Below are 57,671 nucleotides of genomic sequence, written 5' to 3' on the forward strand. Positions count from 1 at the left end.
AAACGGGGATCCAAGCGCCGCGGTAAGGCCGTCGCCCGCGTCGCGGCGCTGCACGCCAAGGTCCGCCGTCAACGCCTCGATGGCGCGCACAAGGCGGCGCTCGCGCTGGTCGGCGACTACGACGTGATCGTGCATGAGGACCTGCGGATCGCGAACATGACCCGCTCGGCCCATGGCACGATCACGCAGCCGGGCCGGAATGTCGCACAGAAGTCCGGGTTGAACCGGAGCATCCTGGACGCGGGTTGGGGGGTGTTCCTGACGATCCTGTCACACAAGGCTGAAAGCGCCGGTCGCGAGCTGATCGCAGTGAACCCCGCCAACACCTCCCGCACCTGCTCGCGCTGCGGGCACCGCGCCGCGGACAACCGCCTCACCCAAGCCGAGTTCGCCTGTACGGCGTGCGGGCATACCGCGCACGCCGACGTGAACGCGGCTGTCAACATCCTCTGGGCAGGGCTTGCCCTTCGTCAGGCTGCGGAAGCGGCTTAGCGAGAAGCCGCTCCCCTTCAGGGAGCGGAGGAGTCACTAAGAGCTTCCGGCGAGCACCGCCATGGCCGCGTTGTGGCCGGGGATGCCGCTCACGCCGCCTCCGCGCCGGGCGCCCGCGCCGCACAGCAGGATCCGCTCGTGCTCGGTCTCGACGCCCCAGCGGCCGGTCTCGGCGGGGTCCTCGGCGAACGGCCAGGACAGGTCGCGGTGGAAGATGTGGCCGCCGGGGAGGCCGGCCTCGTTCTCCAGGTCCACAGGGGTCTTGGCCTCCAGGCAGAGGGAGCCGTCGGGGGCGCGCAGGAGGCAGTCCTCGATGGGCTCGGCCAGAACGCTGTTGATGGAGGCGAGCGTGGCCGCCAGCGCCTCACTCCTCGCCTTGTCCGGATTTTTCCGGAAAAGGCGGGCGGGCATGTGCAGGCCGAACAGCGTCATCGTCTGGACCCCGGCCTCCTGGAGCGAGGCCCCGAGGATCGAGGAGTCGGTGAGCGAGTGGCAGTACACCTCCGCCGGGGGCAGCTCGGGGATCACGCCGGCGACGGCCTGCTCGTACGCGAGCGCGAGCTGGTCGCGGCCCTCGTTGATGTGGAACGTGCCGCTGAACGCCTCGACCGGGTCCACCGCGCCGTCCTTCAGGCGGGGCAGGCGCGACAGCACCATGTTGATCTTGAGCTGGGCGCCCTCCGGCGGATCCTGCGCCCGGCCGAGCAGCCTGGCCATGACGGCGGGCGGCGTGTTGACCAGCAGGTGATCGCCGGTGACGGTGTGCTCGGCGCCCTCGGCGTCGCGGAACACCACCTCCCCGCCCGGGTCGATCGCGAGCACCTCCATGCCCGTGCGGATCTCCGCGCCGCCGCTCCTGGCCGCCTCGGCGAGCGCCCCGCTGACCGCGCCCATGCCCCCGACCGGCACGTTCCAGTCCCCCCTGCCGTCGCCGACGACGTGGTAGAGGAAGCAGCGGTTGGCGAGCAGGTCCTCGTCGGGGTCGGCGAAGGTGCCGATCAGGGCGTCCGTCAGCACCACGCCCCGCACGGTGTCGTCGCCGAACCGCTCGCGGGCCACCTCGCCGATCGGCCGCTCGAACAGGTCGCGCCAGGCCTCGTCGTCCGCCACCAGCTCGCGGGTCGCCGTACGGTCGCGCAGGGGTTCGAGCAGTGTGGGCGCCACCCGCTCGGCGACCCGCGCCGTCTGCCCGTAGAACCGGTTCCACTGGGCGTGGTCGGCGGGCCCGCCGGTCACGGCGGCGAAGGAGGCGGCCGTCCGCTCCGCGTCGCCGTTGTCCACGAGCAGCCCCGTGCCGCCCACCGGCGTGTACGACGCGTAGCGCCTGCGCCGCAGTTCCAGCTTCAGGCCGAGATCGGCGACCACCTTGCCCGGCAGCAGGCTGACCAGGTAGGAGTAGCGCGACAGCCGCGCGTCGACCCCGGGGAAGGCCCGCGCGGACACCGCGAGCCCTCCGACGTGGGAAAGCCGCTCCAGCACCAGCACGCGGCGCCCGGCACGCGCGAGATAGGCGGCGGCGACGAGGCCGTTGTGCCCGGCACCTGCGATGACGGCGTCGTAATGCGAACGGGGCATGAAAGGTCTCCCAACCCGGACAGTACGGTGAGAAGGCACATCAGGGGAACAATCCCCCTGGAGCGTATACAGGGAGAGGACCGAGAGCGAGCATGCACATGACCGGCCCCGGAGCGGCGATCATCCAGACCTCAGAGGAAGTCACGGAGGCCCTCGCCACGGGGGCGCCCGTGGTCGCGCTTGAGACCACGATCATCTCACATGGCCTGCCGCAGCCCCGCAATCTCCAGGTGGCGATCGAGCTGGAGGAGATGGTCCGGGAGGCGGGAGCCGTGCCCGCGACCATCGCCGTGCTCGACGGAGTGGCCCGCGTGGGCCTCGACAAGGGCATGCTGGAGCGCGTCGCCACCGAGCCCGACCTGCGCAAGCTGGGCTTCCGCGACCTGCCCGCCGCCGCCGCGCTGTCGGCCAGCGGCGCCACCACCGTCTCGGCCACCGCGTTCCTCGCGGCCCGCGCGGGGATCCGCGTGTTCGCGACGGGCGGCCTCGGCGGCGTGCACCGCGAGTGGACGGCCGACCAGGACGAGTCCGCCGACCTCGACATGCTTTCCAGGACGCGGATCACCGTCGTCTGCGCGGGCGTGAAGTCGATCCTGGACGTGCCCGCCACCCTCCAGCGCCTGGAGACGCGGAGCGTCAGCGTGGCCGGGTACCGCACGGACGAGTTCCCCGGCTTCTACCTCCACACCTCCGGGCTCCCGGTCGACTGGCGCCTTTCCTCCCCCGCCGAGGCCGCCGCCGTCATGCGGGCGCAGGACGGCCTGGGCGGGCCGGAGACGGCGCTGATCGTGGCCAACCCGGTGCCGGTGGCCGAGCAGCTCGACCCCGAGCTCCACGACCGCGTGCTGGCCGAGGCGCTCGCCGCCGCCGGCCGCGAGGGGATCACCGGTCAGGCGATCACCCCGTTCCTGCTCGACTTCCTGGTCAGGGGCACCGACGGCGCCTCGCTGGAGGCCAACCTGGCCGCCGTGCGCGGCAACACCCGCCTGGCCGGGCAGATCGCGGCCTCCTGGGCGGCTTCGCCCTCGTCGCCCTCGGTGGAGCGCTGAGTGGGTGGTCTGCTCGTCATCGGTGACGTCGTCACCGATGTGGTCGCACTCCACCACGCGCCGGTCGCGACCGGCACCGACACCGCCGCCGACATCGTCGTGCGCCCAGGCGGTTCGGGGGCGAACACCGCCTCCTGGGCCGCCCACCTGGGCGCGGACGCCCGGATCCTGACGCGGGTAGGGTACGACACCGGCCCCTGGCACATCGCCGAACTGCGCGGGGCGGGGGTCCGGCCGCACGTACGGGTGGACCCGGCGCACCCGACCGCGGTCGTGATCGCGATGGTCGACGTGACCGGCGAGCGGTCGATGCTGACCAACCGGGGCGCGGGCGGGCGAATCGGCCCCGGCGACTGGGACGAGGACCTGCTCGACGGCGTGAGCCACCTGCACGTCTCCGGATACACGCTGTTCGCGGCGCCGGGCCTCGACCTGGTCCGGCTCGCCGTACGGGCCGCCGTGGCCCGGGACGTACGGATCAGCGTCGATCCGGCCTCGACGGGATTTCTGCGGGATTTCGGCCCGGCGAGATTCCTCAGCGAGACGGCCGCCGCGACGATCGTCATCCCCAACCGCGACGAGGCGCTGCTCCTCACCGGCGAGACCGACGTCGGGGACGCCGCGGCGGCGCTCAGCGCCCTGTACGGCGTGGCCGCGGTGAAGCTCGGACCCGGCGGGGCGCTGCTGGCGGTGGGAGGCCGGGTCGTCCACCGGGCGCCCGCCGTGACCGCCCGGGCGGTGGACTCCACGGGCGCCGGGGACGCCTTCGCCGCGGGTTTCCTCAGCGCTCTGCTACCCGGTGACTCTCCGGAGTCAGCGCTGGAAGCGGGGTGTCTGGCGGGTGCCGATGCGGTCACCCGGCTGGGCGGAAGGCCGGGGCCTGCGAGCGGTGTCCACTCGGTTACAGGCTCCGGGATCGGCTAGCGGCTATGTTCTCCCTAGATGGCGCTAATTGATAGCCTCCGGCGTAAGCTGCACCATTAGCAACATGCGTCACACTCGGGAGGATGCGGTCAGCCGATGGACGCCGATTCAATGATCTGCTTGAGTGATCTGGTCCCGGCCCTGCGCTGGAGCCGCCCTCAGCAGGTCGCCGAAGTGCTCGCCGACCCCCGGCTTCCGGGTGGCTGGTGGGCTTCGGTCGCTCTCAGCCGTGCCCTGGGCACGACCGGTGTCGACTGGCTCTGCGACAGGCTCTCGCGGCTGGCCGTCAGCCGCTGGGACCACCTGGCGCTGATGGACGTGCTGCCCGCGCTCCAGGTCCATGTGGTGGATCCGGGGCTTCCGGGCTGGCCCGAGCCCGCGCGCTCGGCGATCAGCGGCATGGGCGGATGGCAGCGCCTGCGCAGGCTGACCGCGGCCGACCTGCGGCTGCCCGCGGGGCCCACGTCGCCCGAAGTGATCATCACCGCCGTCTTCCGGGAGATCCTCGGCCGGGTTCCCGCCATCGCGCCGCAGGTCCCCGGGCCCGTCGTCCCGCCCGTCACGCCGCCGATCACCCCGCCCGTCACGGCGCATACAGGCCCCCACCCGGCGCAAACGGGCGCCCTTCCGGTGCGGCCGGGAACCCTTCCGGTGCGGCCGGGGCCGGGGGCCCTTCCGGTGCGGCCGGGCGGCCCGCGTCTCGCTCCGCCCACCGGCCCCCATCCGGCACAGCCCACCGGCCCCCACCCGGCGCATCCGACCGGTCCCCATCCGGCGCAGGCCCCGGGCACCGGGGCTCCGGCGGTGCCCGGCGTGCCGCAGGCGCAGGGCCCGTACCGCGAGGCGCCGGCCCCCGCCGCCCCACCGCCGCCCCCGGTCTCGGACAACCCGCTCGTGAGGCTCGTGGACGCGGTGTTCCGCGAGTGGACGCCGCTGGAGCGGGCCGTCGCCACCGAGCGGCTGTTCGCCGAGGAGCCGATCAGCCTCCGCACGCTGGCCCACGAGCTGCACGTCGACCGCGACGTGCTCTCGCAGGCTCAGCGGGCCGCCGAGGAGCGCGTGTTGCAGTGGCTGCGCTCCCCCGAGTCGACCGCGGTGACCGGGCACCTGTTCCGCCTCACCGAGTGGCTCGGCGTCGCCGCCACCGAGGACCAGCTCATCGGGGCCGACCCCGCGCACCCCATCGAGGTCCCCTCGCTCGGCACGCCCCTGTGGCGCGTGCTGGTCGCGCTCATGCCCGACCGCCGCCTCCAGGACGGCTGGCTCGTCGTCGGCGACCTCGCCCGGCTGCGCGAGCGCACGGCCCAGCTACTGGGCGACAAGACCTCGGGTGAGGACGCGGCGGAGCTGCTGGCCCAGGTCGGCATCCGCGCCCACTCGGCCCAGGCCTGGATCGACGCCCTGCCCCGGGCGATGACCCGGCAGCAGGAGCCGCCGGCCACGAACGGCTTCACGCCGCTCCCCCGCCGCACGCCCGGGGCCAACGGCCACCAGATGCGCGGGGGGCTGCCGGTCCCGTCCGTGGCGGACAACCTGCCCGACGCCCAGACCGCCCTGGCCGCGCTCACCGCGCTGTCCGGGCCTCCCCGTCCTCACCTGGTGCCGGAGCCGCGCGCGGCGACGCTCGCGCCGCCGCTGCCGAGCCCGGCCTCCGACCCGCGCCGCTGGCAGCGCATCGACGTCACCAGCGAGCACCTGCGGGGCGAGCCGGTGCCCGTCCCCGAGGGGTACGCCACGCAGCTCGGCATGCGCCCCGGCACGCTGCTGTCGGTCACCGGGCCGGGGGACAACGCCGTCGTGCTGGTCTGGCGCGACCGCCAGCCGGTGTTCGACTCGCTCCAGCCGGTGCTGATGCGGCTCAACGCCCGGCCGGGCGACGCGATCTACGTCACCGTGGACGGCTACCGCCTGGACGCCCAGCTCACTGCCTGACCGCGCGACTCGAACGACGTCCGGGGAGATGGTTCAGGGGTTTGGCTCTGTCAGCGTGAAGTTGCACGATGTGCGTGTCGGTTCGGGCACCAGTTGATGATCAACCGGTTTCGAAGTGTCGATGAGTATGAGCACCATGTCTCGGGACGTGAATGCGGCGGCCGCTTCAGGGCGACTGATCAACTATCGTGACCGGCCATGAGGTTCCTCATCGTCGGTGGTAGTGGTTTTCTCGGCGGCGAACTTGCTCGGCAGTGTTTGGTGGCCAAGCATGAGGTGGCTGCGACCTACCTGACCCGATCAGGAGAGACCGCAGGTGTTGAGTGGTTGCCGCTCGATGTGCGCCGACGAGAGGACGTTGACACGCTGATCGACGCATTTCGGCCAGAGGCGGTCATTAACGCTGCGTTCCGGCAGACAGATTGGGCGAGCACGGCGATGGGAGCCGTGAACGTGGCTCTCGCTGCCTCTGCGGCGGGTGGGCGCCTGGTCCATGTGTCCAGCGACGCGGTCTTCTCGGGTGCCGCGATTCGCTATGACGAGACGTGCGCCCCTGACCCGATCACCCCGTATGGTGCGGCCAAAGCCGCTGCCGAGACAGCAGTGAACGCGATCGCGCCAACCGCGGTGATAGCCCGGACATCCCTGATCATCGGTGACGGTGATTCGCCGCACGAGGCGCTGGTGCATTCACTGGCCACCGGCAGCGCGAGAGGAATGCTGTTCACCGACGACGTGCGATGTCCCGTGCATGTCGTCGATCTCGCTGCGGCACTCCTCGAACTTGCCGCATCCGAGTATCACGGCATCCACCATGTCGCTGGAGCCGATGCGGTAAGCCGATACGAGCTGGGGCTGCTCATCGCCCGACGTGATGGACTCGACGCGGACCAATTGCCTTCAGGTCGGCGAGCAGACACCAACGTGCCCGGCCCGATAGATGTGCGCTTGGAGTGCGGCATGACTCAGGGGCGGCTTCGGACCAGGCTGCGTGGCGCGCGGCAGTTTCTGGGGTGAGGTTCACCAGGGGGTTCATAGGTCCGGCCAGGTATAGCTGGCCAGGTAGGGCGATCGTCCGCTGACGAACCAGCTCTGCAGGTCCTGAAGCCGTTGGACTGCGGCTTCGTAATATATTCGGGTGGCTCGGGGCGAGGAAAGTTGGGGTGACTGACGTGGCCTGGGACGAACTCGGTGAGATACCAGTAGCCCTCAACCAGCCAGCGGTCGAGCTGATCTCGGGGCTCTTGCTGGGCGCAGACACGACGCATCGCTTGCTCTGGGCCTCCCCCCGGGGCGTGGACACCCGGTTTCATGCAGCCAGTTTGGTCACTATACCGAGCTGATCTTCATAGACGGCTGGGGGGATGTTCCCGGTCGCCGAGCCTGGCAGAGGGACGCCTGCTCACGCGGCCGACGACGCCGAGATCGACGCGCACTTGGCCGCCATCCACGCGGGCGAACTCGACCTGACACTCGCGCCGCTGATCTCGGCCTGGGGACGCCGTCCAGCCGAGCACCCGCCGGCACTCGGTTAGGTGCGGATCCAGGCGTTGTCCGACCTGCCCACAGCGCTGTTCGTCGAGGAGATTTCCGGGCCGCACGAGTAGCCCCTTACGGGGGGGGTTGGCACGGGTGAGCCTTGTGGAGAACCCCGTCAGGGCCGGGGGTGGTCGCCGGTCTTCAGGACCTTGCGGTAGTACGTTCCAGCGGACTCGTAGTTCAGGGCCTGGTAGAACTCCGGGGCCCGCCGGGTCGCCAGGGCGATGTAGCCGGCGTCCCTGGACCGCGCCCACACCTCGAACTCCTCCAGCAGCGCCCTGCCCAGGCCTCGCCTGCGGAAGCCGTGCTGGGTCATGGCCTCCTCCACCCAGGCCACGTGGCCGTTGGCGAACAGGGTCAGGTGAACGTATCCGAGCAGGTAGCCGCGTACGTCGCCGTCCACGACCGCGACGAGGACCAGGGCGTCCGGGTTCTCCAGCAGGAGCGGAAAGGCCGCGTCGAACGCCGCCCGCTGCGGGCGGAACGACAGCGCGAACTCGCGGGCCAGCCCGAAGATCTCCTCGGTGTCGCTCTTATCGGCCCTTCGCACCAGGAGATCATCAGAAGTCATGAAAAGGACTTTAAGTAGTGGATGGCCTGTTCGTCCATTCACACCCAGAACCAAGATCGCCATAGGCGGCCCCGTTGTGCCCGTTGTTCAGCTCCATCCGGCCGCCGTCGGTGACTGCGGCGAACCACGCGAGGCTGTCGCGCCGGTCCCCCACTGGCATGATCATGGGAGTCACGGTCGAAGCCGCCTTCGTTGGCGTAGCCGAGGCCTGCACCACGGCACGTAACGATGGAGCGACATGCCTGCTACGAAGTCCAGGCCGCGATGTCCGGCACCAGGCCGGCCATCGCTCGTACGGCCTCGGGAAGCGGTCTATGCCGTCCTGCCGTATGAGACAGACCGGATCACCCGAACCCTCCACCTTTGACCCCATTGAGGAAGACGTCCCACTCAGACGGGGTGACGGCTATTACTGGCCCATTCGGCAACTTAGAGTCACGCAACAGGTAGAGCGGCGGGGCGTGCCACTCACCTTCGGGTTCGGCTTGAGCTGTATCAGTACACGTGGCTTCCACGCAGTTGGGGCCGTCGCCGCTGCGACTGCTCTTACGCCACACCATGCGGGACATGTCCACTACGGGCCTCTCCGTTTTCTCTTTGAGAACAAGAGCCCTCAAGCCCGCTCAGCCATCCGTGTTATCAACGTTCGTGACTCTTCGGGGCTGAGCGCCGCCGCTCGCAGATGATCGAACGCGAGCGTGTATCGATACATTTCAACATCGTTTTCTATATAGAGGATACTCGTCATGCTCTCGACATACGCGACATCAGGATCATGGGGTTCGCGAAACTCAAGCATGGCGAAGGTGCCGGCAGTCGCAGGGTGTGCTCCGGCCGCGGACGGCAGCACCTGGACGGTGATGTTGTCTCGATCCGCGCACTCAAGGAGCTTGGCGTACTGCCCGCGCATGATCGCCGCCGAGCCGACGCGACGCGTCAGTGCGGCTTCGTCGATCACGGTCCAGAACCGAATCGGGTCCTGCTCACGCGACAAGATGCCCTGCCGCGTCATTCGAACCTCGACACGGCGTTCGACCTCCGTGGGCGGGCACAATGCCATCAAGGCGGAGCGGATGACTTCGCGAGCATAATCCTCGGTTTGGAGCAGGCCATGCACGAGCATGCCGTCGAAGCTCCTGATGAACGCCGCCTCGGCTTCGAGTTGGATGTAGGTCGCGTAGTCGCTCGGCAGCGAGTCCGAGTAGGCGTCCCACCATCCCTTCGTACGTGCCGTCCTGGCCAGTGCATGCAATGCCGCTCGCTTGCGACCGTCGAGTGCGTACAGGTCGAGTAGACGGGTCAGGTCCGGAGACGTGATTCCCACACGAGCCGTCTCGATCCGCGAGAGCTTCGCGGTCGACCAGCCAACACGATCTGCCGCCGCCTCGATCGTCATCGCCTGAAGCTCACGCAATCTACGCAGTTCACCGGCCAGTCGACGGCGCCTCACAGAGGGACCACGCCCCGCCATCACAACCTCCTTTGAGTGGCTACGAACAGTGTGCCGTCCATCACTTACCGACACAGTGGAATCGCGGAGGTACCTGGATCGGTAACTTTGCAGAATCGGTTGCTAACTCACCGTACACAGTGGAGCATCTGCTGGTGTTGCACACAGTCACCGGATCCCGGGACCACCGGTCGCAGGAATCGACTGGACGTTCCCCCACAGAAGGGCAGGCGAGCATATGAGTGCGGGCGATCTTCCAGGCTGGAAGGTCCAACTGGTGGAGTTGGCATGGGAGTTGAACGAGCTCGGGTTCGACTCCGTGGTGAGGCTTCCGCCGGGACGGCGGCCGAGTTTGGAGGTCTTCGTACCGCCGGGTCGGCCGAGGAGCACTCGACAACGGCGGGACGCTACATCGGAGCCCACGCGGCCCCGACGGACCCGGGCCTGGGCGCGGGGGCTCTCCCGGCGTATCGCGGGGGTGGGCTGGTGAAGGCGCTCGGGCTGCTGGGGCGGGTCGATGTGCCCGCGCGGGTCACCGCCGTCCCAAGGGCCCGGCGCTGCGTGCGGGAGCTGCTAGGAGGCACCGATCACCCGCAGACCGACGACGCCTTGCTGCTGGTCACCGAACTGGTCACCAACGCGGTGCGGTACTCCGACTCGGGACGCTGCCCGGCCGGGCGGGTCACCATCGCCGTGGCCGACCACGACGGGACGCTCCACATCGACGTGACCGACGCGGGCTCGTCGGAGAACCGGCCCACGCTGTGCCTGGAGACCTGTCCCGACAGCGGCGGCGGACGCGGCCTCTGGCTGCTCCAACAGGTGGCGACCACCTGGGGCTGGTACGAGACCGCCACCGGACGCGTGGTCTGGTTCCAACTCGCCGGCAAGTGACGAAACCACCGCACTCCGGCGCCAGCGAAGGACGCGCCGCCGGCGGGACGGGGTCAGGCGGGCATGCCGAGTTGGCGGGCGATGAGCATGCGCTGGACCTCGCTGGTGCCCTCGCCGATCTCCAGGATCTTGGCGTCGCGGTAGAAGCGGCCGACCGGGTACTCGTTCATGAAGCCGTAGCCGCCGAAGATCTGTGTGGCGTCGCGGGCGTTGTCCATGGCCGCGTTGGAGCTCACCAGCTTGGCGATGGCCGCCTCCTTCTTGAACGGCTCGCCGGCGAGCATCTTCTCGGCCGCGTGGTAGTAGGCCAGGCGCGCAGTGTGGGCCCGGACCTCCATGTCGGCGACCTTGAACTGGATGGCCTGGTAGCGCCCGATCGGCGTCCCGAACGCCTGCCGCTCCTGGACGTACCGCAGGCTCTCGTCGACGCAGCCCTGCGCGAGGCCCACCGAGAGCGCCGCGAAGGCGATGCGGCCCTCGTCGAGGGTCTGCAGGAACTGCGCGTACCCCCGGCCCCGCTCGCCGAGCAGGTTGGCGGCGGGCACCCGGCAGTCGGTGAACGACAGCTCTCGCGTGTCCGAGGCCGACCAGCCGACCTTGGAGTACTTCTTCGACACCGTGAACCCGGGCGTGTCCGACGGGACCAGGATCGTCGTGATCTCCGGGGAGATCCGCCCGGCGCCCTCGGTGCGCTCGCGCTGACCGGTGATGGCGGCGACGGCGACGAATCCGGTGATGTCGGTGCCCGAGTTGGTGATGAACGCCTTGGATCCGTTGATCACCCATTCGGCCCCGTCGAGAACGGCGGTGGTCCGCATGCCGCCCGGCACGTCGGATCCGCCGCCTGGCTCGGTGAGCCCGAACGCGCCGAGCGTCTCGCCGGAGGTCAGCCGGGGAAGCCATTCGGCCTTCTGCTCGGCCGTGCCGAACCGGTAGACCGGCATGGCGCCGAGGGAGACCGCGGCCTCCAGGGTGATGGCCACCGAGGAGTCGACGCGGGCGAGCTCCTCCAGCGCCAGGCAGAGGGCGAAGTAGTCGCCGCCCATGCCGCCGTACTCCTCGGGGATCGGCAGCCCGAACAGCCCCATACGCCCCATCTGGGCGACGGTGTCGTAGGGGAACGCGCAGCGCTCGTAGTAGTCGCCGATCACCGGTGCGACCACGTCCCTGGAGAAGTCCTCGACGGTCTTGCGCAACGCCTCGTACTCGTCGTTGAGCCGGTGCATGCTCTTCACTCCTCTACTGTGGCCGTGGCCTCGTCTGCCTGGGCTTCGTCCGACGGGGATCGGCCCGCCGGACGTTCGCCGGCCGGTGCTTCACCGGCCGGATCCTCCTTGGCGAGGGCCTGGACGACGCGGGACGGGCTCGGCCGGCCAAGCTCCCCCGCCAGCCAGACGCTGGTCGCGACCAGCGATCCGAGGTCGACGCCGGTCTCGACGCCGAGCCCGGAGAGCATCCAGACCAGGTCCTCGGTGGCGAGGTTGCCCGTGGCGCTCTTGGCGTACGGGCACCCGCCGATCCCTCCGGCCGAGGCGTCCACGACCGTCACCCCGGCCCGCAGGGCGCTGAGGGTGTTGGCCAGGGCCTGGCCGTAGGTGTCGTGGAAGTGCACGGCGAGCCGCTCGGGCCCCACGCCCGCCTGGGCGAAGGCCGAAAGCAGGGCGGTGACGTGCCCGGGCGTGCCGACGCCGATGGTGTCGCCGAGGGACAGCTGGGAGCAGCCGAGGTCGAGCAGGCGCGTCCCCTGCCGGACGACCTGGGCGATCGGCACCGGCCCCTCCCAGGGGTCGCCGAAGCACATCGACAGGTACGCCCGGACGTCCAGCCCGTTCTCACGGGCGCGCGCGACCACGGGGGTGAACATCTCGATCGAGCCGTCCAGACTGCGGTTGAGGTTCTGGCGGGCGAAGGTCTCGGTGGCGCTGCCGAAGATCGCGATGTCGGTGACGCCCAGGGCGAGCGTTCGGTCGAGGCCACGCTCATTGGGGACCAGCACCGGGTAGCGGACGCCCGGCACCCGTTCCACCCGGCCCAGCAGCTCCTCCGCGTCCGCGAGCTGGGGGATCCACTTCGGGTGCACGAAGCTGGTCGCCTCGATGGTGGTCAGCCCGGCCTCGGCCAGCCGCGCGACGAACCGCGCCTTGACCTCGACGGGGACGATCGCCGACTCGTTCTGCAGCCCGTCCCTGGGCCCGACCTCGTAGATCGTCACCCGGTCCGGCAGACCGTCCATCGGGACCTCGAACGGCATGCGCATCATGACCCTCCCGTGTCCGTGTCCGTGTCAGGGGCGGGGGGCTCTTCGCGGACGACGGCCAGCACCGCGTCCATGTCGACCGGCCGGCCCGCGCGTGCGGGAAGCTCCACGACGACGCCGTCCGAGGGGGCGGTGACGGTGTGCTCCATCTTCATCGCCTCGACGATCAGCAGCGGCTGCCCCTCGGTGACCCGCTCGCCGGGGACCACCTTGACCAGCAGCACGGTGCCGGGCATCGGGCTGCGGACCACTCCGTCGCCCGCGCCGCCCGCGCCCGCGCGGTCTCCGCGCTCCCCCGGCTCGTGGGGCGTGATCGCCCACGAGCGCCCGTCCCTGCCGAGCCACACGGTCGCGCCGTCCACGGCGTGGGTGAAGCGGGAAGTCAGGCCGTCCAGCGTCACGAAGACCTCGCCGCCTCGCCCGTGGGCGAGCCGGGCCGGGGCCGCGGGCGCGTCGCCCACGGTCACCTCGGCGCCCGTACGGGGAAGGCCGCGCACTCTCACCTCGGCGGTCTCGTCCCGCGCCGTCAGGAGCCAGGGCGTCCAGGAGGGCTCGCCGGCCCGCCACCCGTCCGGCACGTCCCACGGGTCGTCGCCCGCGGACGAGACCAGCCGGTCCTGCAGGACCAGCGCCGCCGCGGCCGGCACCTCGTCCGGCAGGCCTCCGGGGCCGTACGCGGCGGCGAGCAGCGCGGGAAGGCGCCGGTCGATCAGGCCGGTGCCGAGGTTCCCCGCCGCCACGTCCGGGTCGGCGAGCAGCGCCCGCAGGAACGCGATGTTGGTCGTCACGCCGAGGACGGTCGTCGCCCGCAGCGCCGCGTCCAGCCGCCGCAGCGCGCTCTCCCGGTCCGGGCCCCACGCGATCACCTTGGACAGCATCGGGTCGTAGTCGCTGCCGACGACCGTGCCCGTCTGGAGCCCCGAGTCCACCCGCACGCCCTCGTCGCCTTCCGGCTCCGCGAGCGCGAGCACCCGTCCGCCCGTGGGCAGGAAGTCCCGGGAGGGGTCCTCGGCGTAGACGCGGGCCTCGACGGCGTGGCCGCGCAGCCGTACGTCGTCCTGGGTCAGCGGCAGCGGCTCCCCCGCCGCGACGCGGAGCTGAAGCTCCACGAGGTCGAGGCCGGTGACCAGCTCGGTGACGGGGTGCTCGACCTGGAGCCGGGTGTTCATCTCGATGAAGTAGCCCGGGTGCCCCGGCTGGTCGCCGGAGACGATGAACTCGACGGTCCCCGCGCCCACGTACCCGACGGACCTGGCGGCCCTCACCGCGTCCGCGCCCATGCTCTGCCGGATGCGCTCGTCCAGCAGCGGCGACGGCGCCTCCTCGATGATCTTCTGGTGGCGGCGTTGCAGGCTGCACTCGCGTTCGCCCAGGTGGACGACGTTGCCGTGCGCGTCGGCCAGCACCTGGATCTCGATGTGCCGGGGATCGGCGACGAACCGCTCGACCAGCAGCGTGGAGTCGCCGAACGCGGCGGCGGCCGTGCGGCGGGCCGACTCGATGGCCTGGGGCATCTCCTCCGGCGAGCGCACGACCAGCATGCCCTTGCCGCCGCCGCCCGCCGAGGGCTTGATCAGCACGGGGTAGCCGATGCGCCCCGCCGCCTCCACGAGGTCATCGGACGGCTCCGCGCCGCCGGGGACGACCGGGACGCCGGCCGCCGCGACGGTCGCCTTGGCGCGGATCTTGTCACCCATGGCCTCGACGGCCTCGGGCGGCGGGCCGACGAAGACCAGGTCCTCCTCGGCGCAGCGCCGCGCGAACGCGGTGTTCTCGGCCAGGAACCCGTAGCCGGGGTGGACGGCCCGCGCCCCGCTGAGTTTGGCGGCCGCGATCACCTGGTCGATGTCGAGGTAGCCGGAGGCCAGCCGTACGGCCGTGTCGGCCTCGCGCACGTGCCGGGCGCCCGCGTCCGCGTCGCTGTACACGGCGACCGACCGTACGCCGAGCCGGCGGAGGGTCCTGATGACGCGGAGCGCGATCTCGCCCCGGTTGGCGACAAGAACGGTGTCGAACATGATCACATCCGGAAGACGCCGTAGCCGATGGGGTCGAGGGGGGCGTTGGCCGCGGCGGACAGGGCCAGCCCGAGTACCGTGCGGGTGTCGAGGGGGTCGATCACGCCGTCGTCCCACAGCCGCGCGGTGGAGTAGTACGGACTGCCCTGCTCCTCGTACCGCTCGCGGATCGCGCGCTTGAACTCCGCGTCGTCCTCGCCGCCGGGACGCACGGTGGCCAGCACGTTGGCGGCCTGCTCGCCGCCCATGACCGAGATGCGGGCGTTGGGCCACATCCACAGGAAGCGCGGCGAGTACGCCCGTCCGGCCATCGCGTAGTTGCCCGCCCCGAACGAGCCGCCGACGACCACGGTGAGCTTGGGCACGCGGGCGCAGGAGACGGCGGTGACCATCTTGGCGCCGTGCTTGGCGATGCCCCCGGCCTCGTAGGCACGGCCCACCATGAACCCGCTGATGTTCTGAAGGAACACCAGCGGGATCTTCCGCTGGTCGCAGAGCTCGATGAAGTGGGCGCCCTTGAGCGCGGACTCGCTGAACAGGATGCCGTTGTTGGCCACGATCCCCACGGGATGCCCGTGGATGTGGGCGAAGCCGGTCACCAGCGTGTGGCCGTACTCGGCCTTGAACTCCAGGAAGCGGCTGCCGTCGGTGATCCGGGCGATGACCTCCCGCACGTCGTACGGCGTGCGGGTGTCGGCGGGCACGATGCCGTACAGGTCGCGGGGGTCGTGCAGCGGCTCCTCGGGGCGGGCGCGCTCCCAGGGGGCGGGGTGCCTCGGGGCCAGCGTGGAGACGATGTCGCGGACGATGGACAGGGCGTGGGCGTCGTCCTCGGCCAGGTGGTCGGTGACCCCGCTGACCCGGGCGTGCACGTCGCCGCCGCCGAGCTCCTCGGCCGTGACCTCCTCGCCGGTCGCGGCCTTCACCAGCGGCGGGCCGCCCAGGAAGATCGTGCCCTGGTTCCTGACGATGACGGCCTCGTCGCTCATGGCCGGCACGTACGCGCCTCCGGCCGTGCAGGAGCCGAGCACGGCGGCGATCTGCGGGATGCCGCGCGACGACATGGTGGCCTGGTTGTAGAAGATGCGCCCGAAATGCTCCCGGTCGGGGAAAACCTCGTCCTGGAGCGGCAGGAACGCGCCCCCGGAGTCGACCAGGTAGACGCACGGCAGGTGGTTGTGGAGGGCGACCTCCTGCGCACGCAGATGCTTCTTGACCGTGAGGGGGTAGTAGGTGCCGCCCTTCACGGTCGCGTCGTTGGCGACGATCACGCACTCCCGGCCGGCGACCCGGCCGATTCCGGTGATGATCCCGGCGGCGGGGGCCTCGTCGCCGTACAGGCCGGTGGCGGCCAGCGGTGCCAGCTCCAGGAAGCGGGAGCCGGGGTCGAGCAGCGTGCCGACGCGGTCACGGGGCAGGAGCTTGCCGCGCTCGACGTGCCGCACGCGCGACCGCTCGGGGCCTCCGAGGGCCGCGACCGCCAGTCGTTCGCGCAGGTCGGCGGCCAGGCGCTCGTTGACCTCCGCGTTGCGCTTGAACTCCTCGCCGGCCGGGCTCAGCACCGTCCGGAGCACAGGGGCCATGATGCGCACCTCCCAGCGGTTAACGTTCCCTAACTATGACGTGGATGTTAGTCATCATTAACTGGTTCGTCTACCATTGCCGGTCATGACCGTTGTGCGGAGTCATACCCGAGTTCCGAGCCCTCGGCGCAGGGAGATCCTGGACGCCGCCGCCACGCTGTTCGCGGCCCGGGGCTTCCACGGCGTGCCGATCGAGGAGATCGGCGGCGCGGTCGGCATTTCGGGGCCCGCGCTCTACCGCCACTTCAGCGGCAAGGACGCCCTGCTCTCCGAGATACTGCTGGACATCAGCGAGCGTCTGCGCACCTCAGCGGCCGATCGGGTCACCCAGGCCGCGGGCGGCGGCGAGACGCTGGACGCGCTGATCTCCGGTCACATCGACTTCGCGCTCGACGAACCCGCGCTGATCACCGTGCACGACCGCGAGCTGGGCAACGTCCCAGAACCGGCCCGCCGGCAGATCAGGCGGCTCCAGCGGCTGTACGCCGAGGAGTGGGTCACCGTCCTGAGCGAGCTGTACCCGGGCGTACGGCCGCCGGTGCTGCGCGCCGCCACCCACGCGGTCTTCGGGCTCCTCAACTCCACCCCGCACAGCGCCGGTGAGCTGGCCCGCGACGCGATGTCCGACCTGCTGCACCGCATGGCCCGCGCCGCCCTGGCCGACCTCGTTAACGAACGTTAACCTCCCCGCCTCTCATCGTCCGACCGCCGGACCTCGCCTTCACCCTGCCCGGAACCAGGCCTTGTTCTGCCGACTATCTCGATATATCTTTCATGTATCTAGATAGTTCAGAGGCGACCGTACGTACCGGCGAAGCATGCCCGAGGAGATGATGGAGCTACGCGTGCGGGGAACCAGGAGGAAGAGGGACAGTGACGACAAGCGAGGCGCCCGCCGTCGCCGTACGGGGGCTGAAGAAGAGTTACGGCAATGTCGAGGCCGTGAGAGGCATCGACTTCGAGGTGCGCCCGGGCGAGGTCTTCGGCTTCCTCGGGCCTAACGGCGCGGGGAAGACGACGACCATCAGCATGCTCTGCACGCTCGTGGGCCCGACGGGCGGATCGGCCGAGGTGGCCGGGCACGACGTGGTCAGGGAGCGGGACGAGGTCCGGCGCAACATCGGGCTGGTGTTCCAGGATCCGACCCTCGACGGCTACCTGTCGGCCGAGCAGAACCTCCGCTTCCACGCGGAGCTGTACGGGGTGCGCAAGGACGTGGTCGACGAGCGGATCAAGCAGGTCATGGAGATGGTCGCGCTCTGGGACCGCAAGGACGCCAAGGTCATGACCTTCTCCGGAGGCATGAAACGCCGGCTGGAGATCGCGCGGGGTCTGCTCCACTCGCCGCGCGTGCTGTTCCTGGACGAGCCCACGGTCGGCCTGGACCCCCAGACCCGATCCGCTATCTGGGGATATATCGATAAATTGCGGCGCACAGAGGACATCACCATCTTCATGACGACGCACTACATGGAGGAGGCCGAGTACTGCGACCGCATCGCCATCATCGACCACGGCGAGATCGTGGTCATCGACTCCCCCGAGGCCCTCAAGGCCGGCATCGGCAAGGACCGCGTGCAGATCCAGACCGGTGACGACGCGACCGCCATCACCGCGCTGAAGGAGCGTTTCGACCTCGACGCGGCCGTCCGTGAGGGCGTGGTGACCTTCGCCGTCCCCTCAGGGGAGGAGTTCGTCCCCCGGCTGTTCGCCGAGCTCGGCGTGCCGATCCGCTCGGTGAGCGTGTCGCGGCCCTCGCTCGACGACGTCTTCATGAACTACACCGGCTCCACCATCCGAGACGCCGAGGGCGAGAGCGGCACGTCCGCGTGGATGCGCGCCATGGTGAGGAGGTAGACGATGACGACCGAGGCCACCTCGCCCGAAGTCGTCCGGGTCCACGTGCCAGGACGCAGCGTCAGGCACGACATCCGGGCCGTCAAGATAGTTCTCCATCGCGAGCTGCTGCGGTTCGTCAACGACCGCACCCGCATGATCTCCACTCTGGTGCAGCCCGTGCTGTGGCTGTTCGTCATGGGCACCGGCCTCAGCACGCTGGTCTCACGGGGGCCGAGCCAGGGCGTGGACTTCCGCACCTTCATCTACCCCGGCGTGATCGCCATGACGGTGATCACCACGGCGATGTTCTCGGCGGGCTCGATCGTGTGGGACCGCGAGTTCGGGTTCCTGCGCGAGATGCTGGTCGCCCCGGTGAGCCGCGCCGCGATCGTGATCGGCAAGTGCCTGGGCGGCGGCATCGTCGCGACCGTACAGGGCTTCATCATCCTGGCCCTCGCCGGGCTGGTCCACGTGCCCTACTCCCCCACGCTGATCCTCACCCTGCTCGGGGAGATGTTCCTCGCGTCGGTCACGATCACCGCCTTCGGCGTGAGCCTCGCCGCCCGGATGAAGAGCATGCAAAGCTTCTTCGGCATCATGCAGATGGCGATCATGCCCATGATCTTCCTGTCCGGGGCGATGTTCCCCCTGGCCAACCTGCCCGGGTGGCTGGCCTTCCTGACGAAGATCAACCCTCTGACGTACGCCGTGGACCCGATGCGCCACGCGGTCTTCAGCCACCTCGACGTGGACCCGAAGGTCGTGGACGCGCTCAACCCCGGCGTCCACTGGTTCGGCTGGCACGTCCCGGTCATGGTCGAGCTCGGAATCGTCGCCCTCATGGGCCTGGCCCTGCTGGGCGTCGCCATCGCCCAGTTCCGCCGCACCGACTAGCCGGCCGGGGCGGCTCCGGCGACGACCGGCCTCGCCCCGACGCCGGCGCCGGGCATAGGGTTCGCTGGGGACCCACTGACCGCGGCCGGTACCGCTCACGGATCAGGCGGTACCGCTCACGGATCAGCGGCCAGGTTCCGCCAGGAGCAACGCGTTGAGGGTGCCGTACTCAAGACCGCCCCGCAGAGCTCCGCAAGTGCCGTCGGTGAGCAGTTCCCGGGCGGCACGTGCGACCAGCCCGTACGCCGCCTCGGCGATCGAGGACCCAGCACTCACGCGAGCCACGCCCAACGCCGCGAGCGCGGGCACGGTGAGATTCCGAGGACCCGCCAGGACGTTGACCGGCGCGGACACCGCACGCACGAGCGCCGTGACGGTCTCCGCGTCCAGAGCGCCGAGAACGAACACCCCGTCGGCACCGGCCGCCACGTAGGCCTCGGCCCTGGCGAGGGTCTCTTTCAGCCAGGTCACGTGATCCCCGGCCGGCAGGCGGTGCGTGTCGATCCGGGCGTTGATGAACAGCGGCACACCAGCGGTGTCCGCGGCACCACGGGCCGCCGCGATGCGCTCTGACTGCTCCAGGATGGGACGCAGCGGGGCCGGGCCCACGCGGAGCGAGTCCTCGAGGTTGACGCCGACGGCTCCGGCCGCGAGCACGCCCCGCACGGTCTCGGCCACCCCCGCGGGGTCGGGCGCGTAGCCGCTTTCGACGTCGGCCGTCACCGGAACGCCGACCGCCGCGACGACCCGGGCGATCAGATCGAGGGCGCGGTCGCGGTCCAGGTGGTCGCCGTCCCCATAGCCCAGGGCCCACGAGACACCGGCGCTGGTGGTGGCGACCGCGGCGGCTCCGGCGTCCGCCACGACACGCGCGGAGGCGACGTCCCAGGCGTTGGGCAGTACCAGCGGCCGGCCGGGGACATGCATCGAGCGGAACAAAAGGGCTTTATCACGAAGTGTTGTCATGTGGGCTATTCCATCAGACGTAATCAAGCCGATTTCGGGAAGGCTCCGTGGCGCGTCGAGCACCGCGGGGTCGGTGATCCACACCGGGTCCGTCCAGAAGCCGCCGCCCAGGGCCGGCTCCCGGACCCTCGCGCGCCGGCGGGGAAGCGAACGGCCCGGGGCTCGCGGGCTCCCGGGCCGTCGTGTCACCTGACGGGCGTTACTTCTTCACCCTGACGTAGTCGCTCTTGCTGGACGACGCCGTGGCCTCGCCGTTGCCCTTGAAGCGGATCTTCCAGTAGCCGGAGTTCCAGGCCTTGACCTGGGTCCAGAACCTGCCGGAGCCGTTGGTGCTGACCGTCTTGACGTACTCCCAGGTGGAGTGGCCGGCCCGCTTGAAGTACAGGGCCACCTTCACGTGGTCGTAGGCGACCCAGTGGTCGCCGTCCCAGATCTGCAGCGTGCCCCGGTTCTTGACGTACTTGCCGTACTTCACCGGCTCGGGGTAGGCGTTGAACTTGATGATCCGGGTGTCGGCGGGCGGCTCCGGCTCGTTGACGGTCACGTGGACGGACCGGCTGCTCGTGCCCTTCACGCCCTGGGCGCCGTCGAAGTCGGCCCGGAACCAGCCGGACCGCTCGGCCCCTGCGCCGATCGAGAACCGGCCGCCGCGGTCGGTCCAGTCGTGGCCCACGACCCGCCACGAGCGCGAACCGTCGGGCTTGAACAGCAGGTCGACCTTCTGCCCCCGGTAACCGTCCCAGCCGTGCGAGGTGTCCAGTTCGAGGCGCCCGCGCGCGGACAGCCTGTCGCCCTGGTCGGCGGGGTCGGGGTTCACGTCGAACCCGGTGATCCGGCTGCCGGTGGTCTGCCGGCGCACGTCGACCTGGTCGCTGTCGCTGGTCGCCTTGTGCGCGACCGGCGAGCCGTCGTACTCGGCCCGCCACCAGCCGGTGCGGTCGGCCTTGACGCCGGCCGAGAAGCGGCCCTTCCAGTCGGTGTAGTCGTAGGCGACCCGGTCGTACCCGGCTGCGCCCTCGGCACGGAAGGCGATGTACACCTTCTGCCCCTTGTACGGCTTCCACCCGTCGGTGCCGTTGAGCAGCAGCCGGCCCTGGAGGGTCAGCGTGTCGCCCTTGCCGACGGGCTCGGGTGAGGCGCCGAACCCGGCGAGGTCGCTCTCCCAGACCTGCCTGACCTGGAAGTCCTTGCCCGCCTTACCGGTTCCGACGACGCTGGTCGCCTTGGCCGTGACGTTCCACGTGCCGGGGGCGTCCGAGCGGCCGAAGGTGCGGGTGCCCTGCCACTTCTGCTTTCCGCCCACCTCGTCGACCTTCTTGGCCTCGACGTCGAGGGTCGAGCCGTCGGGCCGCTTCAGCGTGAAGCCGCCAGTGGTCGCGCCGTCCACGAGGTAGCTGAAGGTGACCGCCTTGCCGTCCTTGCTCTCGACGACGACCGGGCTGGAGCTCACCGCCACCGAGGAGACGTCGGGGGCCGCGAGTTTCCCTGCCGACGCCGACGCCGATGGGGTCACCAGAGCGAGGGCTCCGGCGCCCATGGCCATCGCCACGACGACGGCACGGATGCGTTTTAACACGGGGTGTCCCTTCTTCCCGTTGCCTAACGCGGCTTTGAGGGTGCCACGTCATTCCTTAGTAGTAGACGGCTGCATTAGCACATTGGTTGTGTCTTCTGACAAACCGTCATTAATCCGAGCCAAATAGACCGGTCCACTCGGACAGGTGACCTGTATCGGCAAGCCCCGGGACGCGACCAGGTTCATCGCGACATAATCGGCCTCGTGGCCCGCGACACTGTTGAGACGCACTTCACCGAGTCGGTCGCCGCACTATCACCGGGCGGCCCCCGCGATCCCGGGCTGCCCGTGCGGCCCGGCACCACCCTCACGGGCGCCCGATGTCGCGAGCTCTTCGAGATCCAGCTCGCAAGCCGGCTGCTCGACATCGCCGCGCGCTGGCTGCGCGAGCAGGGCGAGGGCTTCTACACGATCGGCTCGGCCGGCCACGAGGGCAACGCCGCGGTCGCCGCCGCCACCCGCGTCACCGATCCCGCGCTCCTGCACTACCGGTCGGGCGCCTTCTACCTGGCCCGCTCGGCGCAGGCCGGGCGGCTCGCCGAGGAGGGGCTGCGCGACGTGCTGCTCGGCCTCGCCGCCGCGGCCGAGGAGCCGATCGCCGGAGGGCGCCACAAGGTCTTCGGCCATCCTGACCTCGCGGTCATCCCGCAGACCTCCACGATCGCCAGTCACCTGCCCCGCGCCGTCGGCGTGGCCTTCGCCATCGAACGGGCGCGCAAGCTCGGCGTCACCGGCACGCCCTGGCCGGCCGGGGCGATCACGGTGTGCGGCTTCGGGGACGCCTCGATCAACCACGCCAGCGCCCTGAGCGGCTTCAACACCGCCGCCTACTGCGCATACCAGGGGCTCCCGCTTCCGATCCTGTTCGTCTGCGAGGACAACGGCATCGGCATCAGCGTGCGCACCCCGCCCGGCTGGGTCGAGGCGTCCGGCCATCCCCTCATCCCGCGCTTCCAGGCCGACGGCTGCGACCTCGCCGAGACGTACGACGTGGCGTGCCAGGCCGTCGAGCACGTACGCGCCCGCAGGTCACCGGCGTTCCTGCACCTGCGCATGGTCCGCCTGATGGGGCACGCGGGCTCCGATGTCGAGTCGGCGTACCGCGCGCCGCGCGAGATCGCCGCCGATCTTGAGCGCGACCCCCTGCTGGCCACGGCGAAGCTGCTGGTGGACGCCGGGCTGGCGATGCCCGACGAGCTGCTCGCGCGCTACGAGACGCTCCGCGAGCACGTGCTCAAGCTGGCGCTGGAGTCCACCCGCAGGCCCCGGCTGCGGTCGGCCCGCGAGGTCATGGAGCCGCTCGCCCCCCGCGACCCGGCCCGGGTGGCGGCGCAGGCCGTGCGCCACGCGGACGACCGGGCGAGGCTGTTCGGCGAGACCCCGCCCGAGCGCGAGGGTCCGCTCACCCTCGCCCAGTCGATCAACCGCACGCTGTCCGACATCATGGGCGCCCACCCCGAGGTCATGATCTTCGGCGAGGACGTGGCGCGCAAGGGCGGGGTGTACGGCGTGACGCGCGGGCTGCTGAAGCGCTTCGGCGCCGCGCGGGTGTTCGACACCCTCCTGGACGAGCAGGCCCTGCTCGGCCTGGCCCTCGGCTCGGCGACCTCCGGCCTGCTGCCGATCCCCGAGATCCAGTATCTCGCCTACCTGCACAACGCCCTCGACCAGCTGCGCGGCGAGGCGGCGACGCTGCGGTTCTTCTCCAAGGGCGCCTACAGGAACCCCATGGTCGTGCGGGTGGCGGCGTACGCCTACCAGAAGGGCTTCGGCGGGCACTTCCACAACGACAACTCCGTCGCCGCCCTGCGTGACATCCCCGGGCTCGTCGTCGCCTCCCCCGCCCGGCCCGACGACGCCGCCGCGATGCTGCGCACCTGCGTCGCCGCCGCCAGGGCCGACGGCGAGGTGTGCGTGTTCCTGGAGCCGATCGCGCTCTACAACACCCGCGACCTGATCGACGAGGGCGACAACGGCTGGCTCACCCCGTACGCGCCGCCGTCGCGATGGGCCGAGACCCACGTGCCCATCGGCAGCGGCCGCGCGTACGGCGACGGGCGCGACCTGACGATCGTGACGTTCGGCAACGGGGTGCGCATGAGCCTGCGGGCCGCGATCAGGCTCACCGCGGAGGGGTACGGCTGCCGCGTGCTCGACCTGCGCTGGCTGTCCCCGCTCCCCGTGGACGACCTGCTGCGCGCCGCCGACCTGACCGGCAAGGTGCTCATCGCCGACGAGACGCGTAGCTCCGGCGGCGTGTCCGAGGGGGTGCTGGCGGCGCTCGCCGACGGCGGGTTCACCGGGCGGGTGGCCCGGGTGACCTCCATGGACAGCTTCGTCCCCCTCGGCGACGCCGCCGCCCACGTCCTGCTCTCGGAGACCCACATCGAGGAGGCCGCCCGCAAGCTGCTGGCCTGACGCTGGTCAGGGCCGGCGGCCGGTGAGGGCGAGGGTACGGGCCTGCGGGCCGGCGTCGTCCGGCACGGGGACGGGCTCGCCGAACATGCCGCTTCCCGCGAGCGCCCCGGCCATCGGGGACAGGTAGTCGTACACCTCGGCCATGAGCTCGGGGTCGACGCGGTCGTCGGCCCCGAGGCCGCGCGCGAGGTCCCAGGCGTGGACGGCGAGGTCTGCGGCCATCTCCATGCAGTAGCGCCGGGCGTCCACGGTCCCGTAGGACAGGTGGACCTCCCTGTCGAGCGCTCCAGGCTCGGCCAGCGCGTGCTGTGCCCCGACGCTGGCCTCCGTCCACCGGCCGACGGGGTCCTCACCGAGCTGGTCCCCGTCGAACCGGTCGCCCACGTCGGCCACGGTCCTGCCCGCGAGCAGCGGCGGCACCCACAGCTGCTCGACCACGAGATGGTTGACCAGGTCGCGGACGCTCCACTCGGAGCAGGGTGTCGGGGCGTTCCAGGCGTCATTATTGATCATCGCCACGCGCAGGCCGAACTCGTCCATCGCGATGGCGTGCAGTTCCAGCACACGATCCTCCATACGCCGGACCTACCCGAAATGCCGGAATCATCCCCTAAGCGGGATCACAGCCAGTCGCGGCGCTTGAAGACGAGGTAGAGCGTGCCGCACACCGCCGCCATCAGCGCGACGGCGAAGGGGTAGCCGTAGACCCAGCTCAGCTCGGGCATGTGGGTGAAGTTCATCCCGTAGATCGTGCCGACGAGGGTGGGGGCGAAGAGGATGGCCGCCCAGGAGGAGATCTTCTTGACCTCCTCGCTCTGGGCGTAGCTCGCCTGGGTGACATTCTTCATCTCCTCGTTCTGCGCCTGGCTGACCAGCGTCGAGTTGACGATGAGGATGTCCTGGAGCATCTGGCGGAAGTTGTCCACCCGCTCCACCACCGTGATCGCGTGGTCGGCCACGTCGCGCAGGTACCGCTGGAGCTCCTGGTCGACGCCGTACTTCGGGGAGCCGGCGATCAGGCCGGTGAGCATGTCGAGGAGCGGCCGGGTGGCCCGCTGGAACTCGATCACCTCGCGCGACAGGGCGTAAATGCGCCTCGGCGCCGCGGGATCGCCGCCGAAGACCTGGACCTCGATCTCGTCGATGTCCTTCTGCAGGCCGGCGACCACCGGAGCGTACCCGTCGACGACCGCGTCCAGGATCGCGTACAGGACGGCCTGCGGGCCCTGCCGCAGCAGGTGGGGGTCGTTCTCCATGCGGCGGCGGACCTTGCTGAGGTCCGGGGCCTCGCTGTGGCGGACGGTCAGCACGAAGTCGGGCCCGACGAAGACGTGGAGCTCGCCGAACTCCACCTTCTCCGGCGAGTCGAGATACTGGGCGGCGCGCAGGACCAGGAAGAGCGTGTCGCCGTACCGGTCGGCCTTCGGACGCTGGTGGGCGACGATGGCGTCCTCGACGGCCAGCTCGTGCAGGCCGAACTCCTCGGCGACCTTGAGGATCTCGGCGTCCGCCGGGCGGTAGAGGCCGATCCAGGCCATGCTCCCGGGCCGCAGGCGCAGCGCCGCCACGGCCTCGGCCAGCGACGGCGGGGTGTCGACGCGCTGACCGTCCACGTACACGGCGTTGTCGATGACGCTCTGCTGCGCCGGGGCGTCGGTCTCCTTGGAGCGGGGATCCATGGAATGCTCGGGCGCCACCTCGTGATCGGCACCCCGTGCGGGCACTCGCATCAGATCTCTCAACCCTCGCACACGACGCTCCGGCACGGCACACCTCCTGGGGGACTGTCAGGACGGCCGCGAACCCGCCTCCGGTGCGTGCCGCCCGTGTCAGACCCTAGCCTGATATAGGCGAATCGCTCCGCAGGTACTCCTCAAGCTGGCCGCGCGCCCGGTCCCGTACCTTGCGGCGCAGCATCGGCGTCCAGCCGAGCAGCACCCCGGTGGGCCGGCCGAGGGCCATCTTGGTCCAGTGGCGGAAGTCGAACTGGTCGTGGTGACGGACGATCAGCCCCTCGTCGAAGCGGAACTGGGCGTCGACCTCGTTGACCACGCGCCTGCCTGTCTGCGAGAAGACGTACTTCGCCGTCCAGTGGGCCGTGCCCGAATAGTTGTCGGCCTCGATGTCGCGGGCCGAGACCTCGGTGCCCCGATTACGGCCCAGGAGCATGCGCCACATGCCCATGACCCGCTCACGGCCTTCCAGTTCCAGGAAGACGGGGTCGCCGAAGCTGACGTCCGGGTGGTAACACCGGCCCATGGCATCGATGTCACCGGCCGCGAAGGCGTCGTAGAACTTGCGAATCACTTCTCGATGCTCGTCGCCCCGTGACGCCGGCGTACGCGAGTTTGGCATTCACCCAGCTTAGGGGGCTTTCTCGGAGACCTGGATCCCATTGCCGCCGGGAAACCGCGCGAAGCCACCCGTCGTCGAGTTCGAGCCTCTCCAAGGGAATGCGACCAGTGGGCGTAAAGGTAGGGAATCGGAGCCGATGACGACCCTTTCCGCGAGCCCGAGATCGCGGAGGAGCGCCGTGCCAGGGCTTGCGGGCGTGCTCGTCCCGGAGGCCGAATGTTGTTCTGGTAGTACGGGGAAGACCCTGACCCGCTGACCATGCGACGCTATGTCCGCGCGCCTTCGGGCGCGCGGACCCGCGGCTTTCCAGTGGAGGTGGACCCTGCAGACTTTCAGCGGTTTCTGGGCGAGGCTGACCGCCGTGCAGCCCGGCCCGCCCATGTGGATCACGGCTCTGGCCGCGCTCGTGGCCCTGGGCGTGGTCGTCTACCCGACCTCCTGGCACCTCTCCAGAGGTCTGATCACGGTCGCGCACGAGGGAGGCCACGCGCTCGTGGCCCTGCTCACCCGGCGCAAGCTCCAGGGGATCCGCCTCCACTCCGACACCTCCGGCGTCACCCTGACCCGTGGACGGCCGACAGGGCCCGGCATGATCCTCACCGCGGGCGCCGGGTACGTCGCCCCCTCGCTGCTCGGGCTGGGCACCGCCTGGCTGACCGCCGCCGGATACATCACGATCCTCCTCTGGACGATCCTGCTGCTGCTCGCCTGCATGCTGCTGATGATCCGCAACGTCTTCGGTGTCGTGGCGCTGCTGACCATCGGCGGCGCGGTGTTCGCGCTGTCCTGGTTCGCCCCGGCCGACGTGCAGTCCGTCGGCGCGCAACTGGCCACGTGGTTCCTCCTCATCGGAGGCATCCGGCCGATCCTGGAGCTGCGGACCAAGCGGCGGCACGGCAGGGCGCCGGACTCGGACGCCGACCAGCTCGCGCGGCTGACCCCGTTCCCCGGCGGGTTCTTCGTCTTCCTGTTCCTGCTGGTCTCCGCCGCGGCCCTGATCGTCGGCGCTTACCTGCTCACTCCGGTCGACCTGCTGCACCGCCTGAACAGCCTGTAACCGTCACGGCGCTCGTGTCCGCGGGCTCGGCTACGCCCGTCCGGCGGGTGCCCGTCGCCGGAGGGAGCGGGGATGCAGGCGGCGGGCGACGCGGGTGAGAAGGGGCGTGCCGCGGCGGAGGAGCCTGCGGGCCTCGTCGGAGCGGCGCCACGCCTCCTCCGCCGCCTCGGGCCCGACCTTCTCCCCGGCGAACTCCACGAAGTTCGATAACTCACCCAGTGGCACGATATGAGCCGATATTTCGGGCCCAACCCGCTCCGCAGCGCGCTCCGAGACCTCCGAGGCGGTCAGCGAGGACTCCCCCTCCAGACCGAGATCCTCACAGACCTGCCGCCACGCGCCCAGGACCCTCTCGTCCGGGTCACCGCGCCGCCGGCGCCGACGCCGGCGCATCGGCACGACCAGCACCGCGAGCACGTACAGCAGGATCACGACACCGATGACGCCCGACGCGGCGACGGCCGCCGGTCCCCACGACCGCGCGGCGCCGTCGCCCTCGTCCGGGGCCGGGGTGGCGGAGGGCCGCGGCTCCTTCACCGAGGTGCCGCCGATCCGCTCGGCGAGCCGCCGGCGCTCCTTGACCGCCGTGCTCACGACGTCGTGCGTACCCTGCGAGCCACTCCGCTCCGGGGTGGGGGAGAACGCCATCCACCCGAGATCCCTGAACTCGATCTCCGGCCAGGCGAGAACATCTCCGGAGAGCACCTGGAAGGAGCCGTCCCGCGGTGCCCCCGGGCGGAAGCCGACCACGACCCTGCTCGGCAGCCCCAGCGTACGGGCGAGCAGCGCGAAGGAGGCGGCGAACTGCTCGGAGGTCCCCCGGTGGGTCGTACGCAGGAAACGCTCCAGCGCCGCCAGAGAGTGCCCGGGCGGGGACTTCACGTCGTACCTCTGTCCGGTGCGCAGGTAGTGCTCCAGCAGCGCCGCCTGCTGGTACGGCGAGCGCGCGTTCCTCGTCACCCGCTGGGCCAGCGACCGGAACACGCCGATCTTCGGCGGCAGCGCGGGAGGGGTTCCGGCGGGCACGGCGTCACGCCGCTGTTCGGCCGTGGGGCGCGGCACGTGCGAGGTGACCCGGTACGTCCTGCCCGCCGTGCCGCCTGTCGCGGTGGCCAGCAGCGTACCGGACCCGTCGACCGCGACCCCGATGCCCGAGACGGCCACGGGGCGGTCGGCCGCCGGCAGCCGGGCCCATCCAGCGTGACCGTCTGCTCCACCGGCTCGTACCGCCCCTGGTACGGTCCGGACGGCACCCGTCCGCCCGTCGCCTGGAACCGTGCCGAGGACGACCACCGCACCCCGTCGTACCGGTCGAGCACGGCGAGGCGCCAGTACTCGGGCCGGGACGCCTTCACCGTGAACAACGGCGTGGCCGGCGTCTGGAGCCAGGCGGAGACCCTGTCGAGCGGGCTGACGCCGTCGGACCCCACCACGTCCGGCTGCCCGACCAGCGCGCGCGGGTCGTACGGCTCCCGCGCGATGGGCAGCGACGGCGCGAGGAGCACGCTCACCAGGCCCAGAGCCGCCGCGACCGGGACCCCGGCGAGCACCCGCGCCCGGCCACGGTCGCCGCCCATGATCGCGAGCGCCGCGACCAGCGCCACAAGCGCGCCGGCCACGGGCATCAACGAGCCCTGCCCGTCCACCCCGAACGGCAGCGCGACCGCGAACACCGCCAGGGCCGGGAGCGCGGGGAGCGCGCGCACGCGCGTGCGCGAACGCACGGGCGCTCCCCCTGCTGCTGTTCGTGGGCCTCGCGCGCGCACGACGATCTCGGCGCCCACGAGCGCGGCCGCCCACACCAGGAAGTGGACCACCACGAGCAGCCGCGGCTCCCCCGGCGCGGGGAGGACCGTGGTGAGCAGCGCCCGCCAGGAGTTCAGGAGCCCGGAGGCGATCTCGGACATCGTCTCAGCCGAGGGGAGGTATCCGCCCAGAGCGGTCGCGTGGAACAGCGTGGCCGACACCGTCAGCGGCCACATGACCACCTGCGCGAGGAGGGACAGCCACAGGGGGCGGTTCCTGGTCAGCGCGGACAGCAGCACGGGGACGACCGCCGACACCGCGACGACCGGCAGGAGGTCCGCGGGTTCGAACACCCGCCGGAACCCCCATCCCGCCGCCCCGCCCAACCCCACCACCAGCACAAGCGAGGCGGCCTTCCCGTCGTGCGTGGTCATCCCCGGATCCTCGGCCACGTGGTTCCCACCGGGCCCTGCGAGGTTCCGGTCAGGCCGGCCGTCCGTCCCGATCATCGCCGGACCGTTCCGGACCAGGTCGCGGAAAGGGTCTCCAGGTCGGGTACGTCCATGACCGTGACACCGGGCACGGACACCGGACCACCCCCGGACACCGGACCGCCTCCGGACACCGGGCCGCCGACGGGCGTGATCCGCAGGCAGACCGTACGGTCGTGGCGTCGGCTGACGGCGGCGGCCCTGATCAGGACATCCGATTCCCCCGTCACGACGACCAGCGCGCCCCCCGGGCGTACGCGCCGTATGGGATCGGCGGCCGGGTCGGCGCAGAGCCCTACGACGGCGAGCCTGTCGAGCACCACCTCGGCGTCATCCGTGCCGCCTTTCAGGTCCAGCAGGACCTTGCCCTCACCGGCCACCACGCGCACGGGGAAGCCCGCCCGCGCGGTGCTCGCCGCGACGGAGGCCGCCGCTTCCACGGCCAGCTCGAAATCGGACGACGCATACGAGGCGGCACGGGTGTCCAGGGCCACCGTCGTCAGGGGCAGGCCGGCGTCCACGAGCCCGCGGACCATGAGAGTGCCGGTGCGGGCGCTGGACCGCCAGTGGACATGCCTCAGGTCGTCACCCCCGGCGTACTCACGCAGGGTGTGGAACGTCGCGGTCCCGCTCGGTGCGCGGTCGCCGCCCGGTCCCTCCAGATCGTGGGCCCGGCCGGACGGCGGCAACGCGAGCGGCACCACGAGCGGCACGGTGCGCGGCCGTACCAGGACGGACGCGATCTCACCGTACTCGGCGACGTTCCGCGTCAGGCCGAGCGGGTCCTCCCGCACCACCGTGAGCGGCCCGACGCCGATCTCACCCCGCGCGCCCGTGGGCAGCGGGTACGTCACGACGCCGGTGCCGCGGGGGCGCAGCCGGGGGACGTCCACGACCTGGTCGGCCTCGCCGACGCGATCGCGGGCGCTCCACCCGGTGAGCCCCCATCGTCCCTGGTTATGAAGGTGCAGCACGGCGACGGCCGTCTCGCCGCGAGCCACCTTCGGCGGCGTGATCTCGCGGCGGACCTCCAGCCTGGCCTGCGGCAGCGTCCACAGCAGGGCCCCGATCAGGCCGACGACCCCACCGCAGGCGAGCACCACGGGCTCGGGATAGCCGAGCACGAATGCCACCGCATACAGGACGACCGAGCCGGCCAGCACCCCCTGACCCCACCGCGTCAGCACGGCACTCCCCACCCGCCCGAGGTCCGGCCGGCACAACCCTTTCCGGCCGAGACAGGTCCGTCGGCGATGTCTGGCACGGGGGTGTCCTCCCGGGGGGCGGGTGCGCGGGGCACGGCGTCAGGTGGCGGCGAGCGCCTGTGGACCGGGGGTCGCCACCAGGGTTTCCGCGACGATGGCCACGGCCGTACGGTCGCGCAGCTCGGCCTCGGGGGTGAGGATGAGCCGGTGGGCGAGCACGGGAGAGGCCAGCGCCTTGACGTCCTCGGGGATCACGAAGTGCCGCCCGGCCGCCGCCGCCTTGACCCTGGACGCGCGGAGCAGCGCCAGGCTGGCCCGGGGACTCGCGCCCAGCCGCACCTCAGGCGACCGCCTCGTGGCACTGACCACGGCGACGACGTAGTCGAAGATCGAGTCGGCGACGTGGATGCGGGCGGCGAAGTCGATCATCCCGGCGACGTCGGCGGCACGCGCGATCAGGGGTAGGCGGTCGACCTGCGGCCCGGTGGGCATCCCCTTGAGCACCTCGACCTCCGACGCGTGATCGGGGTACCCGACGGACAGGCGCATGAGGAATCGGTCGAGCTGCGCCTCCGGCAGAGGATAGGTGCCGTCCATGTCCACCGGGTTCTGGGTGGCCACGACCATGAAGGGCCGAGGCACCGGATGGGAGTCGGCGTCGACGGTGACGCGCCGTTCCTCCATGACCTCCAGCAGCGCGGCCTGGGTCTTGGGCGAGGCGCGGTTGATCTCGTCCGCGAGCACGATGTTGGCGAACACCGGGCCCTGGTGGAACTCGAACCGCTGGTTCGCCTGGTTGAAGATCGAGACACCGGTGATGTCGGAGGGCAGCAGGTCAGGGGTGAACTGGATCCTGCGCAGCTCGGCCTCGATGCTGGCCGCGAGGCTCCTGGCCAGCGTCGTCTTGCCCGTGCCCGGCACGTCCTCGATGAGCAGGTGGCCTTCGGAGAACAGTGTGATCAGGGCGAGCTCGATCGTCTCACGCTTCCCCCGGATCACCTGCTCGATGTTCCCCGCGAGGGCATGGAAGCGCTGCTGGAACTGCACCGCGAGCCCGGCCACATCCCCATAGCCCGCGCCCGCCCGGCCACCGGCCTGATCCTCCCCGGCCTCCCCCCGGCCACCCGAATCCCCACCCGCAACCCCCCGGCCACCGGCCGAATCCCCGCCCACAGCCCCCCGGCCACCGGCCAGATCCGCGCCCACGGCCATCCGGCCGCCGGTCTGATCCCCACCCGCAGCCCCCCGGCCACCGGCCAGATCCCCGCCCACGGCCATCCGGCCGCCGCCCGAGTCTCCACCCACGGCCATCCGGCCGCCGGCCGAATCCCCGCCGGCGCCTACGGAATCGACCGGCCCATATTGAGGAATGCCGTACTGCCCGGTGCCATACACAGGACCGACGGTCCCTGCACCGTCCTGCTCACGCCACCCCCCGTAGGCCGAACCGGCACCCTCCGCACCGTTCAACTCATGCCCAGCCCCATACCGCCCGCCCCCGTACACCGAACCCGCGACACCCGCGACATCCGCACCGTTCAACTCATGCCCAGCCCCATACCGCCCGCCCCCGTACACCGAACCCGCGACACCCGCGACATCCGCACCGTTCAGCCCCTGCCCAGCCCCGTACCGTCCGTCCCCGTAGCCCGAACCGGCACCCTCCGCACCATCCTGGTCCCGCCCATCCGCGAACCGCCCGCCCCCGTACACCGAACCCGGGGCATCCGCGCCGTTCAGCTCCTGCCCGGTCCCATACCGCCCGTCCGCATAAGAAATGGTGGCTTCCTGACCGTTCTGGTCCGCAGGCTTGTACTGCTGCCCGGTCACGTAGTGCCCGCCCCCGTAGGCGGAACCGGCAGCATCCGAACCGCTCTGTTCCTGGCCGGCCCTGTAGCGCCCGTCCCCGTGCACCGAGCCCGCGACATCCGCGCCGTTCAGCTCCTGGCCGGTCCCGTACCGCCCGCCTCCATACACAGCCGAACCGTTCTGTTCGGCAGGGTTGTACTGGCCCGTGCCGTACGCTCCGCCATAGCCGGGGCTGGTGGCCTCCGTGCCCGGTTGTTCGGGAGAGCTGCTGTACTGAGCGCTGTAGTCCGTGCCGCCGGCTTCCGGACTGTTCAGCTCCGCGGGCTTGTACTCGCCCGTGCCGTACGAGGCCCCGCCGTACCCCATGTCGGCCGCGTCCGCAGCGGCCGGTCGCTCCGCTGGTTGGTACTGCCCGGTCCCGTACTGTCCGCTGCCGCCGTACGCCGGACCACCGGCTTCTGAGCCGTTCTGGTCCACGGGCTTGTACTGACCCGTGCCGTACGGCAGCCCGCCGTACCCTCCGCCGGCAGGCTCCGTCATACCCGCACGCTCCTCGGGCTTGTACTGGCCGGTGCCGTACGGACCGCCCCCGTAGGCCGGCGCGCCGGCCTCCGCGGCCGGTTGCTCCTGGGAGCTGTACGAAGGGCCGGTGTACTCAGGAATATAAGGCCGGCCGCCGTGCTCCGTGCCCCCGTACTGCGAGCCGTCCTCTGTGCTCTGCTCCGTGCCGAGCTGCCGTGCGTCCCCGTATCGCTTGCCGGTGTACGGCTGGTCACCCGGCTGCGGGTCGTCGTACTGCTGACCGTCGCGCTGCTGACCGCCGTCGCCGTACCGCACGCTGCCGTGCTGTGCGGTACCGAGCTGCAGACCGCTGATCTGACCGGCCCCAAGCTGGGGCACGGCGCCGAGCTGAGCGGTGCCATGCTGCACGATGCCGAGCTGGGCGGCACCGAGCTGGTGATGGTTTTGGTGCGGACTGTTCTTCACGACATAGCCCCCTGATCAGTCGTCGCATTGGAACAAGGGCGCGGCGGGGAAGCCGCCACGCGGAGTCTTGTCGGCGGGTCGCTCCGATGGCCGACCCCGCCGTTCCACTCGATGCGGTCCCAGACGTCACTGGTCTCGCCCGACTCCGACTCGGTGACCGAGTCCCCCCTGAGCCGGCGGATGACGGTGACGGACCGGTACTGTCCCTTCGGAATCCTCCCGACCTTCTTGCCCGGGTCGACGCGCTGGACGCTTCCCTCGGGGCCGACGACGGCCCGGACACCGAGCACGGCGACCAAGCCCGTCGCGATCACCGCTGGGAGCCGATCGCCCCGCGGCATTGGGATCTTCACCCCGCGACTCTCCCTTTGCCCCTGTTCCGGTGGATCACCCTAGCGCGCCGTATCTCGCGTGGAGATGAATCCATTGAGCTCATCCCTCCCGACCACCCATCGCCCGACCAGACGCGCCTATCCGGGGACGGCCACGGAAAGGCTGGAGCCGGAGCGGTTCTTGACCACCTTGAGCTGGGCCGGGACCCGGGTGCGCAGCTCGCCGACGTGGCTGACGATGCCGACGGCACGACCGCCGTACCTGAGCTCGTCGAGGATGTCGAGAACGCTGTCGAGGCTCTCTTCGTCGAGGGTGCCGAACCCCTCGTCGATGAAGAGGGTGCCGAGCTCCACCCCACCGGCCTCGGCCGTCACCACGTCGGCGAGAGCGAGAGCGAGTGCCAGCGACGTCATGAAGGCCTCACCTCCGGACAGGGTGGCGGGATCGCGATCGGCCCCGGTCCAGCCGTCGAGAACGCGAAGGCCCAGACCGCCCCCGGACCGTTTGCGGTCGGCGGCGGACTTGCGCACGTCGTAGAGAAGCAGGTAGCGGCCACCGGACATGTGGTCGAGCCGCTGGTTGGCGGCGTCCACGACCTGCCGCAACCGCTCCCCGAGCACGTACGACGACAGGCGCATGTCGAGCGTGTTGTCGGGAGAGGTTCCGACGGCCAGCTCCGCGAGCCGCCTGGCGAGGCGATGGCGCTCTGCGGCCGGACGCCACTCGGCCAGCGTGCGTTCGAGGGTCTCCGCGAGCCCGAGGAGCTGGTCGTGCCGCGCCCCGGCCTGGTCACGGGCGGAGGCGTGCGTGCCGTGCTCCCGCTCGGCCGTTTCGAACGTCTCGGCGAGCGCGGCGAGGTCGGGAGCGGGCGCTGCCGCCGCCGCCGCCAGCTCCGGATCGGCCAGCAGCTTGGTGACGGCCGCGCGCTCGGCGTCCAGCACGCGCAGCCGCTCGGTCATGGACTCGCGGGCCGACAGCGATCTCGTGGCCGCCCTGGCATCCGTGACACTCGGGAAACCGGCGTCGGTCGCGGCGCTTTCGGCCTTGGTGAGCGCTGTGTCACGCTCCACGCCGGCCGAGCGGGCCAGCCGCCCGGCCTCCGCCGCGTCACGGAGCAGCTCCGCTTCGTCGGTCAGCCGTTCGAGGCGTGTGGCGAGTGTGGCGTCCTCACCCCTGGCGGCGTCGAGCCGTACGGCCAGCCGCTCGGCGTCGGCCGTGAGCCCCTTCTCCCGGGCGCGCTCGGCGGCGATCTCCAGGCCGATGCGCGTGGCATGCTCGGTCAGCTCGGTGAGCTCCGTCTCAATCCGCCGCACGGCCTCCGCGAGCGCGCTCTCACCCCCGGCGACCTCGCGTAGCTCCGCCAACGCCGCCTCAGCCTCAGCCAGCGCCCGCTCCGCGTCGTCCGTCCGCGGCTCCCCCTCGCCGTCACCCGATACAGCCCCCGCACCCCCCTGCCATGGTGCCCGCAGGGTGCCGCGACGTACGGCGGTTCGTGCCTCTTCGTACGTCGCCGCCGCCTCGCCGACGCGGGTGGCCGCCTGGACGGCGACGACCAGCAGCCGCGCCTGGCCGCTCAAACGGTCGCGCCGGGCCGCCACGCTCTCGTCGCCGTCGCGGGCCGCGTCGAGGACCACCGTGAGGCGAGCGAGCTCCTCACGAAGCCCTGACTGGTGGACACGGTGCTCCGCCATGAGCAGGTCGAGCTCCTGGGCCCTGGTGCGGGCGGTGTCGAGCTCGTGCTGGGCGCGCTCGGCCTCGGCCGCGAGGCCGGGCTCCTGCTCGGCCAGCGTGGCGAGACGGGCCAGCTCGGCCTCCGCCTCCTCGCGCGCGGCCAGGGCCGCCTCCAGCGAGAGCCCCTCGGCCCGGACGGTCGCCTCGTCGAGCTGGGAGGAGAGCACGGCGACCCTGCCCTCGGCCGCCTGGCGGGCCTCCTGCGCCGCGTCGGACAGCGCCTGTGCCACCTGCTCGTCGTCGACCGTGGGCGTCGCCTCGGCGGGGGACGCGGGCGCCGGGTGGTCGGCCGAACCGCATACGACGCACGCCTCCCCAGGGACGAGCCCACGGGCCAGCTCGGCCGCCATGCCGTCGATGCGGGACTGCCTGATCGACTGGAGCCGGTCGCGCAGCTCCTGTGCCTCGTCGGTGGCCAGCCGCCGCTCGCCCTCGGCCGCCTCCAGCTCCCCGGCCAGCGCGTCGCGGCGCCCGGCCTGTTCCAGCAGGGCACCGGCCGCCTGGCAGGCGGCCTCCGCCGCCGGGATCCGGGCCGCCTCGGCCCTCACCGCCGCAAGCCGCCCGTCGATCTCTCGCAGGCGTCCTGGCAGCTCGGCCAGGGTGTCCGCCAGGGCCGCCTCGCGGTCGGCCAGCCCGGCCAGTTCCTCGTCGAGGGCGGTCAGCTTCTCGTGGACTTCGGCGAACCGCACCTCGTCGGCACGGCGAAGCTCCAGCCCGGCCAGCTCGTCGCGATGGGCACGCTCGATCACGCCAAGCCGCTCGCCCACCTTTCTCGCTGCCTCCTTGACCCCGTCCCCCATCGCGCCGGAGAAGCTCACGCTCCCCGCTCCGGAAAGGTCGTCGGCCAGAAGACCGGCTTCGGCCAGGTCGGCGGTCAGAGGGGCGGGCAGGTCGAGGAGGGCTTGGTGCAACTCACGCCGGGCGGCGGCCAGCTCGCCGGCGAGCGCGTCGCGGCGCCTGACGGCGTCGAGATCGCGAGTGGCGCTCTCCACGGCGGCGCGGGCGGGCGGAAGGCCGGAGGCGGCGAGTCGTGCCTGCGTCAGGGCCTCGCCGGTCTCGCGGCGAAGCCCCGGCAGTACGGCGAGCCGCTCGGCCGTCTCGGCCTCCCGCTCCGCCAGTGCCTCAAGACCCTTCCCTGCCAGGGCCAGCTCCTCGCGGACGCGCGCCAGCCGCGCCTCCTCGGGCCGGAGCTGCTCCAGCCGGGCGATCTCGTCACGCCGGCCCCGTTCGAGCTCCGCCACCCGCTCGGTGCTCATCCCCTCCACTCCACGGGCGCCGGGCATGAGGGGTAGCAGGGGCAGGGCGCGGGCCATGGCGTCGGCGGCGAGCTGCTCGGCCTTGGCGGCGGCCTCCGCTCGCTGCTCGGCCTGCTGGACGAGCGGCAGCACCCGGTCGGCGCGGACCGCCTCCGCGAGGATGGTCTCCAGGTCGGACCGCTCGTCGGCGGTCCTGTCGAGCTCGTCGCGGCGCGCCACGGCGTCGGCGTGGCCACGCTGCCGCTGGACCAGCTCGCGGGCGCCTTCGAGCTCGACCCTGGCCGATCTCAGCGCCGCCTCGCTCGCCGCCCGGGCCTCCGCCTGCCCGGCGAGCGAATCGTGCGCCACGGCGAGCAGTGCCCGCGCCCATTCGAGCGGCTCGGCCTGCGGGTCGAGGTCGGCCTGCGGGTCAAGCTCAGACCGGGAGTCAAGCTCGGCCCCGGGGTCGAGGTCAGGCCGGGAGCCGAGGTCGGTCTGTGGTGCCGGGTCGGCCGGGGACTCCAGGGTGTTCAGGAGGGCCGGGCCCGCCGCGCCGCGCATGTGGTCGATGACGGAGTCGACCCGCTGGCGCAGCTCCTGCTGCTCCTGGCCGGTGCGGGTGCGGTGGTCGGCCAGCCAGTGCTCGACATCGCTGAAGATCTTGACGGAGAAGAGCTTCTCCAGGAGCTTGCGGCGGTCGTCGCCGTCGGCCCGAAGGAAACGGGCGAAATCACCCTGGGGAAGCATCGCCACCTGGCAGAACTGGTCGGCGTTCATGCCGAGCAGCCCGCCCACCAGCTCGCCGGTCTCGTCGGCGCGACCGGACAGGAACATCCACTCGCCGGAGGGAAGCAGCTCCTCCAGCAGGACCTTGACCTTCTCCTCGATCAGCCCCTCACCCCTGAGCTTGGGCCGGTGCCAGACGGGCGAGCGGGTGACGCGCAGCCGCCGGCCGCGCACCGTGACCTCCAGCACGACCTTCGGCCCTCGGTCGGCCGGGGCGTGGTCGCAGCGCAGGCGGCGGGCGCTGTTGCGCTGGCCCGGCACCTGGCCGTACAGGGCGTAGCACACCGCGTCGAGAACGGTCGTCTTCCCGGCCCCCGTCGGGCCGTGGACCAGGAACAGCCCGGCCTCGCCGAGCGCGTCGAAGTCGATGTCCTCGTCTCCGGGGAAGGAGCCGAATGCGGTCAGCCGCAACCGGTGCAGCCTCATCTCAGGCGCCCTCCACGCGTCACAAGGTCACGAGCACCAGCCTGGCATGCCATTCAGACCAGAGCCTCCTTCGCCCGGCAGGCCTGGACCGCCTCCTGGAGGAGCCTTCTCTCGTCGTCGTCGGCCGGCTCGCCGCGCACCTGGCGGATGAAGTCGAGCGCCACGTCGATCTCGGGACGGCCCGCGAGCCGGGGCGCGCCCGCCGGGGTCCGCACGGCGCCGTCCGGCTCGAAGGCCAGGGCTAGCGTGTGCGGGAAACGCTCGCGCAGCCGCTCCATGGCGCCCTTGGGACGTACCGGATCGGTGAGCGTCACCTGGAGCCAGTGGTCTTCGAACCGGGCCCACCCGGCCCCCACGAGAAGGTCGGCGAGGTGCCCTCGGACGCGGGCGATCGGGCGCGGCACGGGCGCGGGCACGAACTCGGCGCCGGCGAACCCGCGCGGGCCGATGTCGACGAGCCAGGACCCCTTGACGTGCTTCTCCTCGGAGAACGAGTAGGCGATCGGCGAGCCGGAGTAGCGCACGGACTCGCTCATGCGCTGGCGGCCGTGCAGGTGGCCGAGGGCGACGTAGTCGACGCCCTCGAAGGCGCCGACCGGCACGTGGGCGACGCCGCCCACGCTGATGTCACGCTCGCTGTCGCTGCTCGCGCCGCCGGTGACGAACGCGTGGGACAGCACGACCGACCGCGTGCCTCGGCCCGCCAGGTCGTCGCGGATCAGGGTCATGGCGTGCTCGATCGCGGCCGAGTGGCTGCGCTCGGCCAGCTCCCACGGCGCGCGGACCATCTCAGGCTCAAGATAGGGAATGCCGTAGAAGGCGACGTCGTCGATCACGATCGGCTCGCCCACGCGGGCCGGGTCGGTGCGCAGGTGCACCCCCGCCGCGTCGATCAGGTCGGCGCCGAACCCGAGCCTGCGGGCGGAGTCGTGGTTGCCACTGATCATCACCGTGCGGACCCCCTCGGCGACCAGCCGCCGCAGCGTCTCGTTGCACAGGGCCACCGCGTCGACCGAGGGCAGGGCGCGGTCGTAGACGTCACCGGCGACGACCACCACGTCGACGCCCTCCGAGCGGATCGTCTCCACAAGGTGGTCGACGAAGACGCCCTGGGCGTCGATCAGGCTCTCGCGGTGGAAGGCCCGGCCCAGATGCCAGTCGGAGGTGTGCAGCACACGCATGTCGCAGGAAGCTAACAGGTCCCACTGACAAATGAGGTACCAGCCGCACCATCGTTCCCCCCGCGTGACTTAACCTGATGATCGGAGGCCTTATTTGGGGCGGAAAGCCCTCGTACGAAGGGACGGTTCAATCGGGGAGCGGAGTCCGGTGGGCCGCGGCGATCATGGTCATCACCTGGGCACGGTCCGCGGCGAGCCGCCCGACGAGGAGGTGGCGTGAGCGACCGTAGCCGGCTGAGCGTGGCGACCGCGGTGCTTGTGGCGATCCTGGCGACGGTGGGCTACATGCTGTCCCCGCCGTCCTTCGATCCGCCGCGGCTGAGCGCGAGCGAGAGCTTCCAGCCTCTGCCTCCGCAGCCCGCCTCGGAGTACCGCCCGGTCCCGCTCGACGCCGCCATCGCCACCCAGGACATCTCCATCCCGGTCCAGGGCACGACGCTCACCGCCACGATCAGGGCCCCGCGCACCCCCGGCCGCCACCCCGCCATGGTCTTCGTCCAGGGCTCGGGACGCGGCGACCGGGGCGAGTTCACCTCCCAGGCCACCTGGCTCGCCAAGGCCGGAGTGGTGACGCTGACCTACGACAAGCGCACCGTCGGCTACGACTTCCGGCACCGCGACTTCGGGCTGCTCGCCGACGACGCCCTCCAGATGATCGAGGTGCTGCGGCAGCGGGCCGACGTCGACCCGGTCCGCGCGGGCCTGTGGGGCGTCAGCGAGGGCAGTTGGGTCATCCCGATCGCGGCGGCCAGGAGCCTCGACGTCGGCTTCAGCGTGCTGGTCTCCTCCCCGAACGTCTCCCCCGTACGGCAGGTCGCGTGGGCGCTGAACGAGCAGCTCGAACGCCTGCACGCGCCCGCCGGAGTCCGCGAGCTGCTGGCCAAGGCGATGGGCGGGGTCGGGTTCAACTTCCTTCGCTACGACAGCGTCCCGGCGCTGAGCCGGTTGAAACAGCCGGTCCTGGCCCTGTACGGCACGATGGACCCGTCGATCCCGTTCGTCGAGAGCACCCAGAAGCTGACCTCGGCGATGACCACCGCGGGCAACTCCGACTACACCATCCGGTTCCTCGGCGGAGCCGACCACGCCATGCGGGTGAACGGCGGCGCGTTCACCCACGGCTACCTGGACACCCTGGCCAACTGGGTACTCGGGCTCCCCGGCACGGCACGGCCGCCGGCGGGGGCGCAGATCGCGGGAGCGACCCCCGTGCAGCGGTACGAGGCCACCGACATCCCAAGGGCCCCCTGGTACGCCGGCACCGCCATCCTGGGCCTCGCGCTCACCCTCACCGCCGTCGGATACGTCGCGGCCCCGGTCACCGAGATGGTCGTACGGCTGCGCGGCCGCGACCTGCTTCCCACGGCCCAGTCCGAGTCCTGGCCGGCGATCCGCCGCCGCCTGCGCCGGATGGCCTGGACGGGCGTGGGCCTGCTCGCCTCGGTGACGGCCTTCATCACGCTCATCGTGCTCTTCTCGGTGAACCAGGCGGGGGCGTGGCCGGCGGTCCTGTCCGGATGGCTGGTGGTCCGGGTGCTGGCCGTCCTCATGCTCGTGCAGGAGGTCACCACCGTCGCCGCCGTCGCCACCGCCCTCCGCGAGGGCTGGGAGCCGGGGCGCTGGCAGCGGTTCACCGTGGCCACCATGCTGGGTGGCACGGGCCTGCTCCTGGTGACCGCCGCCTACTACGGCCTGTTCGGCATCCCCTGGTAGCCGCCACCGGGCCGTACGTACCCGCATATATCGTGATCTGTTCCGGATGCGTTCACGCGCCCGTCGGCTCGCCCGGTTACATTTTCCCCTCCTGATCCAAGGGGGAATGGGACAGCGTTGCCTGACAAGTTGCCTGGCGAAAGGCCACGGGGAGCCGCTGCGGTCATCGGCTGGACGGCACTCTCCGCCCTGCTGCCGGGGTCGGCCCACCTGCGCGCCGGCCGCCGCCGCACCGGCTTCGCACTGCTCGGCGCGTACGTCCTGGCGGTGGCGGTCCTCGGCGTGATCGCCCTCACGGCGGACGCCGATCTCGCGGGGCGCCTTCTCGATCCGGGCTGGCTGCGCGCCATCATCGCGCTCGCGATGGTCGCGGCCGCCGGCTGGTTCGCCCTTCTGGTCCGCTCGTACGTGATCCTCCGGCCGGGTGAGCTCTCGCAGGCGGGCCAGATCATCTCGGGGGTCCTGACCGGGACGCTCGCGGTCGCCGTGACAATGCCGTTCGCCGTCGTCGCCCAGTACGTGATTGTGTCGGAGGAGACGCTGAACACCGTCTTCGACGCTCCCGCGACCGTGGCGGCGGCCCCCACGGGAAGCGCCGGGCCCGAGGACCCGTGGAGCGGCAGGACCCGGGTGAACGTCCTGCTCCTCGGGGGCGACTGGCAGCCCGACCGCGTCGGGGTGCGCACCGACAGCATCAACCTCGCGAGCGTCGACGTGCGGAGCGGCAACACCGTTCTGCTCAGCCTCCCCCGCAACCTGGAGAACGTCCGGTTCCCCCCGGGCAGCCCGATGCACCGGCGGTTCCCCACCGGGTTCCGCCTGCCCGCCAACCCCGACGGGTCCCGTGAGGACCTGCTCTTCGCCGTCTGGGAGTACGCCGAGAACCACCCAGAGCTGTTCGGGGGGCGCACGGGCATGGGCCCGGAGACGCTGAAGGAGACCATCGGGTACACCCTCGGCGTGGACGTCGACTGGTACGCCCTGGTCAACATGTGGGGGCTTGCCCGGATCATCGATGCCCTGGGCGGTCTGACCCTCACCGTCCCCACCAACGTGGTCTTCGGGAAGTACAACGAGGGCCTGGTCAAGGCCGGCACCCGCAAGCTGGGCGGCGCGGACGCGATGTGGTTCGCCCGTTCACGCACCTTCAGCGACGACTACACCCGCATGGGCCGCCAGCGGTGCGTACTGGACGCCCTGCTCCACCAGGCCGACCCGGCCACCGTGTTGCTGCGGTTCAACCAGCTCGCCAAGGCGTCCAAGGGCATGTTCCGCACCGACATCCCGCGCCCGATGCTGGGGCACCTGGTGCCGCTCGCGCTGCGGGTGAGGGACGCCCGCGTCACCGGCGTGCAGTTCGTGCCGCCGCTCATCCACACCGGGAACCCCGACTGGTCACGGATCCGCAAGCTGAGCGCCAAGGCCATCCGCGACAGCGCCGCTCCGGAGACGACCCAGTCCCCGCCCCTGTCGGCCACCCCGTCCACGTCTGACACCTCCGGCGCCGGGACCCCGGCGCCCTCCCCCGGGACCCCGTCGGCCACGCCCTCCGCGCCGGGGGCCTCCGAGCGCGACGCCGGCATCTGCGGCTGAGCCCCCCTGCTCACGGTTCCGTGAACGCGGGCGAGGCCGCGCAAGCCGCTCCCCGACGACCGGATCGGGGGAGTCTCAGAGCTTGAAGGAGTCGCCGGCGAGCCTGCGCACACGGTCCTCGTCGACGAGGTGACCGAGGCCGGGCTGGGTCAGCGGCACCGCGACCACGCCGCCGGACGCCCCGACGGGCGGGGTGACGATCTGGGCGCTGCGCGGCGGCTCGGTCACGTCACTGGGCAGCGTGCAGCCCGGCAGGCTCGCCACGGCGACGGTGGCCGCCCGAGCCAGGCCCGTTCCCCTGCCGCCGGCCGCGGTGATGTCCCATCCCGCCTCGACCGCGCGATCGTGCGCGAGCCGTACGGCACGTAGCGACCCGAACCTGGACGGGCGGAGCAGGAGCGCGCTCCCCGCCCGCGCCGCGATGGCCTCCTCCAGAGCCGCCACCGAGTGGACCTCGATCGCGACCAGCGAGGAGACCCGTTCCTGGAGCTCGGCGTGGAGATCGAGGTCGGCGGCGGCGTCCGGGCCCCCGAAAGGACGCTCGATCGCCGTCACGCCGTAGGCCTCCAGCGCCTCCAGGGCGGAGCCGTCGGTGTAGCCGCCACGCCCGTCCACGGCGAGGGCGAGGGCGGGATACGCCTGGCGTACGGCCCGAACCGGCTCGACATCCCAGCCGGGGTGCACGTCCATGGTCACATGGGCGTACCCGGCGCACACGTGACGGTTCACCCGGGCGACCATGGCGTCCAGGGACCGCTCGGCCGGGAGCCGCACGGTCGCCATCACGGACGTGCGGGTGCCGCCGAGGGCGTGAGCCAGGGGGACTCCCCGCATCCGGGCCCACAGATCCCAGCAGGCGAGGTCGACGGCCGTACCGCCGGGGACGGTGCCCAGCTCGTCGGGGTGCTCCCAGTCGACGCCGAGGAGGGCCGGGGCCAGCGACTCCTCCAACGTGGTCCAGGTCTTCGCGAGCGTCTGGTCACGCTCGCTCTCGGCCCTTTCACGAAGAGCCTCCGCGTTAACGACCCGCTCGGAGTCGTCCCCCTGAGCCTCGTGGGCGGCCGTCTCACGGGAGTGCGCCGGGTGGACCGCCCTCTCACCGGTCGCCCTCCCCTGGGCGGGGTCACCGGGGGTCGCGGTCCCCTGAGCGCCCGTGCGGGACGACCGGCGGTCGGGGGACTGCACGACCTCGCCCCATCCCGTCATCCCCCCGTAGTCCGTGAGCTTCACCAGGATGCTCTCCGGACGCCTGCCGTAGGGCAGTACGAGCCGGAAGACCTCTAGCTCGCGGACACGTGGCATGGAACCCCCTCGTCGAACCCCTGCCCTTCCATGGTGCCCGCTCCGCGGATCTGGTCCAAACCCGGCCCGTGAACGCGGGATCCCGCCCCCGCCCGGCCGGGCCGCTCCCACGTGCCGCCCGCCGTCGACCCCGGACGCGGCCGGCGATTCCCGCCTACCGTCTACCGCCTGCCCTCAGCGCCGGACGCGGCCGGCGACCAGCGGGCCGATGGCCGCCTGGGCGAAGATGAGGCCGAAACAGGCCAGGTAGACCCACCAGGCGGTGTCGAGCCCGGCGAAGACCGCGCCGGTCACGGCGATGATCACGACCGAGAAGACCGACTCCCCGATCTGCAGCGACGAGCTGTTCCTGCCCTCCTCCCCCGGCTCGGAGAGCTCCAGAGTGAGCACCGACAGCGTCGGATAGACCAGGCCGATGCCGAACCCTGCCATCAGCCACGCCAGCAGACCGACCGGTAGGGGGACCGCGTCGAAGACCAGCAGCGCCGTGCCCGCGATGCCCAGGGCGAGCAGCGCGGTGCCGCACCGGAGCAGCGCCCTGCGGTCGTACCGCCTGCGCCCCTGGATCCACGACGCGAGCGACCAGCTCAGCGCCGACCCGGTGAGGAAAAGGCCCGCCTGGGTCGGGCTGAGCCCGCGTTCACCGATCAGCATGAGGGGCACGAACACGTCGGCGGCGAAGGACGCGCCCGCCGCGAGCCCACGCAGAAGCACCACCGTCGGGAATCCCCGCGCCGCGCGCATCGTGCCGGGGGGCAGCAGCCGCGGCAGGGCGACCGCGAGGACGGCCAGCCCCGCGACGAGCAGGACGAACCCGCTCTCGCCGAGGCCGCTGCCGTACTGCAGCAGCGCGGCGCCGACGGCCACCACCCCGCCCCACGCCAGCCGGGCCCCGAATCCCTCCCGGGAAGGGGCGGGCTCGGCGCGGGCATCCTGCGGGACGACGGCGGCCCGCCCGGCGAGCCCTCTCCACAGCAGGACGGCGGCGGGAGCCACGAAGATCGGGATGCCCAGGAAGATCCATCGCCAGCCGATGTGCTCCACCACCGCACCGGTGATCGCCGGGCCCACGATGGACGGAAGCACCCATGCCGCCGCCAGCAGCGAGAACACCCTCGGGTGCATCGCCGCTGGGTACACCTGCGCCACCAGGACGTACAGCGCCACCGAGAACAGGCCGCCACCGATGCCCTGGACGAACCGGCCGACGATCAGCACGTGCATCGTGGGCGCGAATCCCGCGAGGAGCAGCCCCGCGACGAACCCGGCGACCCCCGTCCACAGCGGCGCCACCGGTCCGCGTGCGTCGCTCCACCGGCCGCCGGCGACCGTGGCGATCACGCTGGCCGCCATCGACCCGCTGAAGGCGAGACCGTAAAGGGAGAGCCCCTCCAACGACCTCGCCACCACGGGCATGGCCGTCGCCACGGCCAGGTACTCGAACGCGAGGAGCAGTACGAGGGCGACCATCCCGACGCTCAACGCCCGATACGGACGGCCGAGCACGCCGGGTGGCCCTGCGGGAGGAGAATCGATCACTGCGGAGGACACCTGCCTTAACCTACGGCCCCGCTTCATCCGCGGCATCGGCCCCCCACCTCGGACTTTGGTCCTAGGCCACACCCCTTTGACCATTGGGACGGCCGAACTCATGAACGGGTCGTCGCTTACGTGGCGCGGATCGACAGGATGCGTTCGGCCCACTGAGCGATGTCGCGGCTTTCGATCGCGGCGGCCATGAGGCCCGGGAACGCGTCGGGGGTGCAGGCGAACGCCGGGACGCCCAGTGCGGCGAGCGCCTCGGCGTTGTCACGGTCATAGTGGGGCTGGCCCTCGTCGGAGAGCGCGAGCAATACGATGACCTGCGCTCCGGCCTCCGTCATCGCGGCCACCCTGCGCAGCATCTCCTCCCGTACGCCGCCCTCGTACAGGTCGCTGATCAGGATGAAGATGGAGTTCGCCGGGCGGGTGATCAGCCCCTGGCAGTAGGCGAGGGCGCGGTTGATGTCCGTGCCGCCGCCGAGCTGGGTGCCGAACAGCACCTCCACCGGGTCGTGCAACTGGTCGGTGAGGTCGACCACGCTGGTGTCGAAGACCACCAGCGAGGTGCGGAGCGAGCGCATCGAGGCGAGCACGGCCCCGAAGACGCCGGCGTACACCACCGAGGCCGCCATCGAGCCGCTCTGGTCGATGCAGAGCGTGACCTCACGGATCACCGCCCGCTGCCTGCGGGCATAGCCGACCAGCCTGGACGGGACGATGGTGCGCTTCTCGGGCAGATAGTCCTTGAGGTTGGCGCGGATCGTACGGTCCCAGTCGATGTCGGCGACCCGGCGAGGGCGGTGGGTGCGGGCCGAACGGTCGAGCGCCCCCGTGATCGCGGTCCGGGTGCGCTGGGCCAGCCTGCGTTCGAGGTCGGCCACGACCTTCCTGACGACCTCGCGTGCCGACCGTCTCGCGGTCTCCGGCATCACCCGGTTGAGCGAGAGCAGCGTGCCGACCAGGTGGACGTCGGGCTCCACGGCTTCGAGCATCTCGGGTTCGACCAGCAGGCGCGTGAGGTTCAGCCGTTCGATGGCGTCCTTCTGCATCACCTGGACGACCGTCGAGGGGAAGTAGGACCGGATGTCCCCGAGCCACCGCGCGACCCGTGGGGCCGAGGCGCCGAGGCCCGCGCCACGCTGGGTGTCGCCGCCTCCGCCCTGCCCCTCGCCCGATCCGCGCCCGCTGTTGTAGAGCGCGGCGAGGGCCGCGTCCATCTGGGCGTCATCGCCGCCGAGCGCGCAACCCGTACCGTCGGCATCGCCCCCCAGCACCAGCCGCCACCTGCGCAAGCGCTCGTCCATCAGCCGCTCCCCTCCGTGACCCACCGGCCCAGACCCGCCGACCGCTCCCCACCCACCGGCCTCCCCGCGCCCGCGGGACGACCCCGGCCGACGCCCCCTCCGCGCCCGGCACCCGGACAGGGACTCCCAGGACGGCGAGCTCGGCCGGTGACGGGCGGGCGAGCGTTCCGGCGCATCAGGGGCTCCCCAAGATCGTGAGTACGGTCCGGACGGCCGGGGCCGCGCGGTCGGGGTCGGCTTCGGGGGCGGTGGTCCTTCCCGCCTCGCCGGAGGAGACGCGCCCGCCGATGGCCCGGCGCTCGGGCGGGGCGAAGGCTCCGAAGGTACGCCGGAGCAGGGGCAGCACGTCGACGAACGCCTCCCCCGTCAACCCCGTCAGCCATGTGTCGATCAGGCCGAGCAGGCCCGCGTCGTGGACGAGGAGGAGACCGCTGCCGGAGAGGAACCCCTCCACCCAGGCCGCCGCCTGCGCGGGAGGGTTGCCCGCCGACATCGACCGGGACATGCGCCGCGCCACCTCCTCGGCCGGGATGGTGCCCGCGTCGAGCAGGATGCGGGTCAGCCTGCCGCCGATCAGTCCGTGCAGGTCGCGACGTTCCGCGACGCCGCGCAGGGATTCGAGCCAGCCTTCCCTGCCCGACTCCAGCAGGCCGACCGAGGCGTGCACCGCGTCCACGTGACCCAGCATCTCCCTGGCCGAGTCGTCGTCCAGCCCGGTGACCGCCGCCGAGAGCCCCGCGCGGATGCGGCTGAGCAGCGACTCCACGATCACCGACAGCCCCCGCGCCGGGGTGCCGCGGACGTCGCCGTACCGCTGCGCGCGGACCAGCGCGGGAAGTGCGGCCATCAGGTGGGTGACGTCGCTGTCGAGTGCCGCCCGGGTGGAGATCGAGGACAGGACGTGGGGCAGTGCCCCCGGCAGGTCGGCGAGCAGGCACCGCTCCGCCACGCCGGTGAGCTCGGCCAGCGTCCTCGGTGACGCCGAACCGGCCGGCCCGGGCTCCGCGTGCCGGGCCGGACGTCCGGATCCGAGGTCGACGAGCTCCTGTACCCGCGAGGTGGCGGCGGCCGGGACGGTGGTGCCGTACGCGCTCGCCTCGATCAGGTCGATGTCGAACTCCGGGCGCCACTCCAGCGTCCAGGATTCGCGGAAGGTGCCCTTGCCGCGTGCCTCGCGCGGCGACCCCCATGCCACGCCGATCAGGCCGAGCCGGTGAAGCAGACGGCTGCGGTCGAGGTCGAGAGGTTTGCGCAGGTCGAGGTCGACGTCGCGTTCGAGCGCCTCGGGCCGGAGCCTCAGCCGTCGCTGCCGGTCGCGCAGGTCGCGCTGGAGCGGGACCATCGGCGTGCTGTCGGGGACCCGGCCGAGCCGCTCCCCCACGACCATGCGCCGCTGGATCAGCTCAACCGGCAGCTCGTCGCCCTCGCACAGGACCGCCCGCACGGCCTCGGTGACCTCGCCCAGGCCCGCCAGGGGACGGCCCCGCACCACCGCGAGGCTGTGCGCCAGCCGCACGGCCTCGATGACATGGGCGGAGGAGACCGGCAGGTCCTCCTCGCGCAGGACCCTCGCCGCGGCCGAGAGCCAGCGCTCGATCGGACGGTCGGGCGCGGCGAACAGGTGGTCGTACCAGCCGGGCGAGGTGATGCCCGCGCCGTAACCGCTCCAGGAGGCGAGCCTGCCGTACGTCCACGGCACCCAGGTCATCTCCACCTTGACCTTGGGCAGCCCCTTGAGGAGGCGGTCGTCGGGCGCGGCCGGACCGAGCTCGCGCAGCGCCGGGACGTGCCAGGCTCCGCACACCACCGCGATGCGCCGGTAGCCGTCCTTGAAGGCGGTGCGCATGGTCCTGCGCATGTGCGCCTCGCGCCGGGCCTCGTGCCCGTGCGGGGTGTGCCCCTCCCTCACGGCCGCCATCGCCTCGGCGATCACCTCGAACGGCGTGTCGCCGCGGTGCTCGACGGCGTCCTCCCACCACCGTTCGGGATCGTCGTAGCCGGCCGCCCTGGCGAGCTCCCCGATCGGGTCCCTGTGCACCACAGGACCCCCGGCCCCGGAGCCCCCGCCCTCACCAGGCCCGGCCTCGGCCGGTCGGGAGCCCGCGGGCCCGGTGTCAGCAGGCCGGGAGTCCGCGGGCTCGGCCTCAGCCGGTCGGGAGTCCGCGGGCTCGGTGTCGAGGGCCGGGGAGGCGTCGCCGGGGGGCGGCGAGGTGGTGGCCCTCTCCGCGAGGCTATGGGCGGCGGGCAGGTCGCAGAAGCGGACGGGGACACCCGCGCGCATGGCGTAACGAATCGCCTGCCACTCGGGAGAGAACGCCGCGAAGGGCCAGAACGCCGCTTTCGACGGCTCTCCCGGCACATGGGCCAGTAACGCGACAGGGGGTTCCATGCCGGGATCGGCCGCGAGCGCGACCAGGCCGTCGGCCTCGGGCGGCCCCTCGATGAGGACGATGTCGGGTCGCAGCCGCTCAAGCTCGGCCAGCACGGCCCGCGCGGACCCCGGCCCATGGTGCCGCACCCCGAGCACCGCAGCCGACGAACCGGCCATGGTGAAAGGCTCGGATGGCTTCAGGTCTGTCAGCCCGGTCCGCCGCTCGTCAGGAGGCATCGCGGCAGGCTCGGTAGAAGTCGCGCCAGTCGGGACGCTCGCGGACCACGGTCTCCAGGTACTCCTGCCAGACGACGCGGTCGGACACGGGATCCTGGATCACCGCGCCGACGATGCCCGCCGCGACGTCACCGGCGCGGAGCACCCCATCGCCGAAATGGGCCGCGAGCGCGATGCCGCTGGTCACCACCGAGATCGCCTCGGCGGTGCTGAGCGTGCCGCTCGGCGACTTCACGGTCGTACGACCGTCGGCCGTCACCCCGGAACGCAGCTCGCGGAAGACCGTGACGACCCGCCGGATCTCCTCCATGCCGGTCGGCGTGGCGGGCAGCTCCAGGGAACGGCCGAGCTGGAGGACCCGCCGCGAGACGATGTCGACCTCCTCCTCGGCCGTGGCGGGAACCGGCAGGACGACCGTGTTGAACCGCCGCCGCAGGGCGCTCGAAAGCTCGTTGACGCCGCGGTCACGATCGTTGGCCGTGGCGATCACGTTGAACCCCCGGGCCGCCTGGACCTCCTGGTTAAGCTCGGGAATCGGGAGCGTCTTCTCGGAGAGCACAGTGATCAGCGCGTCCTGCACGTCGGACGGCATGCGGGTGAGCTCCTCCACGCGGGCGAGCCGTCCCTCGGCCATGGCGCGCATCACCGGGCTCGGGGTCATCGCGTCACGGGACGGGCCCTCGGCGAGCAGCCGGGCGTAGTTCCACCCGTAGCGGATCGCCTCCTCGGCCGTACCCGCCGTGCCCTGCACCAGCAGCGTCGAGTCGCCGCTGATCGCCGCGGCGAGGTGCTCCGACAGCCAGGTCTTCGCGGTGCCGGGCACGCCGAGCAGCAGCAGCGCCCGGTCGGTCGCGAGCGTGGCGACGGCCACCTCGACGATCCGGCGGGGGCCGATGTACTTGGGGGTGATCTGGTGGCCGTCGCCCAGAAGGTAGGTCGTGACAGCCCAGGGCGACATCCCCCAGCCGGGCGGCCTCGGCCGGTCGTCGGACTTGGCCAGGATCGCCAGCTCGTCGGCGTACTGGTCTTCCGCGTGCGGACGCAGAACGGTCATATCGGCTTCAGCTCGCTCTCGCGTGATGGCCCGGAGGGTGGTGTTCGCAGGACATGGAGGCTCATGGGCGGGGCTCCAGCTCCGCGAGCATGTCGAAACGGAACCGCAGGGTTGCGGCCACTTCCTGGACGGGCGGCTCGGGTGAGAACCGCGCCGCGACCTCGTGCATGCTCGGGTCGACCCGCTCGCCCGCGAGGCGCACCAGCTCGCCGAGATTCCACGGCTGACGCCCCGCCGTGTCGAGGATCTTCTCCAGCACCGCCTTGGCCAGCGCCGCTCCCCAAGGAGCGGGAATCCCGCCGAGCATCATGATCAACTGACCGTCGACGGGCTGGTCGTGCACCAGCTCGGCGGCCTTGTCGGCGCGCTCGGCAGGGGGGAGCACGGCGAGCAGGTCCGTGAGCGGCTCCACGGCGAACAGGGCCCGCGCCCAGGTGGGATCGTTCTGCAGGACGGCGGCGCGCTCCCAGCCGAGCCTCACCTCGCGCGACCACTCACCGACGTTGAGCGCGACGATCTGCTTCGCCGTACGGCCGAAGTGGTGCGTCCAGAACCCGAGCGGCGTGTGGGCGACGAGTTGCTGCAGCCACCAACTGCGCTGACCCGTGCCACCGGGAGCGCGGGAGCGAACCCCGTCGCGCTCCATGGCGCTGTCACAGGCCGGCGGCGGGTCGGCCTCGAGCCGGTTGCCGGCCAGGGTCAGGCACACCGCCGCCCGCTCGGCCATCCTCCGGCCGAGCCGGGACGCAGGGAGCCTGGTCAGCAGATCGGCGGCCTGGGTTCTGACCTCGCGTCTGCGGTCGTCGAGCACGGCCTCCAGGAACGGCTCGTCGGCCATCGAAAGGCCGTCGGCCATGGCGTGGATGAACGCCGCCCGGTCTTCGGGCGACTCCTGCTCCCAGCCGCGTCGCAGCAGAGCCCGCGCCCTCGCCGGGTCGGACCCCCGGAGGCTCCGGAGGTAGGAGAGCCGGTCACCCCTGGTGCCGAACTCCCAAAGCTGATGCGTCTCGACCTCGACCTCTTCTTCCTCCTCAGACCCCCCCGAACGGCCCGAACCCCCAGAAGGGGAGTGAGCCGCGGGGTCTGGAGCGGACGATGCGGAGAAACCGCTGGTCATATGGGCGGTCGCCTCCTCCAGGAGGTAGGCCCAGGCCGGGTTGAGCGTGGCGAGCCAGCGGCCCCTGGCGCCCGCCAGCACCCCGACGGGCGCCCGCAGCGACCGGTCGCGCGCGCCGTGATCGAGCACCCGGGGCACGAGCTTCGGTGGTAGCCGGTACCCCCGGACGGCGGCGGCCTCCAGCCATTCGGGCAGCAGGCGCGGCTGCTCGCCGTCGAGGATGCGGCCCACACGCTCACCCGCGGCACGGGGGACCAGCGACTGCTCCTCGGGAGGCGCGGCGGGCAGCGGCTCGCCCCTATGGAGCCGCTGCCCGGCCCGCGCCCCGACGGTGTGCGCCGCCGCCTGCCCCAGAAGGTCGGGCACAGGACGCCGGTCTGTGCCGACCAGGGCCGCCGACACCAACCGCTCCCACTCCTCGGCCGTGATCACAGCACCACCACCTGGCCCTCCTCGTCCCAGGTCGTGAGCGGGCGCAACCCCCGCGGCGTCCACTCGGCGGCCACGGTCACCGCGTGACCACCGGAAACGGCGAGCAGCCGCCACGGGAGACCTGCCGACGGGTGCAACGGCATCCCCTCCACCGCCGGTGGATCGCCAGAAGCCGGGTGAGGTGAGGCCGCGTCGGTGAGGATCCAGAGGTCTCCCCGCCTGGCGGGCACCACCGGGCCCAGCACCACGGGCCAGGACTCAAGCCACGGATCTCCTTCGAGCGCGGCGGCCACCTCTGCCAGCGCCGCACGCACCCCGCCACCCACCGGCGGCCCCGCCACGCCGCCACCCACCGGGGGCTCCGCCACCACCCCGCCGTCCACCGGAGGCCCTGCCACCGCCCCGCCGTCCACCGAAGGCACCGTCATCAACCCGCCACCCACCGGAGGGCCCGCCACCACCCCGCCACCCGCCGGAGGCTCCGCCGGCGCCCCGCCGTGCCGTGCGGCCACCAGGGCGCGTAACGGGGAACCGCCGGGATAGAAGGCCAGATCGGCGTCGATCGAAGTGCCGGTGACGAGCGAGGTGTCGAGGGCCTGGCCGACCGGCGCGAACGAGAGCACCAGGGCGGGCCGGCCGCTGGTGCGCCCGCGCAGCCAGACACGGCGGGAGACGAGACGGTCTTGCTCCTCGTCACGCCGGCCGAGCACATCCCAGTGATCGCGAAGAGTGCGCCCCGCGAGCACCTCGTCGCGTGACGTCGGGAAGCCCACGCGCGACCGGATGGTGTCGCGCAGGGGCGCGGGCAGCTCACTCGCGCGGCGGTAGCCGACGGCGAGCAGGTTGAGCAGGCCGTACTCACCGAGCAGGCGGGCCGGCCAGTCTTCCTCGGCCAGCACCCGGGGCAACCGGGAGACGGCCGCGGCGGCTCCGGGGGCCTGGGCGTCCACCAGGCGCCTGGTCAGCTCCTGCCACTGGGCGGGCGCGCTCTGCCGCGCTCCGGCCAGGCCCTGCCCGACCTGGTCGGCCAGCCACCGCTCCAGCTCGGACAGGCCCGTGGCGACCCGCTCCTCGCGCTGGGCCGCGCGCCGGTCGGACGCGGCGCCGTCGCCGGAACCGGCCTCACGCCGCTCGGCGGCGCCCGGCTCCGAAGGCGAGGGCTCGTCGCCCGCCACGGTGGCGGTGGTGGCCGAGGCCCTGGCGGCGCGGACACGGCGCTGATCGAGCCACTCGGCGACCCAGGCGGGTGGAGCCTCGGCCGGTGAGACCCCGTCGCCCGACCAGAGCAGCAGGAGGCCGAGCGCGTGCTTGCAGGGGAACTTCCGGCTGGGGCAGGTGCACCGGTAGGCGGGCTCGCTCAGATCGACGCACGCGCGGTAGGGCGACGAGCCGCTCCCCTTGCACTCTCCCCAGAGCACGTCGGGCGCGCTGCCCACGGCCGACCACTTGGCCGGCGTGCTCACGCTCCGCGCGCCCTTCTCGGAGGACGCGTCGGGGGCGAGCGCGAGCACTTGATCACGGCTCCAACGTTCGATCACGACCGGCAGACTATCGACGGCCTCCGACAAAAAACGCGCCCCTCACGCGGGCCCGGGTTGATGGGCGACCGGGAGAACGAGCGACGCTTGTCCGCTGGTTCGGGCTATGGTCGCCCCTCGTTCGGGCGAGGGTCGCCCGCGGGTGTGGCGGCCATCGAAACGGGACCGCCGATTTCCGGGGAAAGCAGGAATATGGGCGTGCCAATGGGTACGGGGCCTGCATGAATCTCGTCTGGGAACAAGTAGTGGTCGACGCGGCCGATCCGGTGGCGCTCGGGGAGTGGTGGACCAAGGCACTCGGCTGGGTCGTCGTCAACGACTCCGAGGAGGAGTACGAGATCCGTCTGGCCCCCGACGTCCTGCCCGGAATCCTCTTCGCCCCCGTGAGCGAGGAGAAGAAGGTGAAGAACCGGCTGCATCTCGACTTCCGCCCCAAGGATCAGAAGGCCGAGGTCGACCGGCTCCTCGCCCTTGGCGCACGTCCGGCCGACGTCGGCCAGGGCTCCGAGCCGTGGGTCGTGCTCGCCGACCCGGAGGGCAACGAGTTCTGCGTGCTCAGCTCCCGTGCGTGACACCGTCGCACGACCCACCGAACGACCCGTCGCACCACCCGCTGAACTCCCGTCGCACCACCGGCTGAGCTCCCGTCGCACGACCGGCTGAACGACCGCTGAGCGGCTCGTCGCTCAGCGGTGGGCGAGGCCCGCCGAGCGCAGGTGGCGTAGCGTCCAGCCGTGGCCGCCGGGGTCGATCGGGATCGTCGCGGTGGTGAAGAGCTCGGCCGCGCGCCGGTAGGAGAGCCGCCCCCGTCCCGTCACGGGGCACCGGTCGGGGACGGGCGTGGTGGGCGCGGCCCGGCGTTCCGTCAGGAGCACCGGCCCCCCGGTGCGGCCGAGCAGGAGCAGCGGCAGCAGCCGGGCCGTACCGGCGCGCCAGCGGATCTCCGGATCCTTGCGTACGCGCCTTCGCACCAGGTCGAGGTCGTCGACGTTCAGAGCCAGGATGCGCTCGATGGGGGCGGCGGTCTCGTACAGCAGGCGCCAGCACGCCTGCTCGCGCAGCGCGACCGCCAGATTGAAGATCATCGTTACCTGCTCCGGAGAGAGCACCGAAGGTCCGGCCACCGGTGCCGACGGAGGCCGTAGCCGCTGGACAGGGTCGGCGTCGATCCAGCCGCGCATGCGCCACCAGGCGATCGCGCCGCGCAGGATGGAGAGCTCCCGGCTCACGGTGCGCGGGTCGGTGGTCGCGGCACGCTCGCTGAGCGCGGCGTGCAGGCGCCCGGCCATGTCGGGGGCGTCGAGCAGTGCCAGCGGCACGATGGGGGGCCGTGCCCCACGGCGGGATTTCCCCGGCGGCGGAGTCCTGCCCACCAGGTGCCACGCCCACGTGGCCAGGGCGATGCGGTAGACGCGGCGCGAGGCATCCCCCAGCCGGAGCGTGGCCAGGTAGTGATCGATCGCGACGGCGTACTCGACGGGGGCTGTCATTCCTCACACTCACGGTTGCCGCAGTAAATGGCGCCGGCCAGAGGACGGGATCCGAGTCTAACGCCATCGAAAACAGCAGATAGGGCGCATGACTCGCCATCCGACGATCCTGCAGTAAAGGGACTCAACTTTCCTCAGCCCGGCCATTGAAAGCCGGTCTTTCACCTCGCAAGGTGAGGGGGCATGGCTTCGAAATGGATTCGACGGCGTCTGGGCGCCCTGTCCCACCCGGACCTGCGGCTGTTCTTCGTCGGAGAGGCGACCTCGCTGCTCGGTTCGTCGATGTCGTCGCTGGCGGTGGCCTTCGCGGTGCTGGACAGCGGCGGCACGCAGACCGACCTCGGGTACGTCATGGCGGCGCGCATCGTGCCCATGATCGTGTTCCTGCTCGCGGGTGGCGTGGTCGCCGACCGGCTGGGACCCCGGCGCGTCATGATGTCCGCCGACGTCGTGCGCTGTGTCACCCAGTCGGTCCTCGCCGGGCTGCTGATCTTCGGGCACCCGGCCATCTGGATGTTCATGGTGCTCGTCGCGGTGTGGGGCGCCGGCGAGGCGTTCTACGCGCCGGCCCGGGGCGCGCTCATCCCTGCGGTCGCGGCCGGGGGCGCCCCGTACGACGGGAAGCTGCGGGACGCCAACGCGCTCGCGGGGCTGGCGCAGTCGATGGCCTCCGTGGGCGGACCCGCGATCGCGGGAGTCGTCGTCGCCGTGGCCGGGTCAGGTCTGGTCGTCGCGGTCGACGCGGGGACGTACGCGGTGAGCTTCCTCGCCCTCGCCCTGCTCCGCCTCTCCGACCGCGTGCCCGGCCAGACGAAGTCCGCGCAGGTGAAGTCCGCGCAGGCGGGGGCGGTGCGGGAGGGGTGGGCGCACTTCCGCTCCAGGACCTGGTTGTGGGTGACCACGCTGCAGTTCACCCTGTTCAACCTGCTCGTGTGGGCGCCGTTCCTCGTACTGGGCCCGGTGGTGGCCCAGGAGCGTCTCGGTGGTGCGCGTGACTGGGGCCTGATCATGGCCCTGTACGGCGCCGGGGCCGTGGCGGGCGGCCTTTCGATGATGGGCGGCCGCGTGCCCCGCCGTCCGCTCGTGGTCGCGACCGTCGCCACGTTCGGATGGGCGCTTCCGTCGGGTGCCATCGCCGCGGGCCTGCCCGTGGCGTTCATCGCGGGCGCCGCGGTCGTCGCCGGCGCCGGCTCCGCGGTCTGCGGCGCCCTCTACGCGACCACGAACCAGCAGTACGTGCCGGCCGGGGTCCTCGCGCGGATCACCTCGCTCACCACCCTGGGAGCGTTCGTCCTCGGCCCGGTCGGCCTGGCCGCCGCCGGGCCTGCGGCCTCCGCCATCGGGATCACGGCCCTGCTCGCCTTCGGCGCTATCTGGCAGGTCGCGGCCGGGTCCGTCGTGCTCGCCGTACCGGACGTACGGCGTGTCACCTCAGGCGGAGGACATGACGGGGGCACGACGCGGGACCGGCGATGCCGGGCCTCGCTCTCCGGCCGTCCACAGCCGTGAGCCCGCCGCCCGCACGCCGACCGGCCACCCGCGGCTGAGAGGCGCCCGGGTGTCATAAGATCGGCGGCGTGTTCCTCATGACGCTCGGTGACTACCCGGATGGCCCCTCGGTGTTCGCCTCCGGCGACGCCGACGCGTTGCGTATCGCGAACGCGACCATGACCGGGCCGGAACCGGTCGTCGCCGTGGGCGACGACGGGCGGGTCAGGTTCCTGCGGCGCGACGTGAGGGGCACGTTCATCACCGTCCAGGAGCGCCCGGCGGTCGCGGAGGCGCTGGAACTCCTCCCCCACCCCGAGGGCGGGTGGTACCGCGAGACCTGGAGGACCTCGGCCGGCTTCGAGCCTCCGGGCTACGGCGGGGTACGGCAGAGCGCCACCGGCATCTACTTCCTCCTCCAGCCCGGTGAGGAGTCGGTCTGGCATGTGGTCCGCTCCGACGAGGTGTGGTTCTGGCACCGAGGCGGCCCGCTGACCCTCCTGCTCGGCGGCACGGGCGACCATCCGTACGGGACGGACGGCCAGGCTGGGGGCACGGGCGTCCAGGCCGGTCAGGGCGGGGGCGCGGTGGAGACGATCACGCTGGGTCCCGAGGTGGAGAGGGGGCAGGTGCCTCAGGCTCTCGTGCCGGCCGGCACCTGGCAGGCCGCGCACCCGGCGGGCGCGCAGGGCGTCCTGGTGAGCTGTGTGGTCTCCCCCGGTTTTGATTTCGCCGACTTCAGGGCCGTTTGACCCTCGGCGTTTCACCGGCACCGCCGCCGGATTAAAGCCACCACCCCGATCGAATTCGCGTGAACACCGTTGACATGGGTGATTCACGCACCCACTATCTCTGTGTCAGATATTCCTCTGATTACCCCAGGTGGCCGTGCGGTTGCCACGAGTGAAAGCCGAGCACCGGCCGCACAGGATCGGGGACGGCAGGGTACGCATCGGTGGGTCGATTTACGGTGTCGCCGCCGAAATCCCCGAACTGGTGATCTTCCCCGGCGTCCGGATGTACCACGTCCTGTACGACGCGCGAGGCGCCTGCACCGGGGCCCGCAGGATCGACGACATCGAGTCGTCTCCGGCCCGCACCCGCCCCGGCGCGTCCTCCCGGCGGCGGGAAGGCGGATCCCCGCCGCCGGGACCCGATCAGTTCAGCCGTT

Annotated in this window: 46 protein-coding genes (2 of these 46 only partly in view); 17 read left to right on the plus strand and 29 right to left on the minus strand. The window is 71.7% G+C overall.

Features of this window, described 5'->3' with window-relative positions; genetic code table 11:
* Window positions 1–492 (plus strand): RNA-guided endonuclease InsQ/TnpB family protein (locus tag ACGFIV_RS17800; protein ID WP_392836008.1); only part of this gene is annotated, 492 nt, incomplete at its 5' end.
* Window positions 493–528: 36 nt separating this feature from the next.
* On the opposite strand, the gene ACGFIV_RS17805 is transcribed toward ACGFIV_RS17800, so the two are convergent.
* Window positions 529–2,067: a phytoene desaturase family protein gene (locus ACGFIV_RS17805; RefSeq protein WP_392836011.1), complete on the minus strand. Its 1,539-nt coding sequence runs from the start codon at window positions 2,065–2,067 to the stop codon at window positions 529–531.
* A gap of 92 nt (window positions 2,068–2,159) precedes the next feature.
* Between ACGFIV_RS17805 and ACGFIV_RS17810 the strand changes: the two genes are divergently transcribed.
* The 4 genes from ACGFIV_RS17810 to ACGFIV_RS17825 all read left to right on the plus strand — a co-directional run bounded on the left by ACGFIV_RS17810 (window position 2,160) and on the right by ACGFIV_RS17825 (window position 6,989).
* Window positions 2,160–3,116, plus strand: a complete 957-nt coding sequence (locus ACGFIV_RS17810) for a pseudouridine-5'-phosphate glycosidase (RefSeq protein ID WP_358559392.1) — start codon at window positions 2,160–2,162, stop codon at window positions 3,114–3,116.
* Complete coding sequence (locus ACGFIV_RS17815) at window positions 3,117–4,040, plus strand: sugar kinase (protein WP_358559390.1); 924 nt, start codon at window positions 3,117–3,119, stop codon at window positions 4,038–4,040.
* 120 nt (window positions 4,041–4,160) lie between these two features.
* Window positions 4,161–5,972 carry a hypothetical protein gene (locus ACGFIV_RS17820; protein ID WP_358559389.1) on the plus strand — a complete coding sequence of 604 codons (1,812 nt, stop codon included), beginning with the start codon at window positions 4,161–4,163 and terminating at the stop codon, window positions 5,970–5,972.
* Window positions 5,973–6,170: 198 nt separating this feature from the next.
* A complete protein-coding gene (locus ACGFIV_RS17825; RefSeq protein ID WP_358559387.1) occupies window positions 6,171–6,989 on the plus strand; it encodes a sugar nucleotide-binding protein in 819 nt (272 codons plus the stop codon).
* A gap of 637 nt (window positions 6,990–7,626) precedes the next feature.
* On the opposite strand, the gene ACGFIV_RS17830 is transcribed toward ACGFIV_RS17825, so the two are convergent.
* From ACGFIV_RS17830 to ACGFIV_RS17840, 3 genes are all read right to left on the minus strand, one after another.
* Window positions 7,627–8,082 (minus strand): GNAT family N-acetyltransferase, encoded by a 456-nt coding sequence (locus ACGFIV_RS17830; RefSeq protein ID WP_358559385.1) that lies wholly within the window; start codon window positions 8,080–8,082, stop codon window positions 7,627–7,629.
* 344 nt (window positions 8,083–8,426) lie between these two features.
* The gene (locus ACGFIV_RS17835) at window positions 8,427–8,651 is read right to left on the minus strand and encodes a DUF397 domain-containing protein (protein WP_392836286.1); all 225 of its coding nucleotides are present in this window, start codon (window positions 8,649–8,651) and stop codon (window positions 8,427–8,429) included.
* A gap of 44 nt (window positions 8,652–8,695) precedes the next feature.
* A complete protein-coding gene (locus tag ACGFIV_RS17840) occupies window positions 8,696–9,553 on the minus strand; it encodes a helix-turn-helix transcriptional regulator (protein ID WP_358559383.1) in 858 nt (285 codons plus the stop codon).
* Between the two features lie 465 nt (window positions 9,554–10,018).
* On the opposite strand from ACGFIV_RS17840, the gene ACGFIV_RS17845 reads away from it, so the two are divergent.
* Window positions 10,019–10,426 (plus strand): ATP-binding protein, encoded by a 408-nt coding sequence (locus tag ACGFIV_RS17845; RefSeq protein WP_358559381.1) that lies wholly within the window; start codon window positions 10,019–10,021, stop codon window positions 10,424–10,426.
* 53 nt (window positions 10,427–10,479) lie between these two features.
* Here ACGFIV_RS17845 and ACGFIV_RS17850 read toward each other — a convergent pair whose 3' ends face one another.
* The 4 genes from ACGFIV_RS17850 to ACGFIV_RS17865 are packed head-to-tail and all read right to left on the minus strand — an operon-like array spanning window position 10,480 to window position 16,287.
* Complete coding sequence (locus ACGFIV_RS17850; RefSeq protein ID WP_392836289.1) at window positions 10,480–11,652, minus strand: acyl-CoA dehydrogenase family protein; 1,173 nt, start codon at window positions 11,650–11,652, stop codon at window positions 10,480–10,482.
* 5 nt (window positions 11,653–11,657) lie between these two features.
* Window positions 11,658–12,686: a hydroxymethylglutaryl-CoA lyase gene (locus tag ACGFIV_RS17855; RefSeq protein ID WP_392836019.1), complete on the minus strand. Its 1,029-nt coding sequence runs from the start codon at window positions 12,684–12,686 to the stop codon at window positions 11,658–11,660.
* The gene (locus ACGFIV_RS17860; RefSeq protein WP_392836022.1) at window positions 12,683–14,701 is read right to left on the minus strand and encodes a biotin carboxylase N-terminal domain-containing protein; all 2,019 of its coding nucleotides are present in this window, start codon (window positions 14,699–14,701) and stop codon (window positions 12,683–12,685) included. The genes ACGFIV_RS17855 and ACGFIV_RS17860 overlap by 4 nt, the downstream gene beginning before the upstream one ends.
* A 2-nt stretch (window positions 14,702–14,703) precedes the next feature.
* The gene (locus tag ACGFIV_RS17865; protein WP_392836291.1) at window positions 14,704–16,287 is read right to left on the minus strand and encodes a carboxyl transferase domain-containing protein; all 1,584 of its coding nucleotides are present in this window, start codon (window positions 16,285–16,287) and stop codon (window positions 14,704–14,706) included.
* Window positions 16,288–16,369: 82 nt separating this feature from the next.
* Here ACGFIV_RS17865 and ACGFIV_RS17870 point away from each other — a divergent pair, with 82 nt between their 5' ends.
* From ACGFIV_RS17870 to ACGFIV_RS17880, 3 genes are all read left to right on the plus strand, one after another.
* Window positions 16,370–16,966 (plus strand): TetR/AcrR family transcriptional regulator, encoded by a 597-nt coding sequence (locus ACGFIV_RS17870; protein ID WP_358560050.1) that lies wholly within the window; start codon window positions 16,370–16,372, stop codon window positions 16,964–16,966.
* 191 nt (window positions 16,967–17,157) lie between these two features.
* Window positions 17,158–18,141 (plus strand): ATP-binding cassette domain-containing protein, encoded by a 984-nt coding sequence (locus tag ACGFIV_RS17875; RefSeq protein WP_358560049.1) that lies wholly within the window; start codon window positions 17,158–17,160, stop codon window positions 18,139–18,141.
* A gap of 3 nt (window positions 18,142–18,144) precedes the next feature.
* Window positions 18,145–19,017 (plus strand): ABC transporter permease, encoded by an 873-nt coding sequence (locus ACGFIV_RS17880; RefSeq protein WP_358560048.1) that lies wholly within the window; start codon window positions 18,145–18,147, stop codon window positions 19,015–19,017.
* A gap of 123 nt (window positions 19,018–19,140) precedes the next feature.
* Here ACGFIV_RS17880 and ACGFIV_RS17885 read toward each other — a convergent pair whose 3' ends face one another.
* Both ACGFIV_RS17885 and ACGFIV_RS17890 read right to left on the minus strand, forming a co-directional pair.
* Window positions 19,141–19,944, minus strand: a complete 804-nt coding sequence (locus tag ACGFIV_RS17885; protein WP_358560047.1) for an isocitrate lyase/phosphoenolpyruvate mutase family protein — start codon at window positions 19,942–19,944, stop codon at window positions 19,141–19,143.
* 238 nt (window positions 19,945–20,182) lie between these two features.
* On the minus strand, window positions 20,183–21,559 hold the full coding sequence (locus ACGFIV_RS17890; protein WP_392836029.1) for a hypothetical protein: 1,377 nt from the start codon (window positions 21,557–21,559) through the stop codon (window positions 20,183–20,185).
* 204 nt (window positions 21,560–21,763) lie between these two features.
* Between ACGFIV_RS17890 and ACGFIV_RS17895 the strand changes: the two genes are divergently transcribed.
* Window positions 21,764–23,977, plus strand: coding sequence for a thiamine pyrophosphate-dependent enzyme (locus ACGFIV_RS17895; RefSeq protein WP_392836032.1), 2,214 nt, complete (start codon window positions 21,764–21,766; stop codon window positions 23,975–23,977).
* Between the two features lie 6 nt (window positions 23,978–23,983).
* Here the strand turns inward: ACGFIV_RS17895 and ACGFIV_RS17900 are convergent, their stop codons facing one another.
* The 3 genes from ACGFIV_RS17900 to ACGFIV_RS17910 form a co-directional block, all read right to left on the minus strand.
* Window positions 23,984–24,553 (minus strand): TIGR03086 family metal-binding protein, encoded by a 570-nt coding sequence (locus ACGFIV_RS17900; RefSeq protein WP_392836035.1) that lies wholly within the window; start codon window positions 24,551–24,553, stop codon window positions 23,984–23,986.
* Window positions 24,554–24,597: 44 nt separating this feature from the next.
* The gene (locus ACGFIV_RS17905) at window positions 24,598–25,707 is read right to left on the minus strand and encodes a magnesium and cobalt transport protein CorA (protein WP_358559707.1); all 1,110 of its coding nucleotides are present in this window, start codon (window positions 25,705–25,707) and stop codon (window positions 24,598–24,600) included.
* Between the two features lie 106 nt (window positions 25,708–25,813).
* Window positions 25,814–26,284 carry a nuclear transport factor 2 family protein gene (locus ACGFIV_RS17910; protein ID WP_358559705.1) on the minus strand — a complete coding sequence of 157 codons (471 nt, stop codon included), beginning with the start codon at window positions 26,282–26,284 and terminating at the stop codon, window positions 25,814–25,816.
* A 316-nt stretch (window positions 26,285–26,600) separates the two neighbouring features.
* Between ACGFIV_RS17910 and ACGFIV_RS17915 the strand changes: the two genes are divergently transcribed.
* Window positions 26,601–27,389, plus strand: a complete 789-nt coding sequence (locus ACGFIV_RS17915; protein ID WP_392836040.1) for a M50 family metallopeptidase — start codon at window positions 26,601–26,603, stop codon at window positions 27,387–27,389.
* A gap of 30 nt (window positions 27,390–27,419) precedes the next feature.
* Here ACGFIV_RS17915 and ACGFIV_RS17920 read toward each other — a convergent pair whose 3' ends face one another.
* The 7 genes from ACGFIV_RS17920 to ACGFIV_RS17950 form a co-directional block, all read right to left on the minus strand.
* Window positions 27,420–28,415: a transglutaminase family protein gene (locus tag ACGFIV_RS17920; RefSeq protein ID WP_392836043.1), complete on the minus strand. Its 996-nt coding sequence runs from the start codon at window positions 28,413–28,415 to the stop codon at window positions 27,420–27,422.
* Window positions 28,346–29,569 (minus strand): DUF3488 domain-containing protein, encoded by a 1,224-nt coding sequence (locus ACGFIV_RS17925; protein ID WP_392836045.1) that lies wholly within the window; start codon window positions 29,567–29,569, stop codon window positions 28,346–28,348. Before ACGFIV_RS17925 ends, ACGFIV_RS17920 begins: the two co-directional genes overlap by 70 nt.
* A gap of 71 nt (window positions 29,570–29,640) precedes the next feature.
* On the minus strand, window positions 29,641–30,813 hold the full coding sequence (locus tag ACGFIV_RS17930) for a DUF58 domain-containing protein (RefSeq protein ID WP_358559702.1): 1,173 nt from the start codon (window positions 30,811–30,813) through the stop codon (window positions 29,641–29,643).
* A 117-nt stretch (window positions 30,814–30,930) separates the two neighbouring features.
* On the minus strand, window positions 30,931–31,878 hold the full coding sequence (locus tag ACGFIV_RS17935) for an AAA family ATPase (protein WP_392836293.1): 948 nt from the start codon (window positions 31,876–31,878) through the stop codon (window positions 30,931–30,933).
* 1,745 nt (window positions 31,879–33,623) lie between these two features.
* The gene (locus ACGFIV_RS17940) at window positions 33,624–33,941 is read right to left on the minus strand and encodes a hypothetical protein (RefSeq protein ID WP_392836049.1); all 318 of its coding nucleotides are present in this window, start codon (window positions 33,939–33,941) and stop codon (window positions 33,624–33,626) included.
* 156 nt (window positions 33,942–34,097) lie between these two features.
* The gene (locus ACGFIV_RS17945; RefSeq protein ID WP_392836052.1) at window positions 34,098–38,138 is read right to left on the minus strand and encodes an AAA family ATPase; all 4,041 of its coding nucleotides are present in this window, start codon (window positions 38,136–38,138) and stop codon (window positions 34,098–34,100) included.
* A 53-nt stretch (window positions 38,139–38,191) separates the two neighbouring features.
* Complete coding sequence (locus tag ACGFIV_RS17950) at window positions 38,192–39,319, minus strand: exonuclease SbcCD subunit D (protein ID WP_358550189.1); 1,128 nt, start codon at window positions 39,317–39,319, stop codon at window positions 38,192–38,194.
* A gap of 216 nt (window positions 39,320–39,535) precedes the next feature.
* On the opposite strand from ACGFIV_RS17950, the gene ACGFIV_RS17955 reads away from it, so the two are divergent.
* A complete protein-coding gene (locus tag ACGFIV_RS17955; RefSeq protein ID WP_358550191.1) occupies window positions 39,536–41,032 on the plus strand; it encodes a prolyl oligopeptidase family serine peptidase in 1,497 nt (498 codons plus the stop codon).
* A 117-nt stretch (window positions 41,033–41,149) separates the two neighbouring features.
* Window positions 41,150–42,625 (plus strand): LCP family protein, encoded by a 1,476-nt coding sequence (locus ACGFIV_RS17960; protein WP_358550193.1) that lies wholly within the window; start codon window positions 41,150–41,152, stop codon window positions 42,623–42,625.
* 75 nt (window positions 42,626–42,700) lie between these two features.
* On the opposite strand, the gene ACGFIV_RS17965 is transcribed toward ACGFIV_RS17960, so the two are convergent.
* The 7 genes from ACGFIV_RS17965 to ACGFIV_RS17995 form a co-directional block, all read right to left on the minus strand.
* Entirely contained in the window at window positions 42,701–43,927 is a 1,227-nt protein-coding gene (locus ACGFIV_RS17965; protein ID WP_358550195.1) for an enolase C-terminal domain-like protein, read from the minus strand.
* 174 nt (window positions 43,928–44,101) lie between these two features.
* Window positions 44,102–45,466, minus strand: coding sequence for an MFS transporter (locus ACGFIV_RS17970; RefSeq protein WP_392836059.1), 1,365 nt, complete (start codon window positions 45,464–45,466; stop codon window positions 44,102–44,104).
* A 128-nt stretch (window positions 45,467–45,594) separates the two neighbouring features.
* A complete protein-coding gene (locus ACGFIV_RS17975) occupies window positions 45,595–46,773 on the minus strand; it encodes a VWA domain-containing protein (protein ID WP_392836062.1) in 1,179 nt (392 codons plus the stop codon).
* A gap of 175 nt (window positions 46,774–46,948) precedes the next feature.
* A complete protein-coding gene (locus tag ACGFIV_RS17980; RefSeq protein WP_358550201.1) occupies window positions 46,949–49,321 on the minus strand; it encodes a DUF5682 family protein in 2,373 nt (790 codons plus the stop codon).
* 49 nt (window positions 49,322–49,370) lie between these two features.
* A complete protein-coding gene (locus ACGFIV_RS17985) occupies window positions 49,371–50,435 on the minus strand; it encodes an AAA family ATPase (protein ID WP_392836066.1) in 1,065 nt (354 codons plus the stop codon).
* Between the two features lie 61 nt (window positions 50,436–50,496).
* Complete coding sequence (locus ACGFIV_RS17990) at window positions 50,497–51,984, minus strand: DUF5691 domain-containing protein (RefSeq protein WP_392836069.1); 1,488 nt, start codon at window positions 51,982–51,984, stop codon at window positions 50,497–50,499.
* Window positions 51,981–53,522: an SWIM zinc finger family protein gene (locus ACGFIV_RS17995; protein ID WP_358550208.1), complete on the minus strand. Its 1,542-nt coding sequence runs from the start codon at window positions 53,520–53,522 to the stop codon at window positions 51,981–51,983. The genes ACGFIV_RS17990 and ACGFIV_RS17995 overlap by 4 nt, the downstream gene beginning before the upstream one ends.
* Before the next feature lie 221 nt (window positions 53,523–53,743).
* Here ACGFIV_RS17995 and ACGFIV_RS18000 point away from each other — a divergent pair, with 221 nt between their 5' ends.
* Window positions 53,744–54,094, plus strand: coding sequence for a VOC family protein (locus ACGFIV_RS18000; protein ID WP_358550210.1), 351 nt, complete (start codon window positions 53,744–53,746; stop codon window positions 54,092–54,094).
* 114 nt (window positions 54,095–54,208) lie between these two features.
* Here ACGFIV_RS18000 and ACGFIV_RS18005 read toward each other — a convergent pair whose 3' ends face one another.
* Window positions 54,209–55,012, minus strand: a complete 804-nt coding sequence (locus ACGFIV_RS18005) for a site-specific recombinase (protein ID WP_358550212.1) — start codon at window positions 55,010–55,012, stop codon at window positions 54,209–54,211.
* Between the two features lie 183 nt (window positions 55,013–55,195).
* Between ACGFIV_RS18005 and ACGFIV_RS18010 the strand changes: the two genes are divergently transcribed.
* The 3 genes from ACGFIV_RS18010 to ACGFIV_RS18020 all read left to right on the plus strand — a co-directional run.
* A complete protein-coding gene (locus tag ACGFIV_RS18010; protein ID WP_392836075.1) occupies window positions 55,196–56,521 on the plus strand; it encodes an MFS transporter in 1,326 nt (441 codons plus the stop codon).
* 77 nt (window positions 56,522–56,598) lie between these two features.
* Window positions 56,599–57,252: a cupin domain-containing protein gene (locus ACGFIV_RS18015; RefSeq protein ID WP_358550256.1), complete on the plus strand. Its 654-nt coding sequence runs from the start codon at window positions 56,599–56,601 to the stop codon at window positions 57,250–57,252.
* Window positions 57,253–57,394: 142 nt separating this feature from the next.
* Window positions 57,395–57,671: the 5' portion of a hypothetical protein gene (locus tag ACGFIV_RS18020; protein WP_392836078.1), read on the plus strand. 8 nt of this gene lie beyond the right edge of the window; only the first 277 of its 285 coding nucleotides appear in the window; it begins with the start codon at window positions 57,395–57,397; the stop codon falls past the right edge of the window.
* A protein-coding gene (locus ACGFIV_RS18025; RefSeq protein ID WP_392836081.1) for a TNT domain-containing protein crosses the window boundary here: on the minus strand, window positions 57,658–57,671 show its end. 745 nt of this gene lie beyond the right edge of the window; the window shows 14 of its 759 coding nt (coding positions 746–759); its start codon lies off the right edge, out of view; the stop codon is at window positions 57,658–57,660. The genes ACGFIV_RS18020 and ACGFIV_RS18025 overlap by 22 nt on opposite strands.

Origin of the sequence: Sphaerisporangium sp. NPDC049003 (assembly GCF_043197795.1) — a bacterium.
GTDB lineage: Bacteria > Actinomycetota > Actinomycetes > Streptosporangiales > Streptosporangiaceae > Sphaerisporangium.

What these genes read in the sequence shown, in the direction of transcription:
- ACGFIV_RS17965 (WP_358550195.1), bottom strand. Translation starts at nt 43,927, where the DNA reads ATGCCACGTGTCCGCGAGCTAGAGGTCTTCCGGCTCGTACTGCCCTAC.
- ACGFIV_RS17950 (WP_358550189.1), bottom strand. Translation starts at nt 39,319, where the DNA reads ATGCGTGTGCTGCACACCTCCGACTGGCATCTGGGCCGGGCCTTCCAC.
- ACGFIV_RS18000 (WP_358550210.1), top strand. Translation starts at nt 53,744, where the DNA reads ATGAATCTCGTCTGGGAACAAGTAGTGGTCGACGCGGCCGATCCGGTG.
- ACGFIV_RS17860 (WP_392836022.1), bottom strand. Translation starts at nt 14,701, where the DNA reads ATGTTCGACACCGTTCTTGTCGCCAACCGGGGCGAGATCGCGCTCCGC.
- ACGFIV_RS17850 (WP_392836289.1), bottom strand. Translation starts at nt 11,652, where the DNA reads ATGCACCGGCTCAACGACGAGTACGAGGCGTTGCGCAAGACCGTCGAG.
- ACGFIV_RS17805 (WP_392836011.1), bottom strand. Translation starts at nt 2,067, where the DNA reads ATGCCCCGTTCGCATTACGACGCCGTCATCGCAGGTGCCGGGCACAAC.
- ACGFIV_RS17985 (WP_392836066.1), bottom strand. Translation starts at nt 50,435, where the DNA reads ATGACCGTTCTGCGTCCGCACGCGGAAGACCAGTACGCCGACGAGCTG.
- ACGFIV_RS17975 (WP_392836062.1), bottom strand. Translation starts at nt 46,773, where the DNA reads ATGGACGAGCGCTTGCGCAGGTGGCGGCTGGTGCTGGGGGGCGATGCC.
- ACGFIV_RS17880 (WP_358560048.1), top strand. Translation starts at nt 18,145, where the DNA reads ATGACGACCGAGGCCACCTCGCCCGAAGTCGTCCGGGTCCACGTGCCA.
- ACGFIV_RS17915 (WP_392836040.1), top strand. Translation starts at nt 26,601, where the DNA reads ATGTCCGCGCGCCTTCGGGCGCGCGGACCCGCGGCTTTCCAGTGGAGG.
- ACGFIV_RS17980 (WP_358550201.1), bottom strand. Translation starts at nt 49,321, where the DNA reads ATGGCCGGTTCGTCGGCTGCGGTGCTCGGGGTGCGGCACCATGGGCCG.
- ACGFIV_RS18015 (WP_358550256.1), top strand. Translation starts at nt 56,599, where the DNA reads ATGACGCTCGGTGACTACCCGGATGGCCCCTCGGTGTTCGCCTCCGGC.
- ACGFIV_RS17840 (WP_358559383.1), bottom strand. Translation starts at nt 9,553, where the DNA reads ATGGCGGGGCGTGGTCCCTCTGTGAGGCGCCGTCGACTGGCCGGTGAA.
- ACGFIV_RS17905 (WP_358559707.1), bottom strand. Translation starts at nt 25,707, where the DNA reads ATGCGAGTGCCCGCACGGGGTGCCGATCACGAGGTGGCGCCCGAGCAT.
- ACGFIV_RS17830 (WP_358559385.1), bottom strand. Translation starts at nt 8,082, where the DNA reads ATGACTTCTGATGATCTCCTGGTGCGAAGGGCCGATAAGAGCGACACC.
- ACGFIV_RS17885 (WP_358560047.1), bottom strand. Translation starts at nt 19,944, where the DNA reads ATGCATGTCCCCGGCCGGCCGCTGGTACTGCCCAACGCCTGGGACGTC.
- ACGFIV_RS17855 (WP_392836019.1), bottom strand. Translation starts at nt 12,686, where the DNA reads ATGATGCGCATGCCGTTCGAGGTCCCGATGGACGGTCTGCCGGACCGG.
- ACGFIV_RS17810 (WP_358559392.1), top strand. Translation starts at nt 2,160, where the DNA reads ATGCACATGACCGGCCCCGGAGCGGCGATCATCCAGACCTCAGAGGAA.
- ACGFIV_RS18005 (WP_358550212.1), bottom strand. Translation starts at nt 55,012, where the DNA reads ATGACAGCCCCCGTCGAGTACGCCGTCGCGATCGATCACTACCTGGCC.
- ACGFIV_RS17825 (WP_358559387.1), top strand. Translation starts at nt 6,171, where the DNA reads ATGAGGTTCCTCATCGTCGGTGGTAGTGGTTTTCTCGGCGGCGAACTT.
- ACGFIV_RS17945 (WP_392836052.1), bottom strand. Translation starts at nt 38,138, where the DNA reads ATGAGGCTGCACCGGTTGCGGCTGACCGCATTCGGCTCCTTCCCCGGA.
- ACGFIV_RS17870 (WP_358560050.1), top strand. Translation starts at nt 16,370, where the DNA reads ATGACCGTTGTGCGGAGTCATACCCGAGTTCCGAGCCCTCGGCGCAGG.
- ACGFIV_RS17835 (WP_392836286.1), bottom strand. Translation starts at nt 8,651, where the DNA reads ATGTCCCGCATGGTGTGGCGTAAGAGCAGTCGCAGCGGCGACGGCCCC.
- ACGFIV_RS17925 (WP_392836045.1), bottom strand. Translation starts at nt 29,569, where the DNA reads ATGACCACGCACGACGGGAAGGCCGCCTCGCTTGTGCTGGTGGTGGGG.
- ACGFIV_RS17900 (WP_392836035.1), bottom strand. Translation starts at nt 24,553, where the DNA reads ATGGAGGATCGTGTGCTGGAACTGCACGCCATCGCGATGGACGAGTTC.
- ACGFIV_RS18010 (WP_392836075.1), top strand. Translation starts at nt 55,196, where the DNA reads ATGGCTTCGAAATGGATTCGACGGCGTCTGGGCGCCCTGTCCCACCCG.